Annotated in this window: 55 protein-coding genes and 2 pseudogenes (1 of these 57 running past the window's edge); 5 read left to right on the forward strand and 52 right to left on the reverse strand. The window is 41.9% G+C overall.

Features of this window, described 5'->3' with window-relative positions:
• Positions 1-255: 255 nt before the first annotated feature.
• From gndA to mce, 6 genes are all read right to left on the reverse strand, one after another.
• Positions 256-1,668, reverse strand: coding sequence for an NADP-dependent phosphogluconate dehydrogenase (gene gndA, locus Q8G36_RS12980; protein WP_305160571.1), 1,413 nt, complete (start codon positions 1,666-1,668; stop codon positions 256-258).
• Positions 1,669-1,710: 42 nt separating this feature from the next.
• Positions 1,711-2,985, reverse strand: a complete 1,275-nt coding sequence (locus Q8G36_RS12985) for a DNA polymerase IV (RefSeq protein ID WP_305160572.1) — start codon at positions 2,983-2,985, stop codon at positions 1,711-1,713.
• Between the two features lie 281 nt (positions 2,986-3,266).
• Complete coding sequence (locus Q8G36_RS12990) at positions 3,267-3,500, reverse strand: hypothetical protein (RefSeq protein WP_305160573.1); 234 nt, start codon at positions 3,498-3,500, stop codon at positions 3,267-3,269.
• A gap of 22 nt (positions 3,501-3,522) precedes the next feature.
• Entirely contained in the window at positions 3,523-4,644 is a 1,122-nt protein-coding gene (locus Q8G36_RS12995; RefSeq protein ID WP_144478504.1) for a tripeptidase T, read from the reverse strand.
• Positions 4,645-4,856: 212 nt separating this feature from the next.
• Positions 4,857-6,407, reverse strand: a complete 1,551-nt coding sequence (locus Q8G36_RS13000) for an acyl-CoA carboxylase subunit beta (RefSeq protein ID WP_305160574.1) — start codon at positions 6,405-6,407, stop codon at positions 4,857-4,859.
• Positions 6,404-6,829 (reverse strand): methylmalonyl-CoA epimerase, encoded by a 426-nt coding sequence (gene mce, locus Q8G36_RS13005; protein ID WP_305160575.1) that lies wholly within the window; start codon positions 6,827-6,829, stop codon positions 6,404-6,406. The genes Q8G36_RS13000 and mce overlap by 4 nt, the downstream gene beginning before the upstream one ends.
• Before the next feature lie 167 nt (positions 6,830-6,996).
• On the opposite strand from mce, the gene prli42 reads away from it, so the two are divergent.
• A complete protein-coding gene (gene prli42 / locus Q8G36_RS13010) occupies positions 6,997-7,092 on the forward strand; it encodes a stressosome-associated protein Prli42 (RefSeq protein ID WP_155726463.1) in 96 nt (31 codons plus the stop codon).
• Between the two features lie 42 nt (positions 7,093-7,134).
• Here the strand turns inward: prli42 and Q8G36_RS13015 are convergent, their stop codons facing one another.
• The 15 genes from Q8G36_RS13015 to Q8G36_RS13085 all read right to left on the reverse strand — a co-directional run bounded on the left by Q8G36_RS13015 (position 7,135) and on the right by Q8G36_RS13085 (position 26,391).
• Positions 7,135-7,650, reverse strand: a complete 516-nt coding sequence (locus Q8G36_RS13015) for a L,D-transpeptidase (protein WP_305160576.1) — start codon at positions 7,648-7,650, stop codon at positions 7,135-7,137.
• 31 nt (positions 7,651-7,681) lie between these two features.
• Entirely contained in the window at positions 7,682-8,671 is a 990-nt protein-coding gene (locus Q8G36_RS13020; RefSeq protein WP_305160577.1) for an aromatic acid exporter family protein, read from the reverse strand.
• Between the two features lie 191 nt (positions 8,672-8,862).
• Positions 8,863-9,585 carry an amino acid ABC transporter ATP-binding protein gene (locus tag Q8G36_RS13025; RefSeq protein WP_305160578.1) on the reverse strand — a complete coding sequence of 241 codons (723 nt, stop codon included), beginning with the start codon at positions 9,583-9,585 and terminating at the stop codon, positions 8,863-8,865.
• Positions 9,578-10,237, reverse strand: coding sequence for an amino acid ABC transporter permease (locus Q8G36_RS13030; protein WP_207439437.1), 660 nt, complete (start codon positions 10,235-10,237; stop codon positions 9,578-9,580). The genes Q8G36_RS13025 and Q8G36_RS13030 overlap by 8 nt, the downstream gene beginning before the upstream one ends.
• Positions 10,238-10,368: 131 nt before the next feature.
• Entirely contained in the window at positions 10,369-11,178 is an 810-nt protein-coding gene (locus Q8G36_RS13035; RefSeq protein ID WP_305160579.1) for a transporter substrate-binding domain-containing protein, read from the reverse strand.
• Between the two features lie 300 nt (positions 11,179-11,478).
• Positions 11,479-11,916 (reverse strand): BrxA/BrxB family bacilliredoxin, encoded by a 438-nt coding sequence (locus Q8G36_RS13040; protein ID WP_034308239.1) that lies wholly within the window; start codon positions 11,914-11,916, stop codon positions 11,479-11,481.
• A 211-nt stretch (positions 11,917-12,127) separates the two neighbouring features.
• Positions 12,128-13,255, reverse strand: coding sequence for a methylmalonyl Co-A mutase-associated GTPase MeaB (gene meaB, locus Q8G36_RS13045; protein WP_305160580.1), 1,128 nt, complete (start codon positions 13,253-13,255; stop codon positions 12,128-12,130).
• Positions 13,255-15,447, reverse strand: coding sequence for a methylmalonyl-CoA mutase (gene scpA / locus Q8G36_RS13050; RefSeq protein WP_305160581.1), 2,193 nt, complete (start codon positions 15,445-15,447; stop codon positions 13,255-13,257). The genes meaB and scpA overlap by 1 nt, the downstream gene beginning before the upstream one ends.
• Position 15,448: 1 nt before the next feature.
• Positions 15,449-17,326 carry a methylmalonyl-CoA mutase family protein gene (locus Q8G36_RS13055; protein WP_305160582.1) on the reverse strand — a complete coding sequence of 626 codons (1,878 nt, stop codon included), beginning with the start codon at positions 17,324-17,326 and terminating at the stop codon, positions 15,449-15,451.
• A 665-nt stretch (positions 17,327-17,991) separates the two neighbouring features.
• Positions 17,992-19,275 carry a dihydrolipoamide acetyltransferase family protein gene (locus Q8G36_RS13060; RefSeq protein WP_305160583.1) on the reverse strand — a complete coding sequence of 428 codons (1,284 nt, stop codon included), beginning with the start codon at positions 19,273-19,275 and terminating at the stop codon, positions 17,992-17,994.
• A 26-nt stretch (positions 19,276-19,301) separates the two neighbouring features.
• Positions 19,302-20,285: an alpha-ketoacid dehydrogenase subunit beta gene (locus tag Q8G36_RS13065; RefSeq protein WP_063233107.1), complete on the reverse strand. Its 984-nt coding sequence runs from the start codon at positions 20,283-20,285 to the stop codon at positions 19,302-19,304.
• Between the two features lie 12 nt (positions 20,286-20,297).
• Positions 20,298-21,293, reverse strand: a complete 996-nt coding sequence (locus tag Q8G36_RS13070) for a thiamine pyrophosphate-dependent dehydrogenase E1 component subunit alpha (protein ID WP_305160584.1) — start codon at positions 21,291-21,293, stop codon at positions 20,298-20,300.
• 24 nt (positions 21,294-21,317) lie between these two features.
• Positions 21,318-22,739: a dihydrolipoyl dehydrogenase gene (lpdA, locus tag Q8G36_RS13075; RefSeq protein WP_305160585.1), complete on the reverse strand. Its 1,422-nt coding sequence runs from the start codon at positions 22,737-22,739 to the stop codon at positions 21,318-21,320.
• A 131-nt stretch (positions 22,740-22,870) separates the two neighbouring features.
• Positions 22,871-23,968 (reverse strand): branched-chain amino acid dehydrogenase, encoded by a 1,098-nt coding sequence (gene bcd, locus Q8G36_RS13080; protein ID WP_305160586.1) that lies wholly within the window; start codon positions 23,966-23,968, stop codon positions 22,871-22,873.
• 368 nt (positions 23,969-24,336) lie between these two features.
• Positions 24,337-26,391, reverse strand: a complete 2,055-nt coding sequence (locus tag Q8G36_RS13085) for a sigma-54 interaction domain-containing protein (RefSeq protein ID WP_305160587.1) — start codon at positions 26,389-26,391, stop codon at positions 24,337-24,339.
• 205 nt (positions 26,392-26,596) lie between these two features.
• On the opposite strand from Q8G36_RS13085, the gene Q8G36_RS13090 reads away from it, so the two are divergent.
• Positions 26,597-26,833, forward strand: a complete 237-nt coding sequence (locus Q8G36_RS13090) for a DUF2627 domain-containing protein (protein WP_101222519.1) — start codon at positions 26,597-26,599, stop codon at positions 26,831-26,833.
• Positions 26,834-26,872: 39 nt separating this feature from the next.
• On the opposite strand, the gene Q8G36_RS13095 is transcribed toward Q8G36_RS13090, so the two are convergent.
• The 29 genes from Q8G36_RS13095 to Q8G36_RS13235 form a co-directional block, all read right to left on the reverse strand.
• Positions 26,873-27,607, reverse strand: a complete 735-nt coding sequence (locus Q8G36_RS13095; RefSeq protein ID WP_305160588.1) for a glycerophosphodiester phosphodiesterase — start codon at positions 27,605-27,607, stop codon at positions 26,873-26,875.
• A gap of 76 nt (positions 27,608-27,683) precedes the next feature.
• Positions 27,684-28,226 carry a FapA family protein gene (locus Q8G36_RS13100; RefSeq protein ID WP_305160589.1) on the reverse strand — a complete coding sequence of 181 codons (543 nt, stop codon included), beginning with the start codon at positions 28,224-28,226 and terminating at the stop codon, positions 27,684-27,686.
• 326 nt (positions 28,227-28,552) lie between these two features.
• Complete coding sequence (gene spo0A, locus Q8G36_RS13105; RefSeq protein ID WP_034308269.1) at positions 28,553-29,344, reverse strand: sporulation transcription factor Spo0A; 792 nt, start codon at positions 29,342-29,344, stop codon at positions 28,553-28,555.
• A gap of 330 nt (positions 29,345-29,674) precedes the next feature.
• Entirely contained in the window at positions 29,675-30,967 is a 1,293-nt protein-coding gene (gene spoIVB / locus Q8G36_RS13110; RefSeq protein WP_305160590.1) for a SpoIVB peptidase, read from the reverse strand.
• Positions 30,968-31,127: 160 nt separating this feature from the next.
• The gene (recN, locus tag Q8G36_RS13115) at positions 31,128-32,843 is read right to left on the reverse strand and encodes a DNA repair protein RecN (RefSeq protein WP_305160591.1); all 1,716 of its coding nucleotides are present in this window, start codon (positions 32,841-32,843) and stop codon (positions 31,128-31,130) included.
• Between the two features lie 22 nt (positions 32,844-32,865).
• A complete protein-coding gene (ahrC, locus tag Q8G36_RS13120) occupies positions 32,866-33,315 on the reverse strand; it encodes a transcriptional regulator AhrC/ArgR (protein WP_305160592.1) in 450 nt (149 codons plus the stop codon).
• Between the two features lie 322 nt (positions 33,316-33,637).
• Positions 33,638-34,465, reverse strand: a complete 828-nt coding sequence (locus tag Q8G36_RS13125; RefSeq protein WP_305160593.1) for a TlyA family RNA methyltransferase — start codon at positions 34,463-34,465, stop codon at positions 33,638-33,640.
• Positions 34,466-34,469: 4 nt separating this feature from the next.
• Positions 34,470-36,362 (reverse strand): 1-deoxy-D-xylulose-5-phosphate synthase, encoded by a 1,893-nt coding sequence (gene dxs / locus Q8G36_RS13130; protein ID WP_305160594.1) that lies wholly within the window; start codon positions 36,360-36,362, stop codon positions 34,470-34,472.
• 249 nt (positions 36,363-36,611) lie between these two features.
• A complete protein-coding gene (locus Q8G36_RS13135) occupies positions 36,612-37,505 on the reverse strand; it encodes a polyprenyl synthetase family protein (RefSeq protein WP_305160595.1) in 894 nt (297 codons plus the stop codon).
• A gap of 1 nt (position 37,506) precedes the next feature.
• Positions 37,507-37,740 (reverse strand): exodeoxyribonuclease VII small subunit, encoded by a 234-nt coding sequence (locus Q8G36_RS13140; protein WP_305160596.1) that lies wholly within the window; start codon positions 37,738-37,740, stop codon positions 37,507-37,509.
• On the reverse strand, positions 37,737-39,089 hold the full coding sequence (gene xseA, locus Q8G36_RS13145; RefSeq protein WP_305160597.1) for an exodeoxyribonuclease VII large subunit: 1,353 nt from the start codon (positions 39,087-39,089) through the stop codon (positions 37,737-37,739). Before xseA ends, Q8G36_RS13140 begins: the two co-directional genes overlap by 4 nt.
• 138 nt (positions 39,090-39,227) lie before the next feature.
• The gene (gene folD / locus Q8G36_RS13150) at positions 39,228-40,103 is read right to left on the reverse strand and encodes a bifunctional methylenetetrahydrofolate dehydrogenase/methenyltetrahydrofolate cyclohydrolase FolD (RefSeq protein ID WP_305160598.1); all 876 of its coding nucleotides are present in this window, start codon (positions 40,101-40,103) and stop codon (positions 39,228-39,230) included.
• A 69-nt stretch (positions 40,104-40,172) separates the two neighbouring features.
• Positions 40,173-40,565, reverse strand: a complete 393-nt coding sequence (nusB, locus tag Q8G36_RS13155; protein WP_305160599.1) for a transcription antitermination factor NusB — start codon at positions 40,563-40,565, stop codon at positions 40,173-40,175.
• Positions 40,566-41,012: 447 nt separating this feature from the next.
• Positions 41,013-41,417 (reverse strand): Asp23/Gls24 family envelope stress response protein, encoded by a 405-nt coding sequence (locus tag Q8G36_RS13160; protein WP_222620245.1) that lies wholly within the window; start codon positions 41,415-41,417, stop codon positions 41,013-41,015.
• 37 nt (positions 41,418-41,454) lie between these two features.
• A complete protein-coding gene (gene accC, locus Q8G36_RS13165; protein ID WP_305160600.1) occupies positions 41,455-42,807 on the reverse strand; it encodes an acetyl-CoA carboxylase biotin carboxylase subunit in 1,353 nt (450 codons plus the stop codon).
• Between the two features lie 14 nt (positions 42,808-42,821).
• The gene (accB, locus tag Q8G36_RS13170; RefSeq protein WP_305160601.1) at positions 42,822-43,319 is read right to left on the reverse strand and encodes an acetyl-CoA carboxylase biotin carboxyl carrier protein; all 498 of its coding nucleotides are present in this window, start codon (positions 43,317-43,319) and stop codon (positions 42,822-42,824) included.
• A 328-nt stretch (positions 43,320-43,647) separates the two neighbouring features.
• On the reverse strand, positions 43,648-43,848 hold the full coding sequence (locus tag Q8G36_RS13175) for a hypothetical protein (protein WP_305160602.1): 201 nt from the start codon (positions 43,846-43,848) through the stop codon (positions 43,648-43,650).
• 93 nt (positions 43,849-43,941) lie between these two features.
• Positions 43,942-44,535 (reverse strand): SpoIIIAH-like family protein, encoded by a 594-nt coding sequence (locus Q8G36_RS13180; protein WP_305160603.1) that lies wholly within the window; start codon positions 44,533-44,535, stop codon positions 43,942-43,944.
• A 14-nt stretch (positions 44,536-44,549) separates the two neighbouring features.
• On the reverse strand, positions 44,550-45,221 hold the full coding sequence (gene spoIIIAG, locus Q8G36_RS13185) for a stage III sporulation protein AG (protein ID WP_305160604.1): 672 nt from the start codon (positions 45,219-45,221) through the stop codon (positions 44,550-44,552).
• A gap of 7 nt (positions 45,222-45,228) precedes the next feature.
• Positions 45,229-45,837 (reverse strand): stage III sporulation protein AF, encoded by a 609-nt coding sequence (spoIIIAF, locus tag Q8G36_RS13190; RefSeq protein WP_305160605.1) that lies wholly within the window; start codon positions 45,835-45,837, stop codon positions 45,229-45,231.
• Positions 45,838-45,853: 16 nt separating this feature from the next.
• Positions 45,854-47,062 carry a stage III sporulation protein AE gene (gene spoIIIAE, locus Q8G36_RS13195; protein ID WP_305160606.1) on the reverse strand — a complete coding sequence of 403 codons (1,209 nt, stop codon included), beginning with the start codon at positions 47,060-47,062 and terminating at the stop codon, positions 45,854-45,856.
• A gap of 33 nt (positions 47,063-47,095) precedes the next feature.
• Positions 47,096-47,485 (reverse strand): stage III sporulation protein AD, encoded by a 390-nt coding sequence (gene spoIIIAD / locus Q8G36_RS13200; protein ID WP_095389752.1) that lies wholly within the window; start codon positions 47,483-47,485, stop codon positions 47,096-47,098.
• Between the two features lie 14 nt (positions 47,486-47,499).
• Positions 47,500-47,703 carry a stage III sporulation protein AC gene (gene spoIIIAC / locus Q8G36_RS13205; protein ID WP_034308319.1) on the reverse strand — a complete coding sequence of 68 codons (204 nt, stop codon included), beginning with the start codon at positions 47,701-47,703 and terminating at the stop codon, positions 47,500-47,502.
• Between the two features lie 21 nt (positions 47,704-47,724).
• The gene (spoIIIAB, locus tag Q8G36_RS13210; protein WP_305160607.1) at positions 47,725-48,240 is read right to left on the reverse strand and encodes a stage III sporulation protein SpoIIIAB; all 516 of its coding nucleotides are present in this window, start codon (positions 48,238-48,240) and stop codon (positions 47,725-47,727) included.
• Positions 48,233-49,165: a stage III sporulation protein AA gene (gene spoIIIAA / locus Q8G36_RS13215; RefSeq protein ID WP_305160608.1), complete on the reverse strand. Its 933-nt coding sequence runs from the start codon at positions 49,163-49,165 to the stop codon at positions 48,233-48,235. Before spoIIIAA ends, spoIIIAB begins: the two co-directional genes overlap by 8 nt.
• Before the next feature lie 429 nt (positions 49,166-49,594).
• A complete protein-coding gene (gene efp, locus Q8G36_RS13220; RefSeq protein WP_305160609.1) occupies positions 49,595-50,152 on the reverse strand; it encodes an elongation factor P in 558 nt (185 codons plus the stop codon).
• Between the two features lie 26 nt (positions 50,153-50,178).
• Positions 50,179-51,240, reverse strand: a complete 1,062-nt coding sequence (locus tag Q8G36_RS13225) for a M24 family metallopeptidase (protein ID WP_305160610.1) — start codon at positions 51,238-51,240, stop codon at positions 50,179-50,181.
• The gene (gene aroQ / locus Q8G36_RS13230; RefSeq protein WP_305160611.1) at positions 51,241-51,687 is read right to left on the reverse strand and encodes a type II 3-dehydroquinate dehydratase; all 447 of its coding nucleotides are present in this window, start codon (positions 51,685-51,687) and stop codon (positions 51,241-51,243) included.
• 94 nt (positions 51,688-51,781) lie between these two features.
• Positions 51,782-52,294 carry a YqhR family membrane protein gene (locus tag Q8G36_RS13235; protein ID WP_305160612.1) on the reverse strand — a complete coding sequence of 171 codons (513 nt, stop codon included), beginning with the start codon at positions 52,292-52,294 and terminating at the stop codon, positions 51,782-51,784.
• Between the two features lie 333 nt (positions 52,295-52,627).
• On the opposite strand from Q8G36_RS13235, the gene Q8G36_RS13240 reads away from it, so the two are divergent.
• From Q8G36_RS13240 to Q8G36_RS13250, 3 genes and pseudogenes are all read left to right on the forward strand, one after another.
• Positions 52,628-53,581 carry a DUF1385 domain-containing protein gene (locus Q8G36_RS13240; RefSeq protein ID WP_305160613.1) on the forward strand — a complete coding sequence of 318 codons (954 nt, stop codon included), beginning with the start codon at positions 52,628-52,630 and terminating at the stop codon, positions 53,579-53,581.
• 137 nt (positions 53,582-53,718) lie between these two features.
• Positions 53,719-54,093, forward strand: coding sequence for an SA1362 family protein (locus tag Q8G36_RS13245; protein ID WP_081395494.1), 375 nt, complete (start codon positions 53,719-53,721; stop codon positions 54,091-54,093).
• 100 nt (positions 54,094-54,193) lie between these two features.
• Positions 54,194-55,271 (forward strand): annotated as a pseudogene (locus Q8G36_RS13250) (transposase).
• A 163-nt stretch (positions 55,272-55,434) separates the two neighbouring features.
• Here the strand turns inward: Q8G36_RS13250 and Q8G36_RS29275 are convergent.
• Positions 55,435-55,578: pseudogene (locus Q8G36_RS29275) on the reverse strand (hypothetical protein); the annotation flags it as partial.
• Positions 55,579-55,588: 10 nt separating this feature from the next.
• Positions 55,589-57,671 carry the final stretch of a non-ribosomal peptide synthetase gene (locus Q8G36_RS13255; RefSeq protein ID WP_305160615.1) on the reverse strand. 12,782 nt of this gene lie beyond the right edge of the window, so the window shows 2,083 of its 14,865 coding nt (coding positions 12,783-14,865); the start codon falls outside the window, past its right edge — the gene reads right to left on this strand; its stop codon occupies positions 55,589-55,591.

Raw genomic sequence — 57,671 nt, forward strand, 5'->3', positions numbered from 1 at the left:
CAAAAATGGCCTAACATAGTGGGCTCGTAGAGCCCCAATCTCTTAACTTTAGGCGAAAATTCAAAGGGAATTTCAAAAGGGGTTCAGAATTTTTTAATTCCGAACCCCTTTTGTCTACAAACTGAGAGGGCGCAAAAGCGCCCTCTTTTTTTCTGTACATTCGAGAACCTTCACATGATGAATATTATAACTGGATTCCTTAACAAAAAGGGCCGGCTTAAAAGGGAATCCCCTTTTTAGCCGGCCTTGAACTTTTTATTTTTCCATCCATTCGGTATGGAACGTTCCTTCTTTATCAATGCGTTGATAAGTATGAGCTCCAAAATAGTCACGCTGAGCTTGAATCAGGTTAGCTGGCAGCGTTTCTGTACGATAGCTGTCGAAATACGCAAGTGCTGATGATAAGCAAGGAACCGGGATTCCGTTCATTACAGCTGTTGACACTACTTCACGTAAAGCTCCTTGATAGCTTTCGACGATCCCTTGGAAGTAAGGATCTAGAAGAAGGTTGTTCAAGTTCGCTTCACGATCGTACGCTTCCTTGATCTTTTGGAGGAATTGTGCACGAATGATACAGCCGCCACGGAAAATCATCGCGATTTCCCCATATTGCAAGTTCCAGTCATTTTCTTCTGATGCTGCTTTCATTTGTGCAAATCCTTGTGCATATGAACAGATTTTGCTCATATAAAGTGCTTTCCGGATACTTTCAATCAAAGCCTTTTTGTCGCCTGTAAATGATTCGGCCTTTGGACCACGAAGGATTTTACTCGCTTCAACACGCTCATCCTTGATTGCAGAAATAAACCGGGCAAACACGGATTCCGTAATGATTGGAAGCGGAACACCAAGATCAAGCGCACTTTGACTTGTCCATTTCCCTGTACCTTTTTGGCCAGCTTTATCTAAAATGACATCGACCATCGGCTTGCCGGTTTCTTCATCATATTTTTTGAAAATATCAGCAGTGATTTCAATTAAATAGCTATCAAGTTCCCCTTCATTCCATTCTGTAAAGACTTCATGGAATTCTTCAGCAGATAGTCCAAGGAGATTTTTCATAAGGAAATAAGATTCGGAAATCAATTGCATGTCCCCGTATTCAATACCATTATGTACCATTTTAACATAATGACCTGCCCCATCCGATCCGATATACGTGCAGCAAGCATCACCATCGACCTTAGCTGAAATATCCTTCAAGATTGGTGCAACAAGTTCATATGCTTCTTTTTGACCTCCAGGCATGATGGATGGACCTGTTAGAGCTCCTTCTTCCCCTCCTGACACGCCTGTACCGATGAAATGGATGCCAAGCTTGCTTAATTCCTCATTGCGGCGCTGAGTGTCCTTGAAGAAGGTATTCCCTCCATCAATAACGATATCACCTTTTTCAAGTAACGGTTTTAATTGCTCGATTGTTGCATCTGTTGCCGCTCCAGCTTTAACCATCAATAAAATTTTGCGTGGTGTTTCCAAAGAATTGACGAATTCTTCAAGCGTATATGCTGCTGTTACGTTTTTGCCTTCCGCTTCCTTCATCATTTCGTCCGTTTTTGATCCTGAGCGATTATATACGGAAATTGAATATCCCCTGCTTTCAATATTAAATGCAAGGTTCTTCCCCATTACGGCTAGTCCGATAACGCCAATCTGTTGTTTTGCCATGCTTCATCTTTCCCTTCTCTATATCTTTACACAGCTTGTACGCTATTCTTTGTCAAAAGAAGGATCATTCCTCCTTGATTGCTCAAAGAAATCTTTACTGAAGCTAGTGTCTGTTCCAATTGAACGGTTTTTCAAGGGTAATCCCTTTTTAATAATATTTTCTCCGTACTTATTTTGCAAGTGTTCCATCGCTTCATACAGAGGTTCTTTTTCTGCATCCTCTTGATAGGAGAAAATATCCAGTTGCTTGAAGGCCGACTCTTTTTCGATGACATCATAGGCAGTGACACCAAGAAGCCTGATTCCTTCCCCACTCCAATTTTTCATGAAGAGATCGATAGCTCCATCCAAAATATCCTTTTTTTCAAAAACTGGATTAGGAACCGTTCTGCTCCTAGTTATTGTGCGGCGGTCTTTGTAACGGATCGTCACACCTATTTTTTGACCAAGCAGGCGTTTATTTCTCAAACGGACGGCTACTTTCCCGGAAAGCTTTTCCAATACACCGATCAGTTCTTTTTGATTGGTGGAGTCATGCGGAAGAGTTGTCGAGTTCCCAATGCTCTTATGCTCAAAAATCGCTTCTGGATCCACTACCCTTGGGTCGATTCCATTAGCTCGTTCTTTCAAACGGATGCCATTGATCCCAAGAAGCTGTTTAAGTTGATTATCATTGGCGTGTGCAAGATCCCTGATTGTCCTTATCCCGATAGTTTGAAGCTTTTCCGAGGTCTTTTCCCCGATGCCATGCATTTCGCCCACTTGTAAGGGCCAGAGCTTTTCCGTAATGTCCCGTTTCCTTAACACGGTGATTCCCATTGGCTTCTTCATATCAGAAGCAGTTTTGGCCAAAAATTTATTAGGGGCAATCCCGATGCTGCAAGGGAGATCCATCGTGTTAAAAATTCTTTCCTGAATGCTATTGGCTATATCTAAAGGCGAACCCAATTCGGCGCATTCACTAATATCCAGATACCCCTCATCTATCGAAACCGGTTCAACCATCTCTGTATATTGCCTCAAAACATCGAAAATAGCCAGTGATGCCTTTCGATAGCGCTCGAAATTCGGTTTCTGAATGACTAATTGAGGACATAGTTTTTTCGCCTGCCAAATCGGCATGGTCGTTTTAACCCCGAACTTCCTCGCCTCATAGCTACATGTGACGATTATGCCCCTTCTCTCTTCAACATTGCCTGCAATGGCAAGCGGTTTGCCTTTCAATGAAACATCATATGACATTTCCACTGAAGCATAGAAACTATTCATGTCTACATGGAGAATGACCCTGCCATTTTTGGGATACATGTCCTTCATGTTTGACCGTCACATCCTTGTAAAAATAAAAAAAACACTGGATAATAGGGCCAATAAAAAACCATTTCTATTAAGATACCCCTATTTATCTTTGGTAACCACGGTGAAAGATGCTTCACTCCAAGAAAAACAGCCATCATGTCATTGATGACTGTACATATATTCCTTCAATACTATGAACGCCTTCCAAATACATACGAGTTTTTGCTGATCAACGGCAACAACTTGAATATATTTTGTTTCTTGATTGCTAATAAGACACCGTTCAAAGGGTATATCGGTTAAATCAAGGATTTCACGGGTTCCTGGACAATGGTAGGATGGAGAGGATATCCGCCTTTCCACCTTTGACCATCATTGCCGAGAGCTGATTTGCCTGGTTGCAAGAAATCCTGGAAAGCAAGGGCATCAGGTTTTTCTATGGAAAGCACGGATTCTATCGGCAAGGCATATTCCTCATCCTCTGCAAGAAATACGACCACCTTTCTCGATTTAATCAGGAAACTCTCCTCCATCTCCCTATCATATTACGGGTGATTATTCCCCTGATACTTCTTTGATGATACTGACGACCATTTCAGCTAGCTTCGTTAATTCCTCAACTGGAATTCTTTCATTCGTAGTATGGATATCTTCATAGCCCACTGCGAGATTGACAGTAGGGATGCCAAAGCCTGCAATGACATTCGCATCGCTTCCTCCGCCGCTTTTAACCAGCTCGCATGGACGACCGATTTTCTCTGCTGCCTTTCTTGCGATTTCGACTACATGATCACCAGCACCATATTTAAAACCAGGATACATGACGTTAACTTCAACTTCAGCACGTCCGCCCATTTCAATGGCCGCAGTCTCGAATGCCTCTTTCATTTTCGCTACCTGTATTTCCATTTTTTCAGGAATCAAGGATCTTGCTTCTGCAAGGATTTCCACATGGTCACAAACAATATTGGTTTGCTGTCCACCCTGGAAACGTCCGATATTGGCTGTCGTTTCCTCGTCTATTCTGCCTAATGGCATTCTAGAGATTGCTTTGGCAGCGATCGTAATGGCCGAAACGCCTTTCTCAGGAGCGACACCAGCGTGAGCAGTCTTGCCTAAAATGGTTGCAGACACTTTCGCCTGAGTAGGTGCAGCAACAACCACATTGCCCACTTTTCCATCACTATCAAGTGCAAAACCGAATTTAGCCGTTACAAGGGAGCGATCCAATGCCTTTGCCCCTACCAAGCCAGATTCTTCACCGACTGTAATGATGAATTCGATTGTACCATGTTCGATATTCTGTTCTTTTAACACTTTAAGCGTTTCTAACATGACCGCTAATCCAGCTTTGTCATCCGCCCCTAGAATTGTCGTTCCGTCTGACACTATGTATCCATCTTTGATGGAAGGCTTAATTCCGTTCCCAGGTACAACCGTATCCATATGGGAGGTGAAATAAATGGTATCCACGCCTTCTTTCATTCCTTTTAAAGTACATACTAAATTCCCTGCACCATGACCGGTAACTGCTGTTGTATCATCTTCAAAAACCTCTACACCCAGTGCCCCGAATTTTTCTTTCAGCACTTTGGCGATGGCTGCTTCATTTTTCGTTTCGGAATCAATCTGCACCAATTCCATAAATTCATTAACTAAACGTTCTTCATTAATCATAAAATAAAACCTCCAAAAAAGTTTTCCTCTTTAATTATACTTCTAAAAGCGGCGCCCCGGCAAATAATGTGAAAAGGAAGACCCCAGCTTAAAAAAAGCATGCTGGTCATTTCCCTGTGAATGATGACTTATAAATGGTTTTCTTAAAATGATATCTTTCCAGTATGGAAAAGAGCCCAAAACAGATAGTTTGGGCTGCTTGCATGGTTGGATCACAACGGGATATTTCCGTGTTTTTTCCATGGTCGAGTTTCTTTTTTGTTACGTAGCATATCAAGAGATTGAATGATCTTAATCCTGGTTTCACGCGGATCAATAACATCATCCACCATTCCAAGACTTGCGGCAACATATGGATTGGCGAACTTCTCACGGTATTCTTCAATTTTAGCTGCACGTGTCGCTTCCGGATCTTGGCTATTTTGAATTTCACGGGCAAAAATGATATTTGCCGCTCCAGCAGAACCCATTACCGCGATTTCAGCATTCGGCCATGCAAACGTAAGGTCCGCACCGATGGATTTACTATTAAGAGCCACGTAAGCTCCTCCGTATGCTTTACGCAGAATGATCGTCAATTTTGGTACTGTTGCTTCCGAATAAGCATATAGCAGCTTTGCACCATGGCGAATGATCCCGCCATGTTCTTGTTTAACGCCCGGGAAAAACCCTGAAACGTCTTCAAACGTAATAAGCGGAATGTTAAACGAGTCACAGAAACGAATAAAACGGGCAGCCTTATCTGATGAATCAATATCAAGTCCCCCTGCCAACACCTTTGGCTGGTTACAGACAAGCCCCACTGATTTCCCTTTGATTCGCGCCAAGCCGACCACTATGTTTTTCGCAAAGCCCTCTTGAACTTCCATAAAGGAATCCTCATCGACAACCTGCTCCAATACTTTCCGAACATCATATGGACGGATCCCTTCATAAGGGACTACATCCGTTAAGTCCGGACGGTAGTCATCTCCATCGTCCGCTTCCAAAACCGGCGGCTTCTCTTCATTATTTTGTGGAAGATAGCTCAGGAGACGTCTAACGTCCGCCAATACTTGCTCCTCAGATGCTCCCTTGAAATGGGCATTACCGCTTATGGTATTATGTACAGTCGCGCCACCCAATCCTTCAGGTGAAATCTTTTCACCTGTAACCGTTTCAATGACTTTAGGGCCTGTTATGAACATTTGGCTCGTTTTTTCAACCATGAAGACAAAGTCGGTTATGGCTGGGGAATAAACGGCTCCGCCTGCACAAGGTCCCATAATAACCGAAATCTGTGGAATGACCCCTGAATAAATGGAATTCCGGTAAAATATTTGGCCATATCCGTCAAGCGAAACTACACCTTCTTGAATACGCGCCCCGCCAGAATCGTTCAAACCTATGAAAGGGGCTCCATTTTCCGCTGCCAAATCCATAACATTGGCAATTTTCAGAGCATGCATTTCACCTAGTGCACCTCCAAAAACAGTAAAATCCTGTGAAAACAGATAAATATCACGGCCGTTGACCTTTCCGTAACCGGTGACAACCCCTTCTCCCGGCCCTTCTTCCTTTTCCATGCCAAAATTGGTATTACGGTGTTTGATAAAAGGATTAAGCTCTATGAAAGTACCTGGATCAACTAAAAGTTCAATTCTTTCCCTTGCAGTAAGTTTGCCCTTTTCATGCTGCTTATCGATTCTTTCTTCACCGCCACCCATTTCCACTTTGCGGCGTCTGTCATATAGGTCATTGATCGTATCATATATGTCTGTCATTCCTGCTCCTCCTTTGATAATCCTTGTTCACAAAGCTCATATAATACACCCGCGGTAGACTTGGGATGAACGAAAGCAACATCCGCATTGTGCGCTCCCTTTCTTGATGAATCATCAATCATGCGCCATCCAGCTTCCTTGATTTCTTTTATTCTATCTTCGATGTCATCGACGCCAAGTGCCACATGATGAATCCCTTCACCGCGTTTTTCGATGAATTTGGCGATTGGGCTTGCAGGTGACAACGCTTCCAACAACTCCAAACGGGTATTGCCTGCCAAGATGAAGGCCACTTTCACTCCTTGGCTCTCCACTGTCTCGATTCCTTCAAGTTTCAATTTCAACGTTTCCGTGTAAAGTGGCAAGGCTTCATCTAGTGACTTGACGGCAATACCGATATGATCGATATTTTTAATCATCATAAAAACCCCCATGCTATGTATTATTGGATGACTCCATTAAAATACTACTAATCTTGCATTAAAGCCTTTTAAGATTCGGAATAATATGAACATTATACTTTTACTTGTTTCTACTAAATGTTCAAGTTAAAATAAAATCAATTAAACTGTATTAAGGGAGAGAGCATATGGGAAACAAGAAAATCAGAAAGATCGTCGTGTATTTAATGCTTATCTCAATGTTATTAACGAGCTTATTATCAGGTATCGCATTTCTTTTGTAATAGACACCGTAATGGGGAGGGGAGCAAAAAGCTTCCCTCTCTTTATTTTATCGCTCCGTTTTTCTTTGCCAACGTTTTAAAATCCTCGTTCGATATGGTGATCAACACCTTAGTTCCGATGGGGACTTTTTCATTCAAACGCTCTACATCGGATTTAAGCATCCGTACACAGCCATTTGAAATATATTTACCAATGGATGATGGCTGATTCGTACCATGTATGCCGTAAATCCTCCCATCGGTATTTCGTGCATCGAATCCAATCCACCGCGACCCCAGAGGGTTCCTGGGATCGCCGCCAGGAATGTTTTTTTTCCGGTAATATGGATCGACCGCTTTTACTTTGACCGTGAAAATCCCTTCAGGTGTCAGTTCCTGACTCTTTCCCGTACCGACCGGCAGAATCTCTTTGACCTTGTTATCATCAATGAACGCCAATTTATTGTTGGCTTTATTGATGATGATAAACGGATCGCCAGGCTTAACCGATTGAGGTTCTGCTTGTACCTGCAACGGCCACAAAGATAACATAAGCAACAAAGAAAGGATCCATTTCATTTGTATCAATTCCTTTACTTTTTTGCTTAGTTTAAGCCAAGTGCCTCTTTTTCATTCGGCTGCTGGTCAGCTTGGGTAATCCCTTGAAGGAATGCTTCAACAATAAATAGCGCTCCATTTCCTTCATGAGCTGCAGTAATGCGGCCCTGGATTCGAACTCTTCCCGAGTCTGCGGCAGTGCCATTCCCCTAAAATGAATCTCCATTTCTTCAAGCTTTTTCAGATAAAGAATGGCCGTATTTTGTGGGTGGACGTTTTCTGCCAAATCTTCTATAAAATCAGCCACTATCCCGCTTTGCCTGACGACCAACGGAATATTCGTGACCAGGGGAAGAATTCGTTCAATTATTTCAAATTGCTTTTCACGCATTTTGAAATAATGGTAATACAGGTCTTCTTCCCTTAAAAAATGATTTTCCACGTCCCTGAAGGCAAGGCTTTTGGCTTGATTAAGAAGATTGGCTGTGTCGGTGATTTCCTTACCATCCCATGTGTGATCATTATCCCTTAAATAGCGGACAATTCCCATCAAGATCGCACTAAAGTTCGTTTCGATACTTTCCTGATAGGCCAGCAGTTTGTCATCGACACTGGGCATGTACAGATTCATGACAAGCGCCACTCCAACTCCAACTGCAATTAATATCGTTTCATTGATCAGCAGGGAAAAAGTGATGTCACCCGCCCCGTATAGGTGCATGATGATGACGCTGCTCGTCACAATCCCTTCATTGACCTTCAAGGCAACTGTCGTTGGAATGAAAATCAAGAGGATCAAACCTATTATCAGCGGATGAAATGCAATGAACTGAAACAATAGGGATGCATAGGCCATTGCGATCAAACAAGCTAAAAAACGGTGCCAGGAGGCATACACCGACTTCTTTTTTGTAACTTGAATGCATAAGATCGCAATGATTCCCGCAGCAGAGAAATATTCAAGATTAAGCATTTGTGCAATAATGATTGCCAGGGTGGCCCCCAAAGCAGTTTTAATCGTCCTGTATCCGATTTTAAACATTGTTATGTATCACCTGGCTCTTTCTCTATCTATTATAATACTATCAGGAAATCAGATATTTTCACAGTCCTTTGCGAGTTAAATTTCCAATTTTTCAAAATGCATTCACGCAAAAATACATTATAGGAAAAAAATAAAAAAGGTAACCTAAACGTTACCTTTTTTCACAATTATATACTATTTCCTTTAGCTTATAAAACTTTTTCCAAGAAGTCTTTTGCACGCTGGGTTTTCGGATTGGAAAAGAATTCTTCCGGAGCACTTTCCTCAACGAGCAGTCCCCCGTCCAGGAAGAGGACTCGATCGGCCACTTCTTTGGCAAATCCCATTTCATGCGTTACGATCAGCATGGTCATCCCCGTATGTGCCAGTGACTTCATAACCTCGAGCACCTCTTTTACCATCTCAGGATCAAGAGCTGAAGTCGGCTCATCGAAAAGCATTACTTCCGGGTTCATTGCCAATGCCCTTGCAATCGCGACCCTTTGTTTTTGTCCGCCTGACAGACGATTCGGATAAGCCGATTCTTTATCGGCCAAACCGACTTTAGTCAAGAGCTCACGAGCTTGTTTTACAGCCTCAGCCTTTGATAATTTTTTCACCTTCATAGGTGCATATGTCAGATTCTCCAGTACGGTTTTATGTGGAAATAAATGAAAATGTTGAAATACCATTCCGACATTTTCACGAACTTTCATGATATTGGTCTTTTTTTCAGTAATGATTTGATCTTTAAACCTGATTTGACCATCAGTTGGAGTTTCAAGCATATTGATGCAGCGTAAGAAAGTTGATTTCCCCGAACCGGATGGACCGATGATCGCTAACACTTCACCCTGCCCTATCTCGGTGCTGATTCCTTTTAAAACCTCGAGCTTACCATAATTTTTTTTGAGTCCATCAATTTTAATCACTGCGTCTCATTCTCCTTTCAATCACTTTGCCTAAGATGGTGAGAACCATGACCATCACATAATAAATGAGACCGGCAAATAATATCGGCTCGAAGAATTTATATGTCTCACCGCCGACAATATAAGAACGGCGCATGATATCCCCTAATCCAATAATTGTGACAACGGCTGATTCCTTCGTTAAGGAAATCAATTCGTTCACAAGGGACGGCAGGATATTCTTGATGGCCTGCGGAAGGATAATATTAAGCATCATCCCTGAATAGGGAACCCCAAGTGCAAGCGAAGCCTCTCGTTGGCCTTTATCGACAGCTAATATGCCTCCCCTGATAATTTCAGAGATATATGCCGCTGAATTTAGCCCGAATGCTAAAAATGCTGCTTGGAACGCTTCGATTTGAATCCCTAATATTTGTGGTGAACCAAAATAAATCAGCATTAATTGCAGCACCAAAGGGGTACCGCGAAAAATGGATGTATAAAAGTCAGCAATCCAATTTAAGGGCTTGATTCTGCTGATTTTAAGTATAGATAATAATATTCCCAAAACAAATCCGATTACTGCCGCTACCGCTACAACCTTTAATGTAGTCGGTATCCCCTCCAGGATATATGGAAGGGAAGGCATAATCCTTTCAAATTCCAGATTCACTCCATTCATCCTCTCTTATGAAGGCCGTTATCTTGTGGCCTTCCTCCTGCTTCATTTTATTAACAATAAAGCGCGGAAAAACGTTCAGAAGGCATACTAAATCTCTTCTGAACGCTTTTCATCTCTCTGTATTATTCAGTTTCACTGCCACCGAACCATTTTAATATTAATTTTTCCATTTCACCATTTTCCATCATTTTTTTCAACTCGGCATTGAATTCTTCAGTTAACTTGCTTCCTTTTTGGAAAGCGATTGCCGAACCGGCATCTTGTTCACCGGACTCCATCAAATGGCCCACCAATTCTTTATTATCTTTCAAGTAGCCTTTTGCCACAGTATCTTCCATGATCACGGCGTCAAAACGTCCTGTTGACATTTCTTGAACAACTTCAGGAATACGATTCCGTTTTTCAACTTTCATCCCGATATCTTGGGATTTATTCAAGTCATTTGCCAATGTCTCCTGAATGGACGCAAGCTGTACGCCTACCGTTTTCCCTTTTAAATCTTCAACAGTTTTGATTTTACTGTCCTTTGTCGTGACGATCATGTTTTTAGCTGTATAGTAAATATCACTGAAATCGACTGATTGCTCACGTTTTTCTGTTGGGGTCATTCCAGAGATAACGAAATCGACCGATTTATTCTCCAGAGCAGGCACAAGACTATTAAAGTCAATGTCCTTCACTTGGACCTCATAACCTAATTTTTTTCCGATTGCTTTAGCGATATCAATGTCAAACCCTTTGATTTCATCACTTTTAGATGTTTCAACGAATTCAAATGGCGGATAATCCGCAGATGTTCCCATTACCAGGACCTTTTTGTCTTCTTTGTCAGCTGTGTTCTTATCTTCTTTCTCTGATGTTCCGCATGCCGCTAAAATACCTACTAATAAAACAGAAGTAAGCAACAATGCTAACTGCTTTTTAAACTTCATTATTATTCCTCCAAAATGATATTTTCAATTCTCTTGTTATTAAATTTGGTTTAGTTAAATTTTGAATAACTAATATTCATACACTAATGTGTATTTTAACACACTCTAATAATTATTCAATAATGTAAATAATAGATTTATTTTTCAGAATATTACTATAATTTCATTTCTGAGATTCGCGCTTTTTCACTAAAGGGAATATATCGACTTCCTTATCTATCTTCTTTCCCAAATGTTCCTGGCTTATGCAATTTCATGAATAAAAAAACCCGCCGATTGGGCGGGTTTTTAAGCTATGGCTTACACTTCTTCGCAATATTGATCGAAGTAGTCTTGTAATTTTTCTACTACAGACATCGGATGGTGCCCTTCAATTTCATGGCGCTCTATCATGGTGATGATTTTTCCATCCTTCAGCAATGCAAATGATGGGGATGACGGCGGATACCCTTCGAAATAATCACGGGCTTTCTCCGTCGCCTCTTTGTCTTGTCCAGCAAAAACGGTTACAAGCTGATCTGGGCGTTTATCATTATGGATTGCATGAGCCGCTGCAGGTCTAGCTATTCCCCCAGCGCAGCCACAAACGGAGTTTACCATAACAAGTGTCGTTCCTTTTTGTGCAAATACTTCCTCTACTTCCTCGGGAGTGGTCAATTCTGTATATCCAGCAGTCTTTATCTCATCGCGAGCCTGTTTGACTACGTCGTTCATTAAAAAATTAAAATCCATATTCATGGCATTTGCTCCTTCCAAGTTTTCTCTTCAATCCTATCATAACAATTGCCACTTCGTGATTCAATAAATTTACCTGTTAAAACCTCATAAACCGTTTCCGAACATGTTTAAAGCGAAAGGGTAGCGGGAATCATGTGTGTAACAACAAGACTTACAAAAGGATGGGGCATGCTTGGGAGACAATCCATGCATGCCCCATCCTATTTCTTTTTTAATTTGACTTAAATGTATCGGTAAAAGATTGAAAGGCCTGCTTAACAGCAGCAGTGACCGTTTTATTCCCTGACATCACTTGATTTTCGAGTATTGGGAGAAGACTCTTGACGGTTTCATTTTTATAAAACATCGTTTTAAGCTGGTGATCCATCAATGAATAAAGCCATTCCTTAGATTGCATTCTTCTCCGTTCTTGAAAAACACCCGAATCCTTGGTCATATCGGAAAATTCATTCAATACATCCCAAAGTTCAGGAATTCCTTTACCGGTTATGGCGGAACAAGTATATGCCTTTCCTGCCCATCCCTTTGTTGCTGGCTGAAGGAAATGCAAGATTCTGCTATATTCGGACTTTGTCCTAATCGCCAGCGGAATGTTCTCTCCGTCTGCTTTATTGACCACAATTCCGTCCACAAGTTCCAGAATCCCTTTTTTCATCCCTTGTAATTCATCTCCCGCACCTGTCAGGACAAGGAGCATGAAGAAGTCGACCATACTTCGAACTATAGCTTCACTCTGACCGACACCGACAGTTTCTATCAGTATCACATCAAATCCTGCCGCTTCACAAAGCAGCATCGTTTCCCTCGTTTTGCGGTGAACTCCTCCCAGGGTGCCTTCGGATGGTGAGGGTCTTATGAAGGCATGGGGGTTTCTTGCCAGTTCCTCCATCCTTGTCTTATCGCCTAGTATACTTCCGCCATTGATCGAAGAGCTTGGATCGACGGCTAGAACAGCAACCTTATGGCCCCTGTCACATAAGTAGGTTCCGAACGTCTCGATAAAGGTACTTTTTCCGGCACCGGGCACTCCGGAAATCCCGATGCGAATCGAGTTCCCTGTATGAGGTAGGATGTCATGCAATAATTCCTGTGCATGATCTAAGTGGTGGGATGCATTGCTTTCAACCAATGTAATCCCTTTAGCTAGCTTGGCCCTGTCCCCATTTATGATTCCCTCTTTAAGTTCATGGACCGGTATGTTTACATTATGTTTTTTGACGAATTTGCTTTTTGAAGGTTTGTTTTGGCTGGCTGCTAATTCCACGCCTGGCTTTAATGAGGAAGCAAAACCCTCCTGATTGTTAAGATCGACCCATTCCGGCTTCTTGTCTTCACTCATTATTGGGCCACTTCCTCATATCCGAGGCGATTGTATATTTCCTGAAGCACTTTCTTTGCTGCCTGTGGTATGACCGTACCAGGTCCAAAAATGGCTGTAGCGCCATTTTCCATTAGGTAATCATAATCCTGTGCAGGGATGACGCCGCCTACGATCACTATAATGTCCTCACGGCCCAAGTTCTTCAGTTCCGCCATAAGCTGCGGCAACAATGTTTTATGACCGGCAGCAAGCGAACTCATTCCGACTACATGCACATCATTTTCCACGGCCTGGATGGCGGTTTCTTTCGGTGTTTGGAATAATGGACCGATATCGACATCATAGCCTAAATCCGCAAACCCCGTTCCTACTACTTTAGCTCCGCGATCATGACCGTCCTGTCCCATTTTAGCCATTAACAAACGCGGTCTTCTTCCTTCATTTTCAAGGAACTCTTCCGTCATGCGGACGACTTCCTCAATTTCCGCTTCTTTTGAGTATGCCGAGCTGTATACACCGCTGATAGAACGGATCGTTGCTTTGTGACGTCCAGCCACCTCTTCGATCGCATCGGAAATTTCACCTAATGAAGCCCGTACTCTTGCAGCTTGCACAGCCAGTTCTAGAAGGTTACCTTCGCCAGTTTTGGCAGCCATGGATAGCGTTTGAAGAGCTTCATCCACCTTTGCCTGATCGCGTTTCGCTTTTAATTCGCTCAAACGCTTAAGCTGACTTTCGCGAACTGCTGTATTATCAATCTCCAGTATTTCAATAGGATCTTCTTTTTTCAAACGATATTTATTGACGCCAACGATCGTTTCATCTTGAGAATCGATTTTAGCCTGACGCTTTGCAGCCGCTTCCTCGATCCTCATTTTTGGAAGGCCGGTTTCAATTGCCTTCGCCATTCCGCCAAGACCTTCGATTTCTTCTATGTGAGCCCAAGCCCGTTCGATCAATTCATTTGTGAGCGATTCTACATAGTATGAACCCGCCCATGGATCGATTACTTTTGTGATCCCGGTTTCCTCCTGCAGATACAGCTGTGTGTTACGTGCAATGCGTGCCGAGAAATCCGTTGGCAGGGCAATGGCCTCATCCAATGCGTTCGTATGCAGGGACTGTGTATGCCCAAGTGCAGCCGCATGAGCTTCAATAAGGGTCCTTGCGACATTGTTAAACGGATCTTGCTCGGAGAGGCTCCAGCCGGAGGTTTGGGAATGAGTCCTCAAGGCCATCGCTTTATTATTTTTCGGTTCGAATTGTTTCATCAGTTTTGACCAAATGAAACGAGCCGCCCGCATTTTCGCCACTTCCATGAAATAGTTCATTCCTACAGCCCAGAAGAATGACAGGCGCGGTGCAAATTTATCGATATCAATACCTGCTTTCATTCCGGTACGTGCATACTCAAGCCCATCCGCCAACGTATAGGCAAGTTCGATATCAGCCGGCGCCCCCGCTTCTTGCAGATGATAACCGGAGATGGAAATGGAATTGAACTTGGGCATATATTTGGATGTATACTCAAATATATCAGCTATGATTTTCATGGACATTTCAGGTGGGTAGATATACGTATTCCGAACCATGTATTCCTTTAAGATGTCATTTTGAATCGTACCTGAAAGCTTATCCTGTGTTACGCCTTGTTCTTCAGCTGTCACGATATAAAATGCAAGGATGGGTAATACAGCACCGTTCATCGTCATTGATACGGACATCTGATCAAGCGGAATGCCGTCGAACAGGATTTTCATGTCAAGAATGGAATCAATGGCAACTCCCGCCTTCCCCACATCACCGACAACGCGTGGATGATCGGAGTCATAACCGCGGTGTGTAGCTAAATCAAAAGCAACTGAGAGCCCTTTTTGCCCCATCGCCAGGTTACGTCTGTAAAATGCATTGGATTCCTCAGCAGTCGAAAAACCTGCATACTGACGTACCGTCCAAGGACGATTGACATACATCGAAGGATAGGGCCCTCTTGTAAAAGGAGCGATGCCTGGCACACTTTCCATATGCTCCAAGTCGCGATTATCTGCCTCAACATAAAGCGGTTTGATTTTTATTTGTTCATTGGTTTCAAACAGAAGATCCTCCATGTTTTTCCCAACTGCTTTTTCGGCTTCCTTTTTCCATGCTTCCACCGTACCTTTAACCTCAGACTTAGCAGGATTTATAGCAGAAAAATTCGGTTTTTTCATTTCAGTTCACCCCCAGCTTCTGCAATAATTCTGATAAAATGGCTATTGCATTCGTTTTAACATGGATAAAATCTTTGACTCCAGCTTCACTTAGTGTAATCTCCAATTCTTCTTGCTGCTTGCCGGCACTATAAATAGTGATTTCAGGGAATTGCTTTTTAATTTCTTTAATGGTGACTGGCGCTAATTCCGAGTAGTCATCATCACTGCCGCAAACACAATAGATAGGGAGCTTGGTCGCAGCTACATAATCGACTGCTTCCTCGACGGTTTGACACCCCTTACTGCCGATTGTTTCAATACCACCTGCTGCAGCAAGACTTTTAACGAAATCTGCACGGGGTCTATAGGATTTGAGGTTTTTCAAATTAATCAAACCAATAGTTGGGGCCGTTCCACTTATTTCTTTATGCTTTTCACTGCGCAGTCTTATCTGTTCGAACTGAATGGATACCCGATCCAAGTCAAGTGGGGTAATGCCAACCGGCTTCTCAACTTTCATATATGACACATGGTTACCCTGTGTCGGGGTTTTAACCTTATCAGCGGGATTCGGATATACATTCGTTCCGATGATACTTTCTTTTCTGAAAGCCGCATTTTGAACCCTTCCTTGGTAAACTTCAGCTATTTCTTTCTGAAGGGTGCCTTGTTTAATTAGTTCTAAAATCCCTCCAGATGCATCGATTTCAAGGAATTTCGCCCAAGCCTTTTCAGCCAATTCATCCGTTAGTTGCTCAACATACCATGAACCGCCAGCAGGATCGACCACTGTTGTGATATTTGTTTCTTCTTTTAAAATCAAGTGAGTGTTACGGGCAATTCTTTCTGAAAAATCATCGGTTTCACCAGTTGCGTGGGTGAATGGATGGACTTGAAGATATTGAATGCCTCCAATAGCTGCAGCGAAAGCTTGGTTTGTGGTCCGAAGAATATTGACGTGCTGATCATATAGCGTTTCTGTCAACTCGGAAGTAACGGCATGTATCGCCATTTTAAAATGGTCCGATGCTGTATCGAAAGCTTCAGCAAGACCTGCCCAAAGTCTTCTGGCAGCCCTCAGTTTAGCGATGGACATGAAGTAATTTGAATCCACAGCAAAAGAGAATACTATTTTTTCGGAAACCGAAGCGATAGAAAGCCCTTGTTTTTGCCCTTCCAATAGATATTGGACGGCTGCCGATAATCCGTAAGCAATTTCTTGTACGGCATTAGCCCCTCCATTATGGTAGACTGCCGTATTAATCAAAACGGTCTTTAAATCCCTGCCTACCTTCTGATAATCTTGAATCGTCTTCAGCCAGTCTGCAAAATAGTTATCCGTATCTTCCGGCAGTTGACCGCAAATGAGCCATTCTGCAATGGGATCTTCAGCAATAACGCCTGTCAATTGGGTATTTTGTGCATCGGCAACAGCTTTGAATTGAGGGAATAATTCTTTTAGTTTCCCCTTAAGGTCAATGAAAACCGGAATTTCTTTTAATGGGATATCCTTAAACAATTTTTCAGACCTTGCTCCCTCGGCAAGCAATCGTGCAGGGTATGCCACAACATTTTGACCGCGCTTGAATGAAGCCTTCATCTTTTCATTTGCTTCTTCAGCCGTGATACCGCTTACAGGTTGAACGACAAGCCAAGGTTTTTCATGGTACCCCGTTGGGGACGTTCCTCGGGTGAAAGGGAAGAATCCTGGTAATTCAGCCACTTTTTCCGTTGAATCCGCCTTTTCTGTATAGAGCGGATATAAAATGATGCCCTCATATGTAATCGTTTTTAATTTTTCTACACTTTTCCCTTTTAAACTTGCTTCCGCAGCTTCTTTCCACTCTTCAAAAGAAGGCTTAGGAAAGGTTATGTTTTTTACATCTTTCAGTTCCATCTGTAATCGCTTTCTTATCTTCTGCCGCCTCATACGCCCTGTCCTTTCATTGGGAGAACGAACGCTCAGTCAGTTTTGGATAAGAAAACCACCCTCCCTTCAATTTGATCTGGATTATACTAACATTCTACCATAATTTTCTTGAAATTTAAGACAATAGAAATTATCAAATCTGTTATTAGGGAAACCACTAGCCTATTTCGCTTCTTTATAAATCAAGTACAGCCCCTGATCTGTATTAGAACAGCTCTTAATAAAATAATAGCAAAAATAAAATTTTTGTCGATGTTTTTCTATGGAAAAGAGAAATGACAGGGTCTATACTTTGGTGATCGACTTCGGCATACGCATCTTTCACTAAATCAAAAAGGGAAATCAATAACTGCCAGACTGAATGATGATCAGGAACACCTTCATCAACTTAGGTATGGTTTCTATCAAAATTTTTAAAACAAAGGTGATTGGAACGGGTGTGCGAGACTCTGTTTAGAATAGCGTGTCCAGGGGGAGACCTCCTACAGGTGCAAAGAGCGCAGCGGAAATCGAGTGCCTCGAGTTCCAATCAACGTTAAATTGTACCAATCCTAAAAAACTGTAGGCAAACTCGATTTTCATCGAGCTTGCCTACAGTCTGAAGGAGTGACCTTCCGGCCTTCCTTTTCATTTTAGTATATGGAAGTGTTATCTTTGGAAATCTTTTCGATGATTTCTTTAACCCTCGCAAGGAATCGTCCGCATACCAGTCCGTCCAATACACGATGATCAAGTGATAAACAGAGATTCACCATATCTCGTACTGCAATCATGTCATTTATGACCACTGGGCGTTTTACAATCGTTTCAACTTGTAAAATGGCCGCCTGTGGGTAATTGATGATTCCCATGGACTGGACAGAACCGAATGAACCAGTGTTATTAACAGTGAACGTACCACCTTGCATATCCTCTGCTTTTAACTTACCCGCCTTCACTTTGGATGCGAGTTCCTGTATCTCCCTTGCTATACCTTTGATTGATTTTTCATCTGCATTTTTAATGACCGGTACAAATAAGGCATCTTCAGTTGCAACGGCTATTGATATATTGATTTCTTTCTTTTGTATGATTTTTTCGCCTGCCCACATCGAATTAAGCTCTGGAAATTCCGTAAGGGCTTGAGCAACCGCTTTTACGAAAAAGGCAAAGTACGTTAAATTATAGCCTTCTTTTTGTTTAAAGTCGGATTTTAGATTATCACGCAACTTCACCATATTGCTTGCGTCAACTTCCACCATCGTCCAAGCATGTGGAATTTCGTGCTTACTTTTCAACATATTGGACGCAATTGCCTTACGGATGCCGGTAACAGGTATTTCCTTGTCACCAGCCGCAGTCGGCACGTTTGTTACTGGACTGGTTTGACGATTAACTTGAGGGGCGATCTCTTCAGGAGCCGATTCGGATATTGCGGAAGGCTCATCCGCCTTAGGAAGATTCCCTGATTCAACAAGTTTCAGTAAATCTTTACGGGTGATCCGTCCCTCATTCCCTGTTCCTTTAACTTTTGAAAGATCGATTCCATGCTCCTGGGAAAGTTTTAACACAGCTGGCGAATAGCGAGCTTTCCTTGATGGTTCGGCCGCTTGCTGCACATCTCTTGTAACAGGTGCATCAACATTTTCCTCACTATGTGAAACTTGCCCAGCAGTTTCGTTATCCGTCTTTGCCGTTTCAACTTCAATCGAGCAAATGACTTCCCCGACTGCCAATGTTTGATTCTCATCCGCTTTCAATTCCTTGATGATGCCGGTGAAGGAAGAAGGAACCTCAGCATTTACTTTATCCGTCATCACTTCAGCTAGCGGGTCGTATTTCGTGACATGATCCCCAGGCTTTACAAGCCATTTACTGATGGTTCCCTCTGTGACACTTTCGCCTAGTTGAGGCATCTTCATTAATTCCATAGCCATTATTCGTTCCTCCTTCTTAACAGTCATTAATACTCGGCCAATTCCCTCATAGCTTTTTCCACTTTATCAGGATTCACCATAAAATGTTTTTCCATCGTAGGCGCATATGGCATGGCAGGTACATCAGGTCCGGCCAATCGTTTTACAGGGGCATCCAAATCAAAAAGGCAATGCTCGGCAATGATGGCCGCGACCTCACTCATGATGCTTCCTTCTTTATTATCTTCCGTAACCAGTAATACTTTTCCCGTTTTAGAAGCTGCTTCTATGATGGCATCCTTATCCAAAGGGTAGACGGTACGCAAGTCAAGAACATGTGCAGATATTCCATCTGCAGCTAATTTTTCTGCCGCCTGAAGGGCAAAATGCACACAAAGGCCATAGGAGATGACAGTAATGTCTTCCCCTTCCCTTTTCACATCCGCCTTACCGATTGGAAGTACATAATCTTCAGTGGGTACCTCACCCTTGATCAAGCGGTATGCGCGTTTATGTTCAAAGAAAAGCACTGGATCTTCATCGCGAATGGCAGCTTTAAGCAAGCCCTTTACATCATACGGAGTGGAAGGCATCACAATTTTCAAGCCCGGCTGATTGGCAAAGATTGCTTCAACCGATTGTGAATGATAAAGAGCTCCATGAATCCCTCCTCCATATGGGGCACGGATTACCATAGGACAGCTCCAGTCATTATTAGAACGGTATCTAATTTTGGCTGCCTCTGAAACTATTTGGTTAATGGCAGGCATGATGAAATCAGCAAATTGCATCTCAGCTATCGGCCGAAGCCCATACATGGCGGCTCCAATTCCAACTCCTGCAATTGCAGATTCAGCGAGAGGGGTATCGATGACCCTGGCTTCACCGAATTGGTCGTATAAACCATTAGTGGCTTTAAAGACCCCGCCTTTTTTTCCTACATCCTCTCCCAATACGAATACACGGGAATCGCGTTCCATCTCTTCCCTCATTGCCATTGTCACGGCATCTATATAAGAAATCACTGGCATTCTATTACCCCCTTACTTTTGTGCATACACATGATTCATAGCACTTTCAGCCTTCGGATATGGAGCATTTTCAGCATAATCGGTTGCTTCGTTGACTATCTTCATGACTTCATCATTCATTTGTTTCTCAAGGTCATCATCCATGATTCCCACTTCTTTTAAATACGCTCCAAATGTCATTATGGAATCCTTCGTTTTGGCTTCGGCCACTTCGTCCGCTGTCCGGTAGCTTCGGTCATCATCATCACTTGAATGAGGTGTGAGCCTGTATGAAACGGTTTCTACTAGTGTAGGGCCTTCTCCCCTTCGTGCACGGTCAGCCGCTTCTTTCACCGCTGCATACACTGCCAATGGATCATTGCCATCCACCGTTATTCCAGGCATCCCATAGCCAATCGCCCTGTCGGAAACATTTTCACAAGATAGCTGTTTCGAAATAGGAACGGAAATCGCATATTTATTATTTTCACACAAGAAAATGACCGGTAGCTTATGCACACCTGCAAAGTTGGCCCCTTCATGAAAATCGCCCTGATTTGAAGAACCTTCCCCAAACGTTACGAATGTTACCAAATCCTTACCTTCCATCTTCCCTGCAAGGGCAATTCCAACAGCATGCGGGACCTGTGTCGTTACAGGCGATGAACCAGTGACGATCCTATTTTCCTTTTGACCAAAATGACCAGGCATTTGGCGCCCGCCGGAATTGGGATCTTCCTCTTTCGCAAAACCTGAAAGCATCAAGTCTTTTGCAGTCATTCCGAAGGTAAGCACCACACCTACATCCCGATAATAAGGCAGTACATAATCCTTTTGCCGATCAAGCGCAAACGCTGCCCCAACCTGTGCAGCTTCTTGCCCCTGGCAGGAAATCACGAAGGGAATTTTCCCGGATCGGTTTAAAAGCCACATGCGCTCATCAACTCTGCGGGACAAAAGCATTGTCCGGTACATATCTAAAACCGTTTCCTCATTTAAGCCTAATTGTTCATGACGATTCTCTACCATCATAAAACCTCCTGACCTTATTCTTTATGAATGAATGGCACGTCCATCGACAGCAAGGGCAGCCTCTCCGATTGCTTCAGCAAGACTTGGGTGCGGATGAATTGTCTTGCCTATCTCCCAAGGTGTCGCATCAAGCACTTTTGCAAGTCCCGCTTCTGAAATCATATCCGTAACATGTGGTCCGATCATATGAACGCCCAGTATATCATCCGTTTTCTTATCGGCGATGATTTTGACAAAACCATCCGCTTCCCCGAAAACAAGGGCCTTACCAACTGCACGGAATGGGAATTTCCCGATTTTAAGGTCATAGCCTTCCTTGTTTGCCTGTTCTTCCGTCAAACCGACACTTGCAGCTTCAGGGCTTGAATACACACATTTTGAAATGAGCGAATAATCCAGCCGTTCCGGTTTTTGGCCTGTTATATGTTCAACGGCCGTAATCCCTTCATGGGAGGCAACGTGAGCCAATTGCAAACCTCCGATACAATCACCGATCGCATAGATATGTGATTCCTTCGTTTGGAAGAAGTCATTGGTTTCAATAAAACCTTTTTCTTTCACAATTTCCGTATTTTCAAGGCCGATCCCTTCAACATTTGCTGATCTGCCTACGGAAACCAGCATTTTTTCAGCTGTGAATTCCTCTACCGAACCTTTGACTTCTGCAGAAATGGATACTGAAACATCCGTTTTCAGGGTTTCAGGCAATACCTTGGCACCTGTAACGAATTTGACGCCTTTTTTCGTTAGGAGACGAAGCATTTCACTGGAAATATCATGGTCCTCAGTCGGGATGATTCTATCTGCATATTCCAGTACTGTCACTTCCACGCCAAAATCATTGAGCATCGAAGCCCATTCAATGCCGATAACTCCACCGCCTACAATTATCATTGATTTTGGCAGGTTCTCAAGCTTTAGAGCTTCATCCGATGTAAGCACAAATTCCCCATCAATCGTCAAACCGGGCAGTGTTCTCGGACGCGAACCGGTGGCAATGATGACATTCTGAGGAATGAGCATTTCATTTTCACTGCCATTATTCATTTCCACGGAAATTGTCCCAGGCATCGGTGAAAATATAGATGGACCAAGTATACGTCCTAACCCTTCATAAACCGTTATCTTTCCTTGTTTCATCAAGTGCTGGACACCTTTATAGAGTTGATCGACCACTTTATTCTTTCTTTCCTGCACCTTAAGGAAATCTACCTTTACATCCCCGGTAACAACACCGAATTCCTCACTTTTCACTGCAGTCTGATAAACTTCCGCACTCCTTAAAAGTGCTTTTGAAGGGATACAGCCTTTATGTAGACACGTTCCGCCGAGCTTGCCTTTCTCCACGACAGCCGTTTTCAATCCTAATTGAGCAGCCCTTATCGCTGCCACATACCCGCCTGTTCCTCCTCCGAGGATAACGAGGTCAAATTCTTCAGCCAAAACCGCTCCTCCTCACAAATACATACTATTGTCACCATTTTTACTTGCCCTATGTTTATTACGTTATCCATGTTGAAAATTCCTGTGTTTATTTAAAAAAACACAGGAATCTATATCTTGTAAAACTACATTCACTTTCTTCCATTCAAGATATGTTTTTCATTTTGCAAGAATTGGCTCCTTGAATTCCTCATGCGAGCAATGCGCTCCTCTGCCATCCTATCCGCTGCTTTATAAGTAGGGATTTGATCACGTTTTGCAATCTCGATGACTCGTTCAATTGTATCATAAACCGTTTCCACTTTCTTAAGGGCTCTTTCCCGATTATATCCTAGAAGCTCATCAGCTACATTTATGACTCCACCCGCATTAATTACATAATCAGGAGCATATATAATACCTTTTTCATGAATTTGATCGCCATGAACAGTTTCCTTTAATTGATTATTGGCTGCACCAGCAATGACCTTCGCCCTGATTTGATTGATTGTATGATCATTTATGACAGCCCCTAACGCACATGGTGCATAGATATCACAGTCGACTCCATAAATTTCATCAGGATTCACTGCAGTCGCCCCAAAGGATTCAACCGCACGGGCCACGCTTTCTTTATTGATATCCGTAACGATCAGCTTGGCGCCCTCCTCATGAAGGTGACGGCATAAGTTATAAGAAACATTCCCGACGCCTTGGACTGCAATTACCTTGCCTTCTAAAGAATCAGTTCCGAATGCTTCTTTCGCAGCAGCCTTCATACCGCGATAAACCCCATAAGCAGTTACAGGGGAAGGGTTACCCGAAGAACCGAATGCAGGGGAAATCCCAGTGACAAAATCCGTCTCCTCATGAATGAGATCCATATCCTCAACCGTTGTACCTACATCTTCAGCTGTTATATAACGGCCATTAAGCCCTTGGATATACCTTCCGAATGCACGGAACATTTCTTCATTTTTATCCTTACGCGGATCGCCGATGATGACGGTTTTCCCCCCGCCTAAATTCAAGCCGGCAGCTGCGTTCTTATAGGTCATTCCTCTCGAAAGCCTTAAGGCATCTTCAATGGCTTCTTCTTCAGATGCATACGTCCACATCCTTGTGCCTCCAAGCGCAGGCCCTAATGTCGTATCATGAATGGCAATAATCGCTTTCAAACCCGATTGTTTATCCTGACAGAATAGCAGTTGCTCGTAATCATACTTCTCAAGATATTTAAAAATTTCCATAAAGGAATCCTCCCTAGATGTTTTAATACATGTCAGATATGAGGACACTGAATTACTCCTCATACTTACTTGTTCCTACGTTCATTTTAAATGAAATCCGCTACTCACATGATATTTCCCCCATGGGCAATGGTTCCCTGGAAAAATCCATGCACCTTTAAATATGCAAATAACATGCCAATAAAATACATAATGAGAGCGTTTTTATCCAAAAAAAGGAGATGCTGGTTAATATGTTGGGCAACTATAGCCTATAACAAATTCAAAAAAATTTCATGTTAGAAGTGGAGTCTCGCTTAAATTAAAATAAATCAGAAAATTCTGCGCAGTTTTTTTCATAGTTTGCAATTATTTGCGTGCAAAAATTTTCACAGTTTTAGTTTTTCCATTTTGTAATATAGATTTCTAACTGAAATCCCCAGCGCTTTTGCCGTAAGTGTTTTATTTCCCTTGTGGGTATGGAACGCTTGCTGAATGATTTCGGCTTCATACTGGTCTATTATCTCCGAGAGCGGTTTCCCCGATACGCCAGAAGGCTTCATTAATAATTTCTCCTGTTTTAATGGAATCTCTTCGATAAAATCCGGAATGTGATGTATATCAATGATCGTCTCGTTCAATTTCATGAAAATGATTGCACGTCCTAAGATATTTTCCAGTTCCCTCACATTACCTGGCCAGTTATAGATTTGCATTTTATGTATAGCTGCTGCTGTAATTCCCTCTATGCTCCGTCCATACTCCTGATTGATTTTATTAATCAAATGCTCCGCCAATTCTCTCAAATCTTCTTTTCTCTTTCTTAATGGAGCAATGAAAATAGGCATGCGGTTCAGCCTGAAATACAAGTCTTCCCTGAATGATCCGTTTGCGATGGCCTGTTCAAGATTGATGTTCGTAGCGGCTATGACCCGGACATTGATGGGAATCGGCTTCGTCCCCCCCACCCTGACGATTTCCTTTTCTTGTAAAACTCGAAGTAATTTAGCTTGGATATTGGCTGGTAATTCACCAATTTCGTCCAAAAAGATACTCCCTTGATTTGCCTCTTCAAAAAAACCTACCTTTCCGCCCCTGTTTGCTCCTGTAAAGGCTCCTTCATCATAACCGAACAGTTCACTTTCAAGTAATGATTCCGAGATGGCCGCACAATTTACACGTACGAATTTATTGAATTTCCTATCGCTCGCATTATGGATGGCATGTGCAAATAACTCTTTGCCAGTCCCTGATTCCCCTCTCAATAAGACAGTAGCAGGTGTTCTTGCCGATAATTTCGCCTGTTCAATGGGAAGCTTCATCTCTTCGGAAGCCCCAATTATATCATCAAAGGAATATTTAGCCTGCAATGTCCGGATAATCTGTCTTGCCCGATTCAGTTCATGGGTCAAGGCTTGAATTTCCGATACATCATGAATGACGCCAACGCTCCCTTTCAGGGACCCATCCACAATGATTGGAGCAACATTGACGATCACTTCCTTATGTTTTGGGCCGACACGCATATTGACACCCCGAACAGGCTTTTTTGTCTGAAGCACTTTCATATGCATACTTTCACCTTCGTAAATATCGATGGAAGCCGGCTTACCGATCACTTGGGTCTTTGTTAAGCCAGTGATTCTTGTATAGGCCGGATTGATCAAAAGCCCCCTGCCTTGATCGTCCACAACAGATATGGCTTCATCACTGGATTGAATGATCGCCTGGAGCATCGTCTGTATCTCTTTTAAATCAGTGATCTGCTCCGCCAATTGTACAGCTTCCGTTTTATTCCTAAACACGGAAAAAGCCCCTATGATTTCCTTGTCGGCATTCACAAGAGGTATCCTTGTCGTTATGAGTTCCATCCCATTACTAAGGGTGATTTCCTGATTTACTTCTTTTTGGTTCGTTTGCATCACTCGCAGCAATCCAGTTGAAGGGATGAAATCTTTGATATGCCTGCCTATCACATCCTCGCGCTTTGTGTCAGATGCACGTTCCGCACTATCATTGAACATGATGATGAATCCTTCATGATCAATCACCACCATCCCTTCACTGGTCGTATTAAGGATCAAGTCCATTTTTGCCGAGGTATTCTCCAATTTACTTATTAAACGATTTTTCTCTTCAAACAACTTAGTCATAATGAGGGCGACACTTCCCGGAATGAGAATCGTTTGTTCGCCCATGTCCCTTTTTATCTTTTTATAAACAGACGGGTCTCCGGTCGTATCAAAAATGATGTCCAAATCTCGCTCCAAACCCATGGTCCAATTAGTCACTGTAGGAATCCTTCGTTCCTTTGCAGCAAGCATCCCTTCAGCGGATTCATTCGTATCAGCCATACAAACAATGGAGAATACTTCACTTTCGGATAGGAGTTTCAACACGGTTGTGCCCCCCACTCCTCCCCCTACTATCATGACCTTTTGCATGAGCCATCCCCCTTAAGATATAATTACCCCTTTTAACAGATCATTCCCTGCAATTTTTTTCATACTCCACACCATTTTACCATATTGGCACCCTTTAAAAACAGCCACCAACTCCCAGTCATTATCTAGATTCCCGAAACTTGACAAATAATTTATATCCTTTATCATTTTTTAAAGATGGAATTTTCGGAAGGGATTTGACCGCATGAAACGTTTAATCGCTTTTTTGATTCTTTTTATACCCGGTGCCTTTGCTGCCTATGGCATAAAAATAATGAGGGACATGGTGTTCGGTATTTTACAGCCTCCCTATCCAGTCCTTTGGCTGCAATTTTTAATAGGACTGCTCATAACGATTGGCGGAATAGCCTTTATCGCCGGCTTCGTCCTTCATCGAGATCGAAAACAAAATAAGGTCCAAAGCAGGTTCAATAAATTTTAAACGCAAAAAGAAGGTGCCATGTATCATATGGCACCTTCTTTATCTTGATTTCAAACCTTCTCTGATCCGTACGGCTGCCTCGGGAAAATCGGTTATGATGCCGCTGCACCCCAATTTGAATAACCGCTTCATCTCGGCTTCTTTATTAATGGTATATGGCCGTACAGGAACACCCATACTAACCGATGCTTGAATTAGTGCATCAGGGGCAGCCCGAATATTTGGGTGGATTGCACTTCCGCCTATTGCCTTGGCATATATCCACGGCATGTATAGACCATCCCTATAAAGCGGTGCGGTTTCCAATTCGGGTGCCAATTGATGACAATTGACCAAACTGTAATGATTGAAGGAAGAAAGGATTACCCTTTCGTCCATTTCGTAAGTACGGATGAGCCGGATGACTTTCTCTTCTAAGCCTGGATACAGAAAAAGCGTATTTTTTAATTCAATATTGCAAAAAAGCTGATTATCGTAAAGCCAAATAAATAGTTCTTCTAGCGTCGGAATCTTTTCTTTACCCCATTGACCCTTATGGGTTGAGGACGCATTAAGAGTTTTCAACTCCATCAAGGTCCGGTCTTTTACATATCCCGAGGCATTCGTGGTCCGATCGAGCTTTTCATCGTGAATGATGACCACTTCTCCATCTTTCGAGAGCTGGACATCCGTTTCAATTCCGTCCGCCCCGACACGGGCAGCTTCTTTGAACGCCGACATCGTATTTTCCGGATGTGTTCCTGCAGAGCCTCGATGTGCAAAGATTAAGGTCATGATGAAACGCCGCCTCTCTCAATAATTGTTATATCCCCATTTTATGAACAGAAACAGCAAATTATTTTCATCTAGATCAATCATTTAAATCAAAATGCAGGTGATTATTTTCTGCATAGAAGGTTCCTTTCGTCAAATCACTCAATTTCTTTTCCAAGCTTTTGATTTGCAAGCGGGTATCCGGAAAGGCCATTTGAGCAATCGTAATTTCCCCTTCCCCTTTTGATTCAAGCATATCCATGATTGTTTTCCGTTTTTCGTCCAATTGATATATTTGAGCCATCAACCTCTCGAATTGATTTCTTGTTTGAAAACTTTGCTCACCATTTAATTGTCCCAGAGACAATTCATATACATCAAGCTTTTCCTTTATTGATTCAAGTCTCATAATTTTTGATTTATATAAAAGCAAAGTCTCATTCAGTTCTTCTTTTAAAAGAGCACGGTTAAATCCCTTTACATTTATTAACGTTTTCCGTTCCATCCGATTCCCGATTACAGCCGCCCTCACTTTTCCATGCGCTTCAATTACACCGCCGATTAATTTTCCCTTCTTTTCATCCGTGAAGATATTTTTAGCTTTCATCCGCTTCCAATACAAAATGCTCATTTTTTTCATATATCATTTACTCCCTCCTTTTCTAATGATTAAATATACCTATAATTATAATCTAAAAATTAAGAAAAGGAGCTATATAGTCCAAACCAAACAAAAACGCCTTTTATTTATGGGATTTCCTGCAAAATCCAATAAATAAAAGGCGTTTAATTTTTTTACCGGCAGCGTAAAAAATTTTGAAGTTGCCGATTAGAAAAAATCACGAAGCAACTTCTTCCTGTCCTTTACCTCCAGACGGAGAGTTCCTATTTATATTTAGCGGCTCTAGCCTTTATATGGTCAGTTGTTACATAAATCTTAACAAGCGGTATTTCCCCCTACCCCTGTCAAGAAGCTTTATGTTCGAGTCGCAGCTTATCGGCAACCATGGCAATGAATTCGGAATTTGTAGGTTTTGCCTTAGTCATGCTTACGGTATATCCGAAAAGGGATGATATGGATTCTATATTTCCACGGCTCCAGGCCACTTCAATCGCATGCCGGATAGCACGTTCAACACGGCTGGCCGTCGTATTGTATTTTTTTGCAATATCCGGATATAAAACTTTGGTGATAGAACCCAATAGTTCAATATCATTATATACCATGGATATGGCTTCCCTTAAATACAAATAGCCCTTAATATGTGCAGGCACTCCAATCTCGTGAATGATGCTTGTGATGCTGGCATCGAGGTTCTTCGGCTTGGATTCATTTTGGGGACGATAGCTAAATTGACTATGATTTTTTAAAACCGCCTGCCCTTTACCGCTTACCTGACGTATGTGATTGGCCAGATTTTCCATATCAAATGGTTTCAGGATAAAGTAAGACGCACCCAAATCAACAGCTTTTTTCGTTACATCTTCTTGACCAAAGGCAGTAAGCATAATCACATTAGGCATAGCACCCCGTTTTACTTCACGAAGTTTTTCAAGTACACCTAACCCATCTAAATGAGGCATGATAATATCGAGGATCAATATATCAGGATCAACGCTTTCAAGCATACCCAAGCAATCTTGACCGTTATGTGCCACCCCAATTACTTCCATGTCTTCCTGTGCAGAAATGTATTCTTCCAGAAGGCCAACAAGTTCTCTATTATCATCTACAACGCACACCTTAATTTTTTTCACGCTTGATTTCCTCCTCAACTACAATTGGTCTTTTTTTCTATATGACTAAATTCTATTGTAATTGAACTTTTCGACAATGGAAACTAAATTCCTTTTATTTTTGAAAAAATATAAGGAATTCAATATTATTCTCCGGATATCTCTTGTTTTCGACTTCGTTTGCTATTCGAATAAAGCGATTGTCGAAAAATCTTCATATCGTTATCATTTTATCACATCGTTTCAAAAAAACCTCTACTTTTTGAAGAAATCAAATTTAATTCCTACCCAAAATCTATGCTAATTATAACTTTCCATTAAAAAGGGGCATCCAAAAGGATACCCGGATTCTTAGCTTGCCTTTTCATAATTATCTTTGTCGTATATATTTATACCGGCTTCGTTTAACATCCATTCGATATGGACTCCATACCCACTTGTAGGATCATTAACGAATACATGGGTGACTGCACCGATTAATTTCCCATTTTGTATGATAGGACTGCCGCTCATACCTTGAACGATCCCACCCGTTTTTTGAAGCAATTCTTTATCCGTCACTTTTAAGACCATTCCTTTAATTGCAGGAAACTTCTGTGGTATGGAACTGACGATTTCGACATCGAATTCCTCCACTTCTGAACCATCCACCACTGTAAGGATTTTTGCTGGTCCTTCCTTTACCTCATGGGAAAGGGTGATGGGGAGTGGCTTGTCGTTAATTCCATTTTTAAAATCCTGATTTAATTTCCCAAAAATGCCAAAGGGACTATTGCGATTGATATTTCCTATTTTTTCTTTATTGGAAGAAAAGCGTGCCAATTTTTCTCCCGGATCACCATTGCTTCCCTTTTCGATGGATGTGACCGTCGATTGAACAATCTGTCCGTCCTTAACAACAATCGGCTTTTTTGTATCCATATCGGATATGACATGTCCCAACGCCCCATATTTTTTTGAATCCGGGTGATAAAACGTCATCGTTCCGATGCCAGCTGCCGAATCACGGATATACAAACCCAATTTGTAAGTTCCTTCATTCTTATCTTTTAGAGGTAATAGGGTACTATGGAGCACTTCATTATCACGGTTAATGACAAGATTCAACGCCTCACCCTTTTCGCCTGCCTGCTGAACAAAAGGGGTTACATCCCCCATCTTCTTTATCGTCTGACCATTGATTTCTGTAATCATATCACCGATTTCAATTTTCGCTTTTTCTCCCGGTGATTTTTTCCCCTGCGCAGTATCAATAAGATGATGACCTACTACGAGCACCCCAAGAGTATTAAGCTTTACTCCAATGGATTGGCCTCCAGGCATGACTTTAAAGTCTTTTAGCACCCTGATGTCGACCTTTTTGGCAGGCAAGCCTGCTACATCGAGTAACACTTCATTCGTACCTGGTTTCTCAGCACCAAGCGTAATCGAAGCTTGTTCATCATGAAGCGAAATTCCACCACTGGATCCCAAAGTTTTTGCAGAAACAGGCAATGATTTGGAAATGCTATATTGACTTCCTTCAAATAGTACAAGATGATTTGGAATTAAAAAATATTCACGAGATGGCTGGTATAACCCTAATGTTAATAGCGAAACAAGGAGAATTCCACCGATGATCCTGTTTATCCATATAAATTTCAATCCATTCACTCTCCTCGCTCTCTGAAACTTTATGGCTACACCTTTAATTTAGCCCTCATGACAGTCATTTATAACAGGTGCAAAAAATAAAAGCTATCCGTTTTTGGATAGCTTTACAATGAATGCTTAAGATAAGTTTAAATATCTTCTTACCGGCCCATCAAGATGTAATCTTCAGCCTTTTGGCCAGCTGGATTAATTCATTGGCATGTTGTTTCGTCAAATCCGTTATCTCTACTCCTGAAATCATCCTGCCAATTTCTTTTATTTTTTCAGTTTCAATTAGCGGCTTGACCGAGGTATTCGTGCGTCCGGCCCTTACATTTTTCGCTATGAAAAGGTGAGTATCCGCCATAGCTGCCACTTGTGGCAAATGGGATATGCACAGTACTTGTGATCCAGTTGCCACTTTATATATCTTTTCGGCAATGGATTGTGCAACCCGTCCGCTCACACCTGTGTCCACTTCATCAAATATAATGGAGGTTATGCCTTGATGCTTGGAGAAAATGCTTTTCAAAGCCAGCATGATTCTCGACAGTTCTCCACCAGATGCGATTTTAGAAAGAGGTTTTAACGGTTCACCAGGATTGGTGGAAATATAAAATTCCATTGAATCCAGCCCTGACTGATTAATGCCCCTATCTGACAATTCATCGAAAGTAAAGGCCGTTTGAAGGAAATGTGGTTCGAAAATTGTCTTTTCCATGTATAAATCCTTTAATTCCTGATGAATCTTTTTGGTTAGCTGCTGAGCGAATTTCTGGCGAAGTTCAGATAGATTCTTTGCTTCGACAATTAAATCTGCCTTGATGGATTTCATTTCCTTTTCAAGCTTCGCTATATGGGTTTCCCTATTTTGCAGCTTTTCGACTTCTTCTTCAATAGCGGCCCCATATTCCAGGATTTCCTCGATGGTCCGCCCGTATTTACGCTTTAATTGATTGATTTCATTAAGGCGACTTTCAATGAATTCCACACGTTCTGTATCATAATCCAAAGAGTCTAATTGGTCCCGGATATTTGACACGGCCTCTTCAAGCAGGAAGTAACTATTTGAAACGGTTTCAGAGCTGTGCTTTAAACCTTCATCAAGCCCTGCCGCTTCCTCCAAATTATTCATGGCTACGGAAAGCCAATCAATTGCATGCTGCTCGCCATTTAAAGCATTATAACTGGTTTGCAGCGCTTCATGGATTTTTTCGAAATTATTAATTTTCTTCCGCTCTTCCATCAATTCTTCATCTTCGCGTAATTTCAAATCAGCTTTTTGGATTTCATCGAATTGAAATTGGATCAAATCAAGGCGATGGACCATTTGCTGTTCATTTTGGCTCAAACCATTCAATTGTTTAGAAGCGGTTTCATAACGTTTATATAGCTTTTGGTATTCAGTGAGTGCAGATGCGATTTTTTCACCGCCGAATTGATCGAGCAGTGGAAGATGGAGTCGTTCATCCATTAATTCCTGATGTTCATGCTGACCATGGATATCTATCAATGTCCGTCCTATCTCACGTAAAGTGGAAATCGTTACAAGCTTTCCATTTACCCTGCAAACGCTTTTGCCGCTCTGTGAGATATCCCTTCGAAGTATCGCCATCCCATCATTCATATCCAGGCCAAACTCTTCCGCTTTGGCAAAGACCGGGTGTTTTTCATCTTCAATTTGGAATAATCCTTCTATTTCAGCCTTTGACTCACCATGCCGTATGAACTCTGCAGAACCACGTCCCCCAACCAAAAGATGAACGGCATCTATTATGATTGACTTCCCTGCCCCTGTTTCTCCTGTCAAGACCGTCAAGCCTTTCTCAAATGAAACGGACAGGCTGTCTATGATCGCAAAATTCCTAATCGATAGTTCTGTTAACAAACTAGGTCACCTCACAACATTATTAGAGCATGTCCAAGAATTTGCCGGAAATGATCTTTGCATCTTCCTCAGAACGGCAGATAATTAAACAAGTATCGTCGCCGCCGATCGTCCCGAGTATTTCTTGCCAATTTAAATTATCAATCAATGCACAGATTGCCTGGGCATTACCCGGGAGCATCTTCATAACCAGTAAATTGTTGGCTGAGTCAATGCGTACAAATGCATCGACAAGGATTCTCTTTAATTTTTGAAGTGGATTGAAACGTTGGTCGGCCGGCAGACTGTATTTATACCTTCCATCCGTTAAAGGAACTTTTACAAGGTGAAGCTCTTTAATATCCCTTGAAACAGTGGCTTGAGTTACATTGTATCCAGCTAATTTCAATTCTTCAACTAACTCATCCTGTGTTTCGATATCATTATTCGATATAATGTCCCTTATTTTTATATGTCGTTGTCCTTTATTCATAAGTAGAAGCACCTCTTCTCAACTGTTGCTCATTTAATGGTATCACTTTCATTTCTCACTTAAGCAAGCTGCCCCAATATGGGATTGCTTCGGTATCATCAGTACGTGCAAATAGGCCGCTTTAGTAAGTGGCTAATATTAATGTTATCGGATTTTTATGCAATTGTACAACTTTTTCTCTAAAATGAATACAAGTCTATTTTTTGTGCTTAGCTATTTTATGTATCCACCCATAAACGATTCAAGTTCATGAAGCACAATGTATAGTTAAAAAGCTCCTTTAGCCAACCATTCAGCCAAAGGAGCCCATACAAAGTTCTAGCTATTCTTTTTTAAATTGGGCATGGGCCTCTCCAACGATGTCATCAACCGTTTTCGAAAGCAATATCGCTCCATCTTCCTTCGACCCTTGCCAGTGTAAATGAAGTAAGAATTCAATATTTCCATCACCGCCGGTAATCGGTGAGAAGGAGGCATCTTTAATATCATAGCCTTCCTTTAAAGAAAAAGAAATGATCTTATCCAACACTTGTTTATGGATTTTGGGATCACGAACAATCCCCTTTTTACCCACTTGATCCTTCCCAGCTTCGAATTGCGGTTTAACCAAGGCAACGACATCACTATTCGGGACGAGCAAGGTCTTTAGCACCGGTAAAATTAACGTAAGCGAGATGAAAGAAACATCAATGCTTGCAAAGTTTGGCATCTCCCCATCGAGATCGGCGGGTGTAACATAACGGAAATTGGTCCGTTCCATTACTTTTACCCGCTCATCCTGCCTAAGCTTCCAGGCAAGTTGATTATAGCCGACATCAAGCGCATAAGACATTTTGGCGCCATTTTGCAAAGCACAATCCGTGAACCCACCAGTTGATGATCCTATATCAAGCAGTATTTTTCCATTCACTTGTAAATCGAATTCCCTTAATGCCTTCTCAAGTTTAAGACCGCCTCTTGAAACGTAAGGCATGACTTTTCCCTTGATCGTAAATTCGAGATCGACCGGCACTTTTTCCCCCGGTTTTTCGTACCTTTCTTCATTCGCGTAGACAAGGCCTGCCATAACCATACGTTTCGCTTTTTCACGTGTATCGGCCAAGCCTTGTTCTACAAGTAATACATCTACTCTTTCTTTCATCACTGTCATATTGTCAGGCCCTTTTTTCTTTTTTGGGTGTTATCATTTTAATCTTTTTGATTGCTGTCTCAGTCGTTAAACCGATTTCTTCAAGAAGTTCATCGACACTTCCATGTTCAATGAAATAATCAGGTATTCCCATTCGATCTATAATTGCCCCATAAAACCCTTGATCATGAGCATATTCAAGTACCGAACTGCCAAAACCACCTTGAAGGACCGCTTCTTCTATTGTCAAGATAGGCATTTTTTCACCAAGGAGACTGCTTAGCATGTTCTCATCCAAAGGCTTAATGAACCGGGCATTGATCACCTTAACTGAATAATCCTCTTTCTCCAGCAGTTCTGCGGCTTCAAGAGCCATGGGAATCGTTGTTCCGAACGTTAAGATGGCAGCATCCGTTCCTTCTTTAAGAACTTCCCACGAACCGATTGGAATCTGCTGTAATTCGGTATCCATCACAATTCCTAAACCATTCCCACGAGGGAAACGCATGGCAATCGGACCATCATTATAGTTTAAGGCCGTATTGACCATATGCTGACCTTCGTTTTCATCTTTCGGCATCATCAACACCATATTCGGAACGTGGCGTAAGAAAGCAATATCGAAAACGCCTTGATGCGTTTCACCATCGGAACCAACCAATCCGGCACGATCGATCCCTATGAATACATTCAAATTTTGACGGCAGATATCATGCACCACCTGGTCATAAGCTCTTTGCAGGAAGGTTGAATATATAGCCAGGAAAGGTTTCATTTTTTGCGTTGCCAATCCGGCAGCAAATGTTGCAGCATGCTGCTCGGCGATCCCTACATCATAGAAACGCTCAGGGAACTCTTGAGAAAAGCCCACCAATTTCGATCCGACGGGCATTGCAGGTGTAATCGCGACAATCCGCTCATCGTCACGGGCTAGCCTGCTGACAGTATCGCTTACAAGAGCGCTCCAAGCAGGACCTTTACTAGGGGATTTCACGAAATCGCCTGTCTCGATCTTGTATGGGCCTGTCCCATGCCAGTTTCCTGTTGTATCCAACTCGGCAGGTGAATATCCCTTGCCTTTTTTCGTGATGACATGTAGCAGTACAGGTCCCTTCGTTTTCTTGGCGTATCTTAAATTCTCCAGCAATTCTTCATAATTATGGCCATCTACTGGTCCAAGGTATGTGAAACCGAGCTCTTCGAAAAAGATACCTGAGACCAATAAGTACTTCATGCTATCCTTCAAGCGTTCAGCTGTAGCCGCAAGTTTACCACCTACTGCAGGAATTTTTTTCAAAAGCAGCTCCAATTCATCTTTTGCCCAGTTATATTTACCCGCTGTCCGCAATCTTCCCAATATCGTGTGTAATGCACCTACGTTAGGGGCTATGGACATTTCATTATCATTCAGGATAACGATCATGTCCTTTTTTTCATCACCGATATGATTCAACGCTTCAAGCGCCATTCCGCCAGTTAGGGCACCGTCCCCGATTACAGGCAAAATAAAACTGCTTTCACCTTTGATATCACGGGCAGCCGCCATTCCCATTGCAGCTGAAAGGGAAGTCGAACTGTGACCGGTTTCCCAAACATCATGGGGGCTTTCAATCATTTTAGGAAAACCGCAAAGACCTTTATATTTCTTTAGGGTGTCGAACTCTCCTGCTCTGCCAGTCAGGATTTTATGGACATAAGATTGATGTCCGACATCCCATAAAATTTTATCATTCGGACTGTCGAATTCTTTATGCAAGGCTATAGTCAACTCGACGACACCTAAATTGGGACCAATATGCCCACCGGTCACCGATAATTTTTCCACAAGGAATTTACGTACTTCCACACTTAACTCGACAAGTTCTTCATTATTCATCTTCTTCAAAAAAGAAGGGTCTTTTATAGATAGAAGATCCAAACAGGACCACTCACTTTCTGTCATTTTCGGTTGTAAGCATAAACAAAGCCTCATAAAAGAGGGCTATGGAAGACTTGGCCGAAAAATTGGTTTTAAGTTAAAAAATAGCCGCCAACACCCAGGTGATTTCGGCGGCTTATCATCCCTATTTTAACACGTATCTCAATTTAGAAATTCATTTTGATTTTCACATATTTTTGCACAATGAGTATACCATAAAACCTCAATTGATAACAAATATAGCCACAATCAATGGTTACGGTTCGCTATTAAATCAGTTAGTTCATTCAACAAACCCGTTTGTAAGGTTGTTTTTCCTAAAGCGGCATGGGCAAGTTCTATATGATGTTCCAACTTTTCCTTTGCCCCTTGAAGCGTAAGTAAAGAGGGATATGTGCTTTTATGATTCCCAACATCACTGCCAACCGGCTTGCCGATCAACTCGACTGACCCTTCAATATCCAGAATATCATCCCGAATTTGAAAAGCAAGCCCCAGGTGGTATGCAAAGTCACGTAAATGCAGTTGCTGTTCTTCATTCGCTCCGGCTAATATAGCACCGGAAAGGATGCTTGCAGTCAATAACTTCCCTGTTTTATGTTCATGTATATACTCCAGTTCCTGAAGGGTCAGCTGTTTATTTTCACCTTCCATATCGGCAACTTGACCTCCGACCATTCCTTCGGCTCCGGCAGACTTCGCAATTTCACTTACGAGGTTCAGCTTCATTTCAGCCGTCACCTCGGGATCGATCATATCCGTCACCAATTGAAAGCTATATGTAAGGAGCGCATCACCTGCCAGTATGGCTACCGCTTCACCGAACACTTTATGGTTTGTCGGTTTTCCGCGGCGGAGATCATCATCATCCATCGCGGGAAGATCATCATGAATCAAAGAATATGTATGAATCATTTCAATGGCAGCCGCTGCAGGAATCCCCATCCTCAAGCTTTTTCCAAAGGCCTCGAGAACCGCAAAGACCAATAGCGGGCGAATCCGTTTACCCCCTGCCTCCAGTGAATAGATCATGGCTTCTTTGACCACTGCCGGGGCTTTAAGTTTATTGACATATTCCACGATTTCCCGTTCTATAACCGCCTTATATTCTTTAGAAAACATTTCAAAGGACGCCGTACCCATGTCATTCTTCCTCCTGTACAGCGAAGTTTTCAAGTTCCCCATCTTCGCGTAAAATTTGAGTCAACTGATCTTCAACAGCCTTAAGCTTTGAATGGCAAAGCCTCGATAAATCCATTCCTTTTTTATATATGGAGATGGCTTCTTCCAAGGGCACATCGCCTTCTTCCAACTGCTCTACAATTTTTTCGAGATTCTCCATCGCTTCTTCAAATGTAGCTTCCTGTTTTTTTGTCATGGTTCAATCCGCTCCTTTATTTCTTTAATTTCACATTCAAGGGTCCCATCTTTTATCGAAACCGCTATCTTATCCCCTTTGGATACTTGCTGTGTACTTTTCACTAATGTCTCATCCTCATCAAAAACCAATCCATAGCCCCGTTCCATGATTTTTAGTGGACTGAGGGCAGACAAAGTGGCTGTAATATGGACGAACTGCTGTGATTTTTGCCGATAGATGGCTTCCATGACCCTCCGTAAAACCTTTGCCTGCTGCTGCAATTCATCTTTCGCATTTTTCACCGCTTGTTCAGGATGCTGCTTTTTCAGAATATCGTTCAGCTGATTCAGTTCCTCTCTCTTTTTCATGAAATATCGCGTGCTGGTCCTCCCTAGCCTGTCCATCGTCTTGTCTAGCTGTTCCAGCTTCTGTTCATACATTTTATGTGGATAACGGAAGGCATAAGACCTCTCCATCCTGGTCAAACGGGTTCGTTCAAAATTCACCGCTTCTTGAATGGAGCGGGTCAATCGATTCTTGCGGTTCATCAGGCGTTCGAGTATTTCATTCAAGTGAGGAACCGCTAACTCTGCTGCACCAGTAGGTGTAGGAGCACGCATATCGGCGACAAAATCAGCAATTGTAAAATCGGTTTCGTGTCCGACAGCAGAAATTACCGGTATATCGGAATCATAAATCGATTCAGCCACTATCTCCTCATTGAAGGCCCATAGTTCCTCGATCGACCCGCCGCCCCTTCCGACAATGAGAACATCGCTTTCCGCCCTTGCGTTAGCCATGGAAATTGCCTTGGCAATCGATTTAGCGGCATTATTCCCTTGTACAAGTGCTGGATAAATGATGATCCTGGCGATTGGATATCTCCGCTTGATGGTTGTCAGGATATCTCTTAATGCAGCTCCGGTCGGCGATGTTATGACTCCTACAGACTTAGGGTACTGCGGGATCGGCTTTTTGTGTTCGGCCAAAAACAAACCTGCCGCCTCCAGCTTTTTCTTCAGCTGTTCATAAGCAAGATACAAATCCCCCACACCATCAGGGGCCATGCTTTTCACATAAAGCTGATACTGTCCCCCCGCTTCATATAATGATATATCGCCCTTAACAAGTACTTTCATGCCATTTTCGGGCAGGAATTTCATCCCTTTATTATTGGCGGCAAACATAACGGATAGAAGTCGGGCCTTCTCATCCTTTAAAGTAAAGTACATATGTCCGCTTGTATGTTGTTTAAAATTTGAAATTTCACCTTTTATGTATACATTTTGCAAATGGGGGTCGGCATCGAACTTCCTTTTGATGTACTTCGTTAAAGCCGACACACTCAAATATTGTTGGTTACTCATATAATGTCTCCTTCCGATGGAAATCGGATATAAAGAAAACTCACCTATAGATCATAATTAATCCATGAATGAAAAAAAGCGGTCTCCCGTTATTATAAAACAAGAGGTCCGCTTCTTTAAAATAATTTAACGTTTTTTTCAGCTTTTTAATGCTTGCTTGTTCTGTTCAAGTGCTTTTTGAGCAGATTTGACCGTATTTTTCATAAGCATCGTAATCGTCATGGGACCAACGCCTTTAGGAACAGGTGTAATGTATGAAGCCTTATTTTTCACTTCATCAAACGCCACATCACCGCAAAGCTTCCCTTCATCATTCCTGTTCATTCCGACGTCAATGACGACTGCGCCTTCTTTAATATGGTCACTCGTGATCGTGTCCCTCTTTCCGACAGCTGCCACAACGACATCGGCTTGCTTGGTATAATAGGCAAGATCCTTTGTCCGTGAATGACAGTATGTAACGGTTGCATTTGCATTTAAAAACAATTGTCCGGCTGGTTTTCCGACGATATTACTTCTCCCTACGATGACAACATGCTTACCTTCAAGGTCATAGTCGATATACTCAAGCATCACCATGACGCCGTATGGAGTACAAGGTAAAAATGCATCCTGTCCCGTCATCATCCGCCCAATATTAATCGGGTGGAATCCATCTACATCCTTTTCAGGGGAAATCGCTTCAATGATCGCTTTTTCCTGAATATGTCCAGGCAATGGCAGCTGCACCAATATACCATGAATGCTGTCATCCTGGTTTAATTCAGCAATGCTCTGAATTAATTCCTCCTGAGAGAGTTCCGCAGGCTTTTTAATTAATACGGAATGCATGCCCAAGTCCTCACAGGCCTTTTGCTTATGGCGCACATAAGTTTGTGATGCTTGATTGTCACCCACCAGGATTACAGCCAAACCCGGAACGACATTTTTTTCACGTAACTGTTGAACTTCCTTACTGATTTCCTGCCTAACTGACTCTGCAATTTCTTTACCATTAATGATTTGAGCTGACATGTGTTTATTCCTCCCAAGTTAATTTTGCTAAAGAATTTGCTGTGAGAATCCTTGTTCAAGGCTGCAGCTTTAGCTGCCGCTTTTCACCTTTACTTTGGATAAAACGGCATTTACAAAGCTGCTCGATTGATCATCACCGAATTTCTTAGCAATTTCAATAGCTTCATTCATTGCAACACTTACAGGAACCTCTTCACTGTGAACCATTTCATAAACCGCGATCCGCAGTAAATTCCGATCAATGATCGCCAGTCTTTCCAACGTCCAATTCTCTAAATTGTCCCTGATCATTCCATCAATTTGTTCTCGATTTTCCGTTATCCCCATTACTAATTTCTTGAAATATTCATCAGTAGGAGCACCATCCAGTACGCTTTCCATTGCTTCTTCTGCATTCGAGTTGGCAATATCTATCTGATATAGTGCTTGAAGGGATTTTTCACGGGCTTCTCTTCTTTTCATAATCTTACTCCTTTAACATCTACTATTATATATGAAAATGCTAGAACAAACGAACATTAAATAACATTTTTTCAAAAATATTAAGATTTTCGCTATATTATTTAAAAAACACGCTAAATCCCACTAAAATTAAGGCCAAAAGACTCAATATCTTGATTCAAGATAAAATCTCAAGATTACTTTCCAATTAAACGGCCAACACAGTCCCATACTTTTTGAAAGTGTCAAAAAGCTCATGCCTAGCTTTCATGCTCATATTTCACCTTTTACACTCTAACAGAAATCACCCTTGAATTAAAGGGAAACTTCCAGACACCGCCTTATTATGTTCATTTAAATTTAATATTATAAGCAGGCTCCAAAGCGGGGTATCATGGAGTATGCATTCAAAAAACAAAAACCCGGCTTTTTGCCGGGTTTTTGCAGGTGTGAATCGAATGAAGCCACTTACACTTCTTGTTCGTAATCCGCTTCTTGTTTAGCGTTTTCAAACGCAATGCCCACTACATGAATGTTCACTTCGCCAGCGTCGATAGCGGTCATATTCAACAAAGCTTCACGAATGTTATCTTGCACTTCCTGAGCAACTTTCGGAATTGAAACACCAAACTTCATGACACAATAAAGTTCGACTTTGATGGATTCTCCCGTTAAGTCCACTTTAACACCTTTGCCGTGGTTCTTTTTACCAAGCTTTTCAACAACACCCGTAGCGAAATTCCCGCGCATATGTGCAACACCTTCAACTTCCGATGCAGCGATACCCGCAATCACCTCTATCACCTCAGGCGCGATCTCCACTTTGCCAAGCCCACTATTATAATCATTCATTTCGAGTAATTGGCCTTCCATTTCACTCATTCAAAAGCACCTCCTGTCTTCCTTTACATTATGAGTTCATTACATCATATATTTCAAGGAATTTGGTATTAAATTCCCCGGAAACAAATTGGTCATGCTGAAGTAACTTAATATGGAAAGGAATTGTGGTACTGATCCCTTCAATGACAAACTCACCTAAGGCGCGTTTCATCTTCTCGATCGCCTCTTCCCTAGTCGGTGCATGGACGATCAATTTAGCAATCATGGAATCGTAATATGGCGGTATCGAGTACCCAGGGTATGCCGCGGAATCCACACGAACTCCGTAGCCGCCTGGCGGTAAATACATTTGAATCTTACCTGCGGAAGGCATGAAATTCTTTTCTGGATTTTCCGCATTGATCCGGCATTCGATTGACCATCCGTTAAAAGTGACATCCTCTTGCGAAAGCGATAGTTTGTTACCTGAAGCAACTTTGATCTGTTCTTTAATTAAATCCACGCCCGTTACCATTTCTGTAACTGGGTGTTCAACCTGGATACGTGTATTCATTTCCATAAAGTAGTATTTTCTATTCACATAGTCATAAATAAATTCTACTGTTCCGGCACCTGAATAGTTAACGGCAAGTGCAGCCGTTACTGCAGCCTGCCCCATTTCCGCACGTGTTTCACCATCCAATGCTGGTGACGGGGTTTCTTCAACAAGTTTTTGCAAACGTCGTTGGACCGTACAATCACGCTCACCTAAATGGATGGCGTTGCCATGATTATCCGCCATGACCTGTATTTCAACGTGACGGAAGTCCTCGATGAACTTTTCAATATACACGCCAGGATTCCCAAATGCCGTCGCGGCTTCCTGTTGCGTGATGTTAATGCCTTTAATGAGTTCTTCTTCCGTCCTTGCGACGCGGATACCTTTACCGCCTCCGCCGGCAGTAGCTTTGATGATGACTGGATAGCCCATTTCATTAGCTAGGGCCACACCCTCATCCGTATCTTTAATTATGCCTTTAGAACCTGGAACGATCGGTACACCAGCTTTGCGCATGGTTTCCCTTGCTACGTCCTTCGTTCCCATTTTATTGATCGCTTCGGGGCTAGGACCGATGAAAATGATATTGCATTCACGGCATAGCTCAGCAAAGTCGGCGTTTTCAGCTAGGAATCCGTATCCTGGATGAATTGCATCGGATCCCGTTTTCTTGGCTGTGCTGATAATGTTCGTTGTATTTAAATAACTGTCTTTTGATAATTTAGGACCGATGCAATATGCTTCATCCGCAATTTGAACATGTAATGCCTCTTTATCTGCTTCTGAATAGACCGCAACAGTCTCGATTCCTAATTCCTTGCATGCCCGGATGATTCGGACAGCAATTTCCCCGCGATTGGCAATTAATACCTTTTTAATCATTTAGAAACAGCTCCTCATTCCGGCTTTACTAAAAATAATGGTTGACCATATTCTACTAGCTGACCTTCTTTTACAAGGACTTCAACGATTTCACCGCTTACTTCAGCTTCGATTTCATTGAAAAGTTTCATGGCTTCCACGATGCAGACAATGGAATCTCCCGTTACTTTATCGCCTGTTTTTACGTATGCAGGTGAATCCGGTGCAGGAGATTGGTAGAATGTCCCTACCATCGGAGAAGTGATTTTATGTAAATTTTCCTGTTCAGTGACGGCAGCAGCAGGTTTTGCAGGTTCAACAGCTTTCGGCACTGCAGGGGCAGGGGCAGCTGCGGGCTTGACCTCTACAGCTGCATTGGCTTGAACAACATCTGGAGCAGCTGCTGGGTGTAATACTGTACCCGTTTCAGTTTTTTTCAATTTAATTTTCGTTCCTTCATTTTCAAAAACGAATTCACTGATATTTGATTGATCGACTAGCTTAATAATTTCACGAATTTCTTGCACTTTCATTTTGTGGCACCCCTTGTCTAATTTAATATGAGTTTGTGAGGCAATAATATTTTATGTAACCTTACCCTTAGCTTATCCTACTTTGTCCAATACTGTACAAAGTAGCCGCTTTCTTTATGCGAATGCGAATAAACTGAATACAAACCTCACCTGTATTATAACAGATGTTTCACTTTCTCAAAATATTGTTTCCCTAAGAGAATTGAAAAGTTTATGACCAGCTTCTAACATCATACAATATTAGCTTATACAAATTCAATGATAGATTAATTGTAACTTATTATCCATACCTCTATCTTACACCTTTATTATAATATTGTGAATTTTTTCAACTGTGGCACCTTAACGCTCCCTCTTGAATTTTGCATTTAATTCCAATAAAATCAGTAATAATATCTATGGTAATTACTTTTCTAGAATAATTCGGATGATCATTATCACCCTTTCTATTTGAGTTCCTGATACCAATTGACATAAAAAAAACTTTTCCTCTAAAGTTTCCCGGTTGTAAGATAGTTAAAAAAATCATAATAAAAAGCCTCCCTTTTTTTAATTAAGGAGGGCTTTCAAATTTTTATGATGTTGAACTGTTCTGTATCAGCACTTTTTTCAGTATGTGTGTTTACTTTTCCGGTTGGAAATCGACCACTACATTTTGTGCATCGCTCACTTCTTTCCTTACGAGGCGGATAATGTTATTGGCCTCTGTTTTCGTTTGTTTATCGGCCTTGACACTCACCTTTACATCCGTTCCGTCCACCCGGACCAATGCGGCATTGTAATCCATGGCAACAATTAAGTTTTCGATGATATTTTCTTTTACTTTCGTTTCACTTAATTGTTCGATTTTTGCATAGGCCTCGTCTCTTTCTTCAGCTGATAGTTCTGTGTTGCCCATCTTTGCAGTCAGTTCTTCATTCAGCTTAGCCCGTTCATCTTCAATCTGCATCCTTAACGATTCGAACTCATCTCCAGATGCAATGGTTACAGAGGAACCTTCTGTATTTTTGGACGTTTCTTTTTCACTTTTATTTTCCCCTTTTGTATCCGCTTTGTTCTCGGTTTTACTTTCTGTTTTATTTTCTTCCTGTTCCATTTGCTCTGTCGCCGTCATATCAGCGGCATTTTCTTCAGGAGCGGTTAAATAATAGACTGAAAGCACAACGACCAGACTTAGCATAGTCAATAACCAAACGGTTTGTTTTTTTAATAACATGTAGATTTTCCCCCTTATTTTTTAGGCATGACAGAAACCCTGTGACTCGGTACATCAAGTGAGCGTGTGACAGCCTCGATGATCCACTTCTTTATTTGAATGTTTTCGGCCCCTTTAGCGACTACCAGGACTCCTCGTACACTAGGTTTTTTCGTTTCGGAAATGATCGGTCCTTCTTTTTCACCGCTCTTGACCAAAACTAGCTGTTCATCAACAGATGTATCTTCGACCGTCCTTTTGCCGCCTTCCTGGTCGGTTTCTTCAGTGACTTGTTTTTGGGTGACTTTGTTTCTTTCATATACTTTCTTCTCGGATGCATCGACGTAGATTACGACTTTTACATCCTGGACGCCTGCGATGGATTCAAGCGCTTCCTTCATTTCATTCTGAAGATATATTTCATAGTCTTTTGTTGTCTTGAATTCTGATTTCTTCTGGCCGAATGTCTCAACATCCCCCTCATCATCCTGCTGTTTATCATTATTGAATACAGTCTTCACTTCAGATGTTTGTCCCGTCTGGTTGGTGGTTAACAAATTCCCGGCCATCATGATTCCCGCTCCCAAAAGGACAACTATTAGAGCATAGACATACAGGGAAGGTTTTTTTTCCTTAGGCTCTTTTTGGTCAGGGTCTTTATTTAATAGTTTTTGCAGCCAGGATAATGGACCTTTGTCTTTGTTCAATACTCAGTCACTTCCTTTCCCCGGCGATTTCAATGATCTCTTCATCAACAGACCAACTTGTTGCCAGAAACCTTTTGACAGCATCCAGATTGGCATCATTCGAAGTGGATGGGCTATCTGCATTGATATCAATCTTCGCTACTGCCTCTATCTCCGAGTTTTCTTTCCCTTCTGCCTTTTCCAATGAGATGGTTATGTTCTGCAGATCATCAACACCCGGTTCTTCCTCATTCTTGACCCCTACATCAATTGAACTAATCTTCATGTTATAATCCACCATCAGCTCCTCTTCCACTTCTGCCTGTAAGTCAACAGCCATTTGTTTTAAAATATATGCACCCTGGGTAGCTTGTATTTCTTTTTTCTTCATTTCTGTCAAATTTCCTAAATCTTTTTTTTTCTGATCTTCAAATTCACTAGTAGCCGCTTTGAGAATATCGTCGAAATCCTTATTGAATAATCCCAATATAGGAGTGATGATGATCGCAATCAGTAAAAGTCCGATAACCATTTTGGCATACTTCTGTAAAGCTGAATTCGGAAGAAGCATATCAATCACAGTGGCCAGCAATACAAATATGATGATGTTGGATACCCAGCCAGCTAAAAAACTCACCAAGCCCTCCTCCTTTCTAACGAACCATCAGGGTAATGTTTCCAGAGGCGATAATTACCGTGATACTTAAAAAAAACATGAGTGAGACAATGGCCAATGCAGCGAAAATATAAATCATGCTTTTACTTATAATGTCAAGGCATTTTATTACAGGTCCTCCGCCCAGCGGCTGCAAAAGACTCGCTGCCAATTTATAGACAAAAGAAATCATCAAGATTTTTATGGCGGGAAATGTGGTAATGAGCAAGAGAATGATGACCCCTGACAAGCCCACTGTATTTTTCAAAAGGACGGAGGCACTAATGACCGTATCCGTTGCATCGGTAAACATGCGCCCTATTATCGGTATAAAGTTACCTGTCACGAACTTGGCTGTCCTGATCGTCACTCCGTCAGCTACAGCTGAGGATGCTCCCTGAACGGAGATCACACCAAGGAATATGGTCATGAATGCTCCAAGGATACCGATGGCAAAATTACGGAGAAGTTGTGCCATTTGAGTCACTTTGTAATGTTCGGTCAATGTGCTGACTATGCTTAAAATCGCTGCAAAGAATAATAACGGAAGGACGACAAACTGGATCAAGATGCCGCTTGTATTCATCAAAAACATCAATACCGGATGAAAGAAGGCTGCCGATACAAGTCCGCCTGAAGCAGCTATCAATGCCAAGAGTAAAGGGATGAGCGCCATTAAAAAGGAAATCATCAAATCTATCGTATCTTTTGTATATTCAATCGCCACATGAAAACTGTTAAGTGCCAAAATGATCAGCACCATATATACGATTGCATAAGCGACCTTACTTACGGAGCTTTGCTCGAACGCATTCTGCAAAGACTGAAGGAACATGCTGAAAACGGTTAATAAAATGAGTGATCCCAGCAGCTTTCCATTCACGAGCAGTTCATGAAAAATGAATTTTGTCATTCCCTTTATCCATTGGTCAAAGGAAAATTTCTTATCGCCGCTTACAAAATCCATGAAGCTCCCTTTCTGGCTTTCCGGTAAGAATCCTCCATATTCCGTAACGATGTCATCCCAATATTGTTTGAGCTCATCGACACCCAGCCTTTCTATTTGGGCTTGTACCAGTTCGGACTGCATGATCGGCTCTTGATCGATTTCACCATTTTCTGGATTTTCGGCAGCTTGTCCAATAGATGCATGTAAAAAAAAGAGTAAAACGAATAGAATGGATAAGTAAGGCATCCGCTGCTTCATACATTCACCTCATTGACTAGTAGGAGTAATCCGTTAACTTGGGAGCATCTTTAAAATGGTTTCGATGATGACCGTCAAAATCGGAATCGCCATGGCAAGAATCAAGATTTTTCCGCTCAATTCTATTTTGGAAGCGAGCGAACCTTGCCCTGCATCTTTTGTAATTTGAGAAGCGAATTCTGCAATATAGGCAATTCCGATTATTTTTAAGATGGTCTCTAGATATACGGTATTTACATTCGCATTAACTGCAATTTTTTCTAACATTAAAATAATCTCGTAGATTTTGTCAGCTAAAAAAAGAAAAATGGAGCATCCTACAAAAACGACAAGCAGGAATGCGAAATTTGGTTTTTGCTCTTTGACGATCAGTGCCAAAAAGGTGGCAACTAGGGCAATGGCCACGATTTTTATGATTTCAATCGCGAATCCCTCCCTTACTGAAATAGAAATACAGATTTAATTTTTTGAAATAAATCCTCTACTACAGATGCAACCATGAATAAAATATAGATAAATCCGAAAAGTGTCACCCACTGGGCATATTCCTTCTTCCCAACCTGATCGAGAATCGTGTGAAGAAATGCCACAACTAACCCCACACCCGCTATTTTAAATATGATGTCCACATCAATGCCCATATTCATTCCCCCCACATATTCCTACATCAGCAAGATGATCAATAATAGCCCTGATAAAAAACCAAGACTTTTCATCATTTTTTCATATTTTCCCTGGCGGTCGAGTGCATCGCTCTCTTCCCGTTCCAAATGTGCCATCGTTAGCATGATTTGCTTTTGCTGATGATATTTATCGCTTTTTCCAAGCGTCTCCCCAAACTGTGAAAGAATCTCGAATTCTCCCTGTTTTAAAGCAAGGGATTGCCATATTTTCTTCAAACTATCATCCCATGCTTCTTTGACGGTGGTTTCACCTGACTCGAGTCGATTTGCAAATGTATCGAAAAAGCTGGATAAAGGTTTGGCCATCTGTTTAGAAAGTTTCCTTGCCGCTTCTTTCAAAGGTGTATGACCATACATGATTTCTGCTTCAAGCGATTGCATGGCGACTTTCAGCTGTCTCAGTTGACGAGGCCTCATACTTAATTTTTTCGCAGCTTCAAAACCTGCCCATGTCGTTGCAATAATAATTATCGCTGCTCCTATTAACTTAAACATGCGGGTTCACACTTTCTCCCAAGAAAATGGGGACCCCCGCTGCATCAAGGACTTTGTAGCTCCTCTTACCGGATTTACTTCTCTGTAATTCTACAAAACGTTCAAAGATGTTTTGCTTTAATATTTCGGCGATAAAAGGTCGCTTCTTAATTTCATCCAGTGTATGGCCATGTGTGGTTATCATGAGTTTAATACCTGCGTTCACGGCTTCCAGCACAGCCTGCGTATCCGCTGCGCGGCCTATTTCATCCACGATCAATACATCCGGGGACATCGAACGGATCATCATCATCATCCCTTCCGCTTTAGGACATCCATCGAGCACATCAACCCGTGTTCCAAATTCGAGCTGCGGCACTCCATGAACACATCCGGCAATTTCTGAGCGCTCGTCCACTATCCCCACCTTTTGAGGGGCTATGCCGCGTTTTTCATTACCACTGGATATCATTCTTGCAATATCACGTAATATGGTCGTTTTTCCCGTTTGCGGAGCACCGATCAACATGGTATGCTGCCATTCCCCGTCATATAAATATGAAGTGAGCGGTTCAGCTGCACCTATTTTTTCTCGTGCAATCCGAATATTGAATGAGGAAATTTCCCTAATCGCTTTGACCGCTCCATTTTCAAGGATCACCTTGCCAGCAAGCCCCACCCGATGTCCGCCCGCTATGGTTATATATCCTCGCCTTAATTCTTCCTCAAGTGTATATAACGAAAATTGACCTATTTGATTCAATAATTGATCTGCATCCGAATGGGTCACTTCATAGGAAAAGAAGTATGGTTCCCCTCCTACAATGACCTCAAGCGGCCTTCCAATTCGAATGCGCAGCTCTTCCATCTTATCGATCATCATCGGTGTCATACCCCGGAGTTGCTCGTATAATTTTTTCGGTAAAAAAGAAAGAATCGTTTCCATTTTGACAATCCTCCTGTATACACCACTTTCAATAAAATATATGCCGACCAGCCCGCAATGATGACAGGCTATTAAAGAAACAGACCATTTATTGATTTTTTATAACTTCCGGGATCTAAAAAAGACAAAAAAAAAGACCGAGAAATTAATCTCGGTCTCAGTTTGTAGACAAAAGGAGTTCTATCTAAATTTTTAAACATAGTTGATTGGAACGGAAGGTGAGACTTCTGCGGGAATAGCGAGTCCAAGGGAGACCCCACAGGCGCAAGTGCGCCGAGGAGGCTCCCGGACCGCCCGCGAAAAGCGAGTGCCTGAAGTGGAAATCAACGTCCAAATTTGTACAAGCCAAAAAAAACTGAAGACAAACTCGATTTTAATCGAGTTTGTCTTCAGTCTGAGTCCGAGAAATTAATCTCGGTCTTCTTTCATTTATGCACGTGATACGTAAGAACCTTCATTTGTATTGATCAATAGTTTGTCACCTTGGTTGATGAAGAATGGAACTTGAACCGAAAGGCCCGTCTCAAGTACGGCTGTTTTCGTGCCGCCTGAAGATGTATCGCCTTTAATTCCCGGCTCAGTCTCCGCCACTTCAAGTTCCACTGTGTTTGGAAGCTCGACCCCAAGTGTTTCCGCTTGGAAAGTCATGATATGTACTTCCATATTTTCCTTAAGGAATTTAAGTTCACGTTCAATGCTTGAAGCAGGCAGCTCGATTTGATCATACGTTTCGTTATCCATGAATACATGGCTGTCTCCACTAGCATAAAGGTACTGCATCTTGCGGTTTTCGATATGTGCTTTAGCAACTTTTTCACCAGCACGGAATGTTTTCTCTTGGATTGAACCCGTACGAAGGTTACGAAGTTTAGAACGTACAAAAGCTGCACCTTTACCAGGCTTAACGTGTTGGAACTCGATTACCTGCCAAATTCCATTATCTACTTCAATCGTAACACCCGTGCGAAAATCGTTTACAGAAATCATAAATTTGTCCTCCTACATGTACATGTTTACAGAATGATTAACTCTTTGGTTGAATGAGTAAGTGCTTCGTTACCTTCAATTGTAACGATTGTATCATCTTCAATCCGCACTCCGCCTACCCCCGGTAAATAAATGCCCGGTTCAACGGTTACAGCCATACCTGGTTCTAAAATGATATCAGACCTTAAGGATAATGCTGGACCTTCATGAACTTCAAGACCGATTCCATGTCCGGTCGAATGTCCAAAATACTGCCCATATCCCTTTTCTTCAATTAGATTACGAGTTAGTGCATCCGCTTCCCTGCCAGTCATGCCAGGTTTGATCCCAGCCATTCCTCGCAGTTGAGCTTCTAAAACAATGTCATAAATATTAATAAGTTCTTCACTTGGCTTGCCAACTGCTAATGTCCTAGTGATGTCAGACACATACCCGTTATAGTATGCCCCGTAATCCAATGTGACAAAATCGCCTTTTTCGATGATTTTATCCGTAGCCACTCCATGCGGAAGTGCGGATCTGATGCCGGATGCAACAATGATATCGAAGGAAGAAGATGTTGCCCCTTGTTTCCTCATAAAGAATTCAAGTTCATTGGATACATCAAGTTCCGAGATCCCTGGACGCAGGAAATTCAGAATATGTGTATACGCAGCATCAGCAATAGCAGCCGCTTCCTTTAATATCTTAATCTCTGATGAAGTCTTTATCAAGCGTAAATTCTCAATAACCCCCGACACCGGCAAAAGTTGACCATCAATGGCGGCTTCGTATACCTTATATGTAGCATAAGTCAGGTGCTCTTGCTCAAAGCCCAGCTTGCCGATATTCATCGCCTTAGCCTGCTTGCCGACTTCTTCGATGATGGTTCCTTTGTGTTGAACGATCTCATAGTCCGGTGCCTGCTTGCCCGCTTGTTCCACGTATCTGAAATCAGTGATGAATTTAGCTTCCTTTTGAGAAATAAGGACAACGCCTGCACTTCCCGTAAAGTTGGTCATGTATCGGCGGTTATATGTACTGGTGATCAAAAAACCATCAATGCCCACCTTTTCCATTGAGGCTCTTAAGCGCATTAGTTTATTCATTTAATTTCTCCCCTTTGCAATCTTTGTGATCGCCTGCAACGCCAATTCATATCCGTGTATCCCCAAGCCGACAATCTGTCCCGCCGATACCGCTGCGGTTACTGATTCATGCCGAAAGCTTTCACGGGCATGTATGTTCGAAATATGCACTTCCACCACTGGAACATCAATTCCGGCTATTGCATCACGAATCGCATAGCTATAATGAGTAAAAGCTCCAGGATTAATGATAATCCCGTCGATCCCATGATCCTCTGCCCAATGGAGCTTGTCGATAATCGCTCCTTCATGGTTAGTTTGAAAAGAGGTTAATTCCACATTTAACCCTTGAGCTTGCTGCATTAATTGCGCTTCCACATCCGTAAGCGTCGAGGATCCATAATGCGCAGGTTCCCGCTTCCCCAAGCGATTTAAATTCGGACCATTGATTAGTAAGATTTTTGTCATCATCAAACACCTGCTCATGTTAAAAGAATGCTTTCCATGAACATTCTATCATAATTCCAAATTGTCTTACTACTTTTTTACAGCCAAGAAGCAATCAGCTTTCCGATTGCTTCTCGGCTTTGTTTTTTTGACGTATATATTCCTGATGATCGTATGATATGGAAAACCCTACAAAAAGACCGTATATAATAAAAATGCAGACACTTGTTATAACCGTATTTGCTGACATTTTAGAAAAGGTTGGCAAATCGGCGAACATCGGTTTTAGGACAAATACCAGCAAAGCCCAGCAAGCCACTCCCAATAAAATACCCGGAAAAATACTCTTCATCCTTTTAAAAAGACTATAGTATATAAAAGCAATCCCCACGGATAGAATTCCGAATAAAATTATGGTCATTACCGTACCGAGCCAATGATCGATCCAGGCCATATTGGACCACGAAGTTAGTATGAATTTTGGGCTAAAATCCATAAAGTTAACATAATGGGCTATGATTCCGATAAAACTGGCTAAAGCCCCCCCAACAAAACCGACAGCAAGTACATTGTAGATCAACATGCTTTGATATTCCTGTTGAATTTGTCCATTTTCATTAGAAGACATATCAATCACCTCCGCTACGTAGTATGCCCTTTGTTAAATAGAACTATTTTTTTTTATTCTTAGGAAGGAGAATCACTAGAGGTTTTGTGATTTATTCGGTATGATTAAATCATAAATAATCTACTTTTTTCAGAGGAAAATACCCATCCTCTGTTGAAGTTTATAATGTACACAGGATTATACCTTCCTGTGATTCAACATTCATAAAGTAATTGCAGGGTTAAAGCTTCCATTCCATTTTGGAGAAGCGTCTTTAAGCCTTGTGATGCTTGATAATAAACATGTTAGCACCCTTGAGAGAGCTACGTGAATAACTATTAGGTTGGTGTAGAAATGTCTGAGGTTCAAAAACCCGTTTATGGAGGGCAGGCTGTAGTGGAAGGCGTCATGTTCGGCGGCAAACATCACACAGTCACTGCGGTACGCCGCAAAGATTCGACGATTGTATATTATCATCTGCCGCGTGAATCGAAACCTGTTATCAACCGCTTAAAAAAAGTACCGTTTCTACGGGGTATCGTATCACTGATTCAGTCAAGTGCCACCGGCTCGAAACATCTGAACTTTTCAACTGAACAGTATGAAGAAGATGACGGGGAAAAGCAGGAAGAAAAGAAAAAAGAAACGAAAGAATCTTCTAAAATAAGTGTATGGCTTGGAGTTGCCGTAATCGGTGTTCTTTCCTTCCTATTCGGGAAGCTGCTGTTCACCTTGATTCCAGTCTTTCTTGCCGAATTGACAAGACCCATCTTCAGCGGCCATATGGCCCAGGTTTTAATGGAAAGCTTGTTCAAGTTGATATTATTGCTGGTATACATTTACGCAGTATCCATGACGCCATTGATCAAGCGGGTCTTTCAGTATCACGGAGCAGAGCATAAGGTGATCAATTGCTTTGAAAGCGGAAAAGAATTGACCGTTGCAAATGTGCAGGCAAGTTCACGCCTTCATTATCGCTGTGGCAGCAGCTTTATTTTATTTACAGTCATTGTTGGTATGTTCGTCTATATGCTCGTTCCGATTGATCCATTATGGCTTCGTGTCGTGGATCGCATTTTGCTCATCCCCGTCGTGCTTGGCATAGCCTTCGAGGTATTGCAGTTGACCAACAAAGTAAGGGATATTCCCATTCTGCGTTACCTTGGCTATCCCGGCCTTTGGCTTCAGTTATTAACAACCAAAGCCCCTACCGATGATCAAGTCGAAGTCGCATTGGCATCCTTCCAAGAACTGTCAAGGATGGAAAAAGAGACCGAAAAAGGTTTAGAATCGGATGTAATTGTGTAAAACATCTATACACATTTTGATGATGAAAAATCATATACTAACTAAGGGAATGACCTTCATTTTTTTCAAATATTTTACATGAATAATGTTTAAAATAAGCTAAAAATGCTTATGATGCTCTTAAGGAGGTGTCTTTGTTGAAACGTTTCATATCTTTCATGATATACGGAATCATCGCCCTCGGAGTCCTCGGACTTATGAGCCGACTATTTAATGACCCGATTGGCTTTTTTAGAAACATTCTCATAATAGCCATTGTCGCAGGGATTATTTATATGATTTATACCGGATTAACAAAGGGAAAACCAGTTAAGAAAGAGCAGCAAGCATTTCGAAAGGCTGCCCGCCAATCGAAAAAAAGGCTAAAAAACCGAACTTCGAAAAAAGATAATGTGGCTAGCTTCTCTGCAGCAAAATCATCAAAGAAAATAAAATGGAGAAAGAAAACGGATAGTCACTTAACCGTCATCGAAGGGAAAAAGAATAAAAAGAAAAATCGGGCTTCTTTTTAAGAGCCCGATTCAGACTGTAGACAGACTCGATAAAAAACGAGTTTATCTACAGTCTTTTTTATTTTAAAATGGGATTATCAAAATTATTGGGGTGCTTACGATGTTATCAAAACATAATTCTATTCAAAGAGATCAACTTGAAATGATTGCACTGGATCAACTTGTGCCAGCGAACCACTTGGTTCTCAAGATTGATGCTGCGATTGATTTTTCGTTTATTAATCCTTTAATGGAAGATATGTACTCCGATGTTGGTCGCCCCAAGTATTGATCCGGTGATTTTAATCAAAATGACGTTTATTCAATATATTCCGCATTCGTTCGATGCGTAAAACCATTGAAGAAGTTGAAACAAATATGGAAAATCGTTGGTTCTTAGGATACGGTTTCCATGATAAAGTTCCCCACTTCTCAACGTTCGGGAAAAATTATGTGCAAACGTTTTAAAGATACGGACCTGTTTGAACAGATTTTCTATCGTATCTTAATGACAGCTGCCGAAAGAAAGTCAATAAGTGCTGAGCACGTATTCGTTGACTTCACGCCGTGAAAGCCAGTGCGAATAAGCGGAAATTTGAAAAAAAAATCGTTCGCAAGGAAACACGAGCGGATCAAGGATGTCTTCAAGTAGAAATAAATCAAGATCGTGAAAACCATGATAAAAAATCTTTTCCACCGGATAATTTAATAAGGAAGAAACCAAAGAAATTAAAGAAAGTACAACTGCCCCTGAGAGTGGCTACTATGTCAATGATGAACGAACAGGACAGTTTGCCTATTGCGGCCGCAGACCCCAACGGTTTTGTGCCAGGGACGATTGTAACACCTGGAAATACGCATGATAGTCATATCTTAGAGCCACTTGTTGAACAAGTAATTGAAAAAGTTAGGAAACCAGAAGCTATTGCTGCAGATGCAGCTTATAAAACACCGGCGATTACAAGCTACCTATTTGGCAATAAAATTGGAAGAAGCAGATCATCTGCGTCATCATCAAGATGTAAAACCTATCTATGCGAAACGTAAAGAAACGATTGAGCGTGTTTTCGCAGATGCAAAAGAAAAGCATGGCATGCATTGGACTTTAAAAATTGTCGATGCAGGCGATGCTCACTTTCGCTGCCATTAATTTAAAGAAGATGGCCAATTGGACATGGCAAGGTCCAAAAATGGCCTAACAGAGTGGGCCCGTAGAGCCCCAATCTCTTAACCTTGGGCCGAAATTCAAAGGGAATTTTAAAAGGGGTTCGGAATTTTATAATTCCGAACCCCTTTGTCTACAAACCGAGAGCACTGATTGTTAAATCAGTGCTCTCTTATACTTATTTAAAAAGATAGTTACTAAGTTTGCTGATTATTTTTATTTACGTCAAAAGCGTAGTAAGAACACAATTTTTCAATTCGTTTTTCTATTAGCTGCAACGCATGCTTATTGGCATTTTCTAGCTCATTCTTTTCCAACTTAGACGTTATCGAAGCATAATCTGTATATCCCTCAGTACGCTCCCTCTACCCCTTCTAATTCATTTACGAGATATTTGCCTATCTTTTCCACCGCTGGGGAGAAGACGATCTCCTCGTGCGACCCTGGCACCGAATACTTATTCACTTTCCCCTGTAATAACGGCTTCCATTCCGTGAACAACTCTATGCCTTCTTCAGCACTGAAGTAGATGACCTCCCCAAAATATGGCGTTAAAACATGTTCTGCCATTAAATTTAGACACTTCCTGTGAGCATTGGTAATCTGCTTTAGACTCGTAAGATCCGCATCGTGCGGGAGCACTCCCTCCACAATCAACTGATCAACAAGCATTTCCTGTTGATGAACGAGCTCTTCTTCCTGCTCCACTAGCTCTAAATGGATGAAATGCTTCAATATATAAGATAGCATTTCATCCTCTGTCTTGTAATCCTGTTCTGAAGGCACCTTGGTATCCATGAGTACCAACACCTCAACTTCTTCTCCCTGGTTCCGTAACATAGTTGCGATTTCATAGGCGATGGCACCGCCCAGAGACCATCCTCCCAGACGATACGGCCCCTCTGGCTGAGCGCGCTTCATTTCCTCGATGTAGAGTTGAACTACTTCCGATAAAGTCAACCCGTTCATTCCTTCTTTCTCTACGAGAGGATTCTGTAGACCATAAAATGAGCAGTGATCCTTGAGTAACCTTGCTAGCTGAATGTAACAGAATACATTACCCATAAACGGATGAACACAGAAGAAAGGTCTTTTCTCTGATTCTTGTAGTGGAACCAGAACCGATAACGATTTTGCCATACCATGATTCTCACGGATGAGATAAGCGATCCCTTCCACTGTCGGGTTCTTAATCAGTGCGGACACCTTAATCTCTTTTCCAAATTTCTCTCTGACCTTTGAAATCAATTTGATTACAAGGAGAGAGTGACCCCCTCTATTGAAGAAATCATCGTTTACATGGACATCTTCTATCTGTAGCAAATCCTGCCAGATCGTAATCAGCTGATACTCGATTTCATCCCGTGGGATGATTGGTGTAGAAAAGGTACTTTCTCTTTGAATCGTTAAGCTGTTCAGTGCCTTTCGATCAACCTTCCCATTTGTTGTAAGCGGAATCGCGTCTACCTCAATAAAGTGTGCAGGAACCATATAATTCGGTACTTGTCTCTTGAGATGCTCACGCCATTCAAGCATACTTCCTTCACCCACCACATAGGCAACCAATCTCTGATCTCCTGTTTGGTCCTCTCTTATCAAGACTACTGCCTCTTTCACCGATGGATGACTTTCTAAATTCGCTTCAATCTCTCCAAGCTCAATCCGGAAGCCTCGAATTTTCACTTGATTATCGATTCTTCCCAGATAATCCAAATGGCCATCAGCTAAATAGCGGACCAGATCTCCCGTCCGGTATAACCGTTCCCCTTCATTAAATGGATGAGGAATAAAACGTTCGGACGTTAACTCTGGACGATTCAAATACCCTCTCGCTAGGCCTGCTCCACCGATATAAAGTTCACCCGTTACACCAACTGGAACAGGTAACCGATTTCCATCTAATACATAGGCTTGAACGTTCGGCAACGGACGCCCAATGGTTACTCGCTTGCTATCTTTTTTGATACGATAGCATGTCGCATCAACCGTACATTCTGTAGGACCATATACATTATAAAAATGGATATGGTCCTCCTCTACTAGTTGTTCCCACAGTGATGGCATAATCGCTTCTCCACCGACTAGTACCTTGCTTGGAACATGAACACTATCGTTTGTTTCTAACAACCCCTCATCTATGAGTAATTGGAGTAGTGAAGGTGTTATATCGAACATTTCCAACTTATTCTCCCGAATATAAGATACAAACTGTTGAGGATCACTGCGAACTTCGTTTGAAATAATATACAAACTAGAACCGTACAAAAGCATTTGTAATTGTTTAACGGATGAATCAAAGGCGATTGAGGCATTTAGACCAACGCGCATGTTAACAGGTATCACATGCGAAAAAACCTCTTTCTGTAAACCATAGGATAGATTTAATACCGAATGATGCTGCACCAAAACCCCTTTTGGATTCCCGGTCGAACCT

It is taken from the genome of Peribacillus frigoritolerans (genome assembly GCF_030676415.1).
Lineage (GTDB): Bacteria > Bacillota > Bacilli > Bacillales > DSM-1321 > Peribacillus > Peribacillus frigoritolerans_A.

Bases quoted from the DNA above. Each gene is read 5' to 3' on its own strand.
- meaB (WP_305160580.1), bottom strand. From the start codon at position 13,255: ATGAGTGAAGACAAGAAGCCGGAATGGGTCGATCTTAACAATCAGGAG.
- Q8G36_RS13085 (WP_305160587.1), bottom strand. From the start codon at position 26,391: ATGCAAAAGGTCATGATAGTAGGGGGAGGAGTGGGGGGCACAACCGTG.
- Q8G36_RS13015 (WP_305160576.1), bottom strand. From the start codon at position 7,650: ATGAAATGGATCCTTTCTTTGTTGCTTATGTTATCTTTGTGGCCGTTG.
- mce (WP_305160575.1), bottom strand. From the start codon at position 6,829: ATGATGATTAAAAATATCGATCATATCGGTATTGCCGTCAAGTCACTA.
- Q8G36_RS13135 (WP_305160595.1), bottom strand. From the start codon at position 37,505: ATGGGTACGGCGTCCTTTGAAATGTTTTCTAAAGAATATAAGGCGGTT.
- Q8G36_RS13240 (WP_305160613.1), top strand. From the start codon at position 52,628: ATGTCTGAGGTTCAAAAACCCGTTTATGGAGGGCAGGCTGTAGTGGAA.
- scpA (WP_305160581.1), bottom strand. From the start codon at position 15,447: ATGAAAAAACCGAATTTTTCTGCTATAAATCCTGCTAAGTCTGAGGTT.
- Q8G36_RS13065 (WP_063233107.1), bottom strand. From the start codon at position 20,285: ATGCCAGTGATTTCTTATATAGATGCCGTGACAATGGCAATGAGGGAA.
- Q8G36_RS13060 (WP_305160583.1), bottom strand. From the start codon at position 19,275: ATGGCTATGGAATTAATGAAGATGCCTCAACTAGGCGAAAGTGTCACA.
- Q8G36_RS13035 (WP_305160579.1), bottom strand. From the start codon at position 11,178: ATGAAGTTTAAAAAGCAGTTAGCATTGTTGCTTACTTCTGTTTTATTA.
- gndA (WP_305160571.1), bottom strand. From the start codon at position 1,668: ATGGCAAAACAACAGATTGGCGTTATCGGACTAGCCGTAATGGGGAAG.
- prli42 (WP_155726463.1), top strand. From the start codon at position 6,997: ATGGGAAACAAGAAAATCAGAAAGATCGTCGTGTATTTAATGCTTATC.
- Q8G36_RS13095 (WP_305160588.1), bottom strand. From the start codon at position 27,607: ATGACCTTAATCTTTGCACATCGAGGCTCTGCAGGAACACATCCGGAA.
- Q8G36_RS12995 (WP_144478504.1), bottom strand. From the start codon at position 4,644: ATGATTAATGAAGAACGTTTAGTTAATGAATTTATGGAATTGGTGCAG.
- Q8G36_RS13040 (WP_034308239.1), bottom strand. From the start codon at position 11,916: ATGAATATGGATTTTAATTTTTTAATGAACGACGTAGTCAAACAGGCT.
- Q8G36_RS13000 (WP_305160574.1), bottom strand. From the start codon at position 6,407: ATGACAGACATATATGATACGATCAATGACCTATATGACAGACGCCGC.
- nusB (WP_305160599.1), bottom strand. From the start codon at position 40,565: ATGAAAAGAAGAGAAGCCCGTGAAAAATCCCTTCAAGCACTATATCAG.
- Q8G36_RS13235 (WP_305160612.1), bottom strand. From the start codon at position 52,294: ATGTCTTCTAATGAAAATGGACAAATTCAACAGGAATATCAAAGCATG.
- Q8G36_RS13225 (WP_305160610.1), bottom strand. From the start codon at position 51,240: ATGAATAAACTAATGCGCTTAAGAGCCTCAATGGAAAAGGTGGGCATT.
- bcd (WP_305160586.1), bottom strand. From the start codon at position 23,968: ATGGAAATTTTTAAATATCTTGAGAAGTATGATTACGAGCAACTGCTA.
- xseA (WP_305160597.1), bottom strand. From the start codon at position 39,089: ATGAGTAACCAACAATATTTGAGTGTGTCGGCTTTAACGAAGTACATC.
- Q8G36_RS13055 (WP_305160582.1), bottom strand. From the start codon at position 17,326: ATGGAACTGAAAGATGTAAAAAACATAACCTTTCCTAAGCCTTCTTTT.
- Q8G36_RS13140 (WP_305160596.1), bottom strand. From the start codon at position 37,740: ATGACAAAAAAACAGGAAGCTACATTTGAAGAAGCGATGGAGAATCTC.
- accC (WP_305160600.1), bottom strand. From the start codon at position 42,807: ATGATTAAAAAGGTATTAATTGCCAATCGCGGGGAAATTGCTGTCCGA.
- Q8G36_RS13100 (WP_305160589.1), bottom strand. From the start codon at position 28,226: ATGAAAAAAATGAGCATTTTGTATTGGAAGCGGATGAAAGCTAAAAAT.
- Q8G36_RS13020 (WP_305160577.1), bottom strand. From the start codon at position 8,671: ATGTTTAAAATCGGATACAGGACGATTAAAACTGCTTTGGGGGCCACC.
- Q8G36_RS13070 (WP_305160584.1), bottom strand. From the start codon at position 21,293: ATGGTAGAGAATCGTCATGAACAATTAGGCTTAAATGAGGAAACGGTT.
- aroQ (WP_305160611.1), bottom strand. From the start codon at position 51,687: ATGACAAAAATCTTACTAATCAATGGTCCGAATTTAAATCGCTTGGGG.
- folD (WP_305160598.1), bottom strand. From the start codon at position 40,103: ATGTCAGCTCAAATCATTAATGGTAAAGAAATTGCAGAGTCAGTTAGG.
- spoIIIAB (WP_305160607.1), bottom strand. From the start codon at position 48,240: ATGTTTAAGTTAATAGGAGCAGCGATAATTATTATTGCAACGACATGG.
- spoIIIAE (WP_305160606.1), bottom strand. From the start codon at position 47,062: ATGAAGCAGCGGATGCCTTACTTATCCATTCTATTCGTTTTACTCTTT.
- Q8G36_RS13090 (WP_101222519.1), top strand. From the start codon at position 26,597: ATGAAACGTTTAATCGCTTTTTTGATTCTTTTTATACCCGGTGCCTTT.
- Q8G36_RS13125 (WP_305160593.1), bottom strand. From the start codon at position 34,465: ATGACAGTGATGAAAGAAAGAGTAGATGTATTACTTGTAGAACAAGGC.
- accB (WP_305160601.1), bottom strand. From the start codon at position 43,319: ATGAAAGTGCAAGAAATTCGTGAAATTATTAAGCTAGTCGATCAATCA.
- Q8G36_RS13180 (WP_305160603.1), bottom strand. From the start codon at position 44,535: ATGTTATTAAAAAAACAAACCGTTTGGTTATTGACTATGCTAAGTCTG.
- Q8G36_RS13175 (WP_305160602.1), bottom strand. From the start codon at position 43,848: ATGATTTTTTTAACTATCTTACAACCGGGAAACTTTAGAGGAAAAGTT.
- Q8G36_RS12985 (WP_305160572.1), bottom strand. From the start codon at position 2,985: ATGAAGGACATGTATCCCAAAAATGGCAGGGTCATTCTCCATGTAGAC.
- spoIIIAA (WP_305160608.1), bottom strand. From the start codon at position 49,165: ATGGAAACGATTCTTTCTTTTTTACCGAAAAAATTATACGAGCAACTC.
- ahrC (WP_305160592.1), bottom strand. From the start codon at position 33,315: ATGAATAAAGGACAACGACATATAAAAATAAGGGACATTATATCGAAT.
- spoIIIAC (WP_034308319.1), bottom strand. From the start codon at position 47,703: ATGGGCATTGATGTGGACATCATATTTAAAATAGCGGGTGTGGGGTTA.
- efp (WP_305160609.1), bottom strand. From the start codon at position 50,152: ATGATTTCTGTAAACGATTTTCGCACGGGTGTTACGATTGAAGTAGAT.
- Q8G36_RS12990 (WP_305160573.1), bottom strand. From the start codon at position 3,500: ATGGAGGAGAGTTTCCTGATTAAATCGAGAAAGGTGGTCGTATTTCTT.
- Q8G36_RS13160 (WP_222620245.1), bottom strand. From the start codon at position 41,417: ATGGAAGGCCAATTACTCGAAATGAATGATTATAATAGTGGGCTTGGC.